This is a genomic window from Pantoea sp. B_9, assembly GCF_008632015.1.
Lineage (GTDB): Bacteria > Pseudomonadota > Gammaproteobacteria > Enterobacterales > Enterobacteriaceae > Pantoea > Pantoea dispersa.
The window spans coordinates 172,837-225,546 of sequence record NZ_VWVL01000008.1 but is presented as its reverse complement, the minus strand read 5'-3'; the positions used below and the strand labels follow the sequence as shown (position 1 = coordinate 225,546).

General features: G+C 55.7%; 72 protein-coding genes (2 of these 72 cut by a window edge). 14 read left to right on the top strand and 58 right to left on the bottom strand.

Translation table 11 applies throughout. The annotated features are described in order from the left end of the window. The 3 genes from rsmB to mscL form a co-directional block, all read left to right on the top strand. On the top strand, positions 1–1,238 hold the 3' portion of the coding sequence (rsmB, locus tag F3I21_RS20820) for a 16S rRNA (cytosine(967)-C(5))-methyltransferase RsmB (RefSeq protein WP_150059665.1). The gene continues 49 nt to the left of window position 1, outside the view; the window shows 1,238 of its 1,287 coding nt (coding positions 50–1,287); the start codon falls outside the window, past its left edge; it ends in the stop codon at positions 1,236–1,238. A gap of 31 nt (positions 1,239–1,269) precedes the next feature. Then, a complete protein-coding gene (trkA, locus tag F3I21_RS20815) occupies positions 1,270–2,646 on the top strand; it encodes a Trk system potassium transporter TrkA (RefSeq protein ID WP_021508228.1) in 1,377 nt (458 codons plus the stop codon). 108 nt (positions 2,647–2,754) lie between these two features. After that, complete coding sequence (gene mscL, locus F3I21_RS20810) at positions 2,755–3,165, top strand: large-conductance mechanosensitive channel protein MscL (RefSeq protein ID WP_021508227.1); 411 nt, start codon at positions 2,755–2,757, stop codon at positions 3,163–3,165. Between the two features lie 19 nt (positions 3,166–3,184). On the opposite strand, the gene F3I21_RS20805 is transcribed toward mscL, so the two are convergent. The 42 genes from F3I21_RS20805 to fkpA form a co-directional block, all read right to left on the bottom strand. Then, positions 3,185–3,403, bottom strand: a complete 219-nt coding sequence (locus tag F3I21_RS20805) for an alternative ribosome-rescue factor A (RefSeq protein ID WP_021508226.1) — start codon at positions 3,401–3,403, stop codon at positions 3,185–3,187. Positions 3,404–3,453: 50 nt separating this feature from the next. After that, complete coding sequence (zntR, locus tag F3I21_RS20800) at positions 3,454–3,891, bottom strand: Zn(2+)-responsive transcriptional regulator (RefSeq protein ID WP_021508225.1); 438 nt, start codon at positions 3,889–3,891, stop codon at positions 3,454–3,456. Position 3,892: 1 nt separating this feature from the next. Beyond that, positions 3,893–4,264 (bottom strand): DUF1992 domain-containing protein, encoded by a 372-nt coding sequence (locus F3I21_RS20795; protein WP_058759896.1) that lies wholly within the window; start codon positions 4,262–4,264, stop codon positions 3,893–3,895. A 111-nt stretch (positions 4,265–4,375) separates the two neighbouring features. Beyond that, a complete protein-coding gene (gene rplQ, locus F3I21_RS20790; protein WP_003850180.1) occupies positions 4,376–4,762 on the bottom strand; it encodes a 50S ribosomal protein L17 in 387 nt (128 codons plus the stop codon). Between the two features lie 40 nt (positions 4,763–4,802). Beyond that, on the bottom strand, positions 4,803–5,792 hold the full coding sequence (gene rpoA, locus F3I21_RS20785; protein WP_007891688.1) for a DNA-directed RNA polymerase subunit alpha: 990 nt from the start codon (positions 5,790–5,792) through the stop codon (positions 4,803–4,805). Between the two features lie 25 nt (positions 5,793–5,817). Continuing rightward, entirely contained in the window at positions 5,818–6,438 is a 621-nt protein-coding gene (rpsD, locus tag F3I21_RS20780; protein WP_010618555.1) for a 30S ribosomal protein S4, read from the bottom strand. A gap of 33 nt (positions 6,439–6,471) precedes the next feature. Continuing rightward, the gene (gene rpsK, locus F3I21_RS20775; RefSeq protein WP_004160563.1) at positions 6,472–6,861 is read right to left on the bottom strand and encodes a 30S ribosomal protein S11; all 390 of its coding nucleotides are present in this window, start codon (positions 6,859–6,861) and stop codon (positions 6,472–6,474) included. A gap of 16 nt (positions 6,862–6,877) precedes the next feature. After that, entirely contained in the window at positions 6,878–7,234 is a 357-nt protein-coding gene (gene rpsM / locus F3I21_RS20770) for a 30S ribosomal protein S13 (protein ID WP_021508223.1), read from the bottom strand. A gap of 146 nt (positions 7,235–7,380) precedes the next feature. After that, positions 7,381–7,497 carry a 50S ribosomal protein L36 gene (gene rpmJ / locus F3I21_RS20765; RefSeq protein WP_071813610.1) on the bottom strand — a complete coding sequence of 39 codons (117 nt, stop codon included), beginning with the start codon at positions 7,495–7,497 and terminating at the stop codon, positions 7,381–7,383. Between the two features lie 32 nt (positions 7,498–7,529). Next, positions 7,530–8,861 (bottom strand): preprotein translocase subunit SecY, encoded by a 1,332-nt coding sequence (secY, locus tag F3I21_RS20760; RefSeq protein ID WP_021508222.1) that lies wholly within the window; start codon positions 8,859–8,861, stop codon positions 7,530–7,532. A gap of 7 nt (positions 8,862–8,868) precedes the next feature. Continuing rightward, positions 8,869–9,303 (bottom strand): 50S ribosomal protein L15, encoded by a 435-nt coding sequence (rplO, locus tag F3I21_RS20755; RefSeq protein ID WP_021508221.1) that lies wholly within the window; start codon positions 9,301–9,303, stop codon positions 8,869–8,871. 3 nt (positions 9,304–9,306) lie between these two features. Beyond that, a complete protein-coding gene (gene rpmD, locus F3I21_RS20750; RefSeq protein ID WP_013510758.1) occupies positions 9,307–9,486 on the bottom strand; it encodes a 50S ribosomal protein L30 in 180 nt (59 codons plus the stop codon). A gap of 5 nt (positions 9,487–9,491) precedes the next feature. After that, the gene (rpsE, locus tag F3I21_RS20745) at positions 9,492–9,992 is read right to left on the bottom strand and encodes a 30S ribosomal protein S5 (protein ID WP_010618560.1); all 501 of its coding nucleotides are present in this window, start codon (positions 9,990–9,992) and stop codon (positions 9,492–9,494) included. A 14-nt stretch (positions 9,993–10,006) separates the two neighbouring features. After that, a complete protein-coding gene (gene rplR, locus F3I21_RS20740) occupies positions 10,007–10,360 on the bottom strand; it encodes a 50S ribosomal protein L18 (RefSeq protein ID WP_013510760.1) in 354 nt (117 codons plus the stop codon). Between the two features lie 9 nt (positions 10,361–10,369). After that, entirely contained in the window at positions 10,370–10,903 is a 534-nt protein-coding gene (gene rplF, locus F3I21_RS20735) for a 50S ribosomal protein L6 (RefSeq protein ID WP_007891676.1), read from the bottom strand. Positions 10,904–10,915: 12 nt separating this feature from the next. Beyond that, positions 10,916–11,308 carry a 30S ribosomal protein S8 gene (rpsH, locus tag F3I21_RS20730; protein WP_021508220.1) on the bottom strand — a complete coding sequence of 131 codons (393 nt, stop codon included), beginning with the start codon at positions 11,306–11,308 and terminating at the stop codon, positions 10,916–10,918. 32 nt (positions 11,309–11,340) lie between these two features. After that, positions 11,341–11,646 carry a 30S ribosomal protein S14 gene (rpsN, locus tag F3I21_RS20725; protein ID WP_010618564.1) on the bottom strand — a complete coding sequence of 102 codons (306 nt, stop codon included), beginning with the start codon at positions 11,644–11,646 and terminating at the stop codon, positions 11,341–11,343. A 14-nt stretch (positions 11,647–11,660) separates the two neighbouring features. Continuing rightward, on the bottom strand, positions 11,661–12,200 hold the full coding sequence (rplE, locus tag F3I21_RS20720; protein ID WP_013510763.1) for a 50S ribosomal protein L5: 540 nt from the start codon (positions 12,198–12,200) through the stop codon (positions 11,661–11,663). A gap of 14 nt (positions 12,201–12,214) precedes the next feature. Next, a complete protein-coding gene (gene rplX / locus F3I21_RS20715; RefSeq protein WP_021508218.1) occupies positions 12,215–12,529 on the bottom strand; it encodes a 50S ribosomal protein L24 in 315 nt (104 codons plus the stop codon). A 10-nt stretch (positions 12,530–12,539) separates the two neighbouring features. Next, positions 12,540–12,911, bottom strand: a complete 372-nt coding sequence (rplN, locus tag F3I21_RS20710) for a 50S ribosomal protein L14 (protein WP_006120590.1) — start codon at positions 12,909–12,911, stop codon at positions 12,540–12,542. A 168-nt stretch (positions 12,912–13,079) separates the two neighbouring features. Then, a complete protein-coding gene (gene rpsQ / locus F3I21_RS20705; RefSeq protein ID WP_010618568.1) occupies positions 13,080–13,334 on the bottom strand; it encodes a 30S ribosomal protein S17 in 255 nt (84 codons plus the stop codon). After that, positions 13,334–13,522 carry a 50S ribosomal protein L29 gene (gene rpmC, locus F3I21_RS20700; protein ID WP_021508217.1) on the bottom strand — a complete coding sequence of 63 codons (189 nt, stop codon included), beginning with the start codon at positions 13,520–13,522 and terminating at the stop codon, positions 13,334–13,336. Before rpmC ends, rpsQ begins: the two co-directional genes overlap by 1 nt. Further along, positions 13,522–13,932, bottom strand: coding sequence for a 50S ribosomal protein L16 (gene rplP / locus F3I21_RS20695; protein WP_002438716.1), 411 nt, complete (start codon positions 13,930–13,932; stop codon positions 13,522–13,524). The genes rpmC and rplP overlap by 1 nt, the downstream gene beginning before the upstream one ends. 12 nt (positions 13,933–13,944) lie before the next feature. Next, on the bottom strand, positions 13,945–14,643 hold the full coding sequence (gene rpsC / locus F3I21_RS20690) for a 30S ribosomal protein S3 (protein WP_021508216.1): 699 nt from the start codon (positions 14,641–14,643) through the stop codon (positions 13,945–13,947). Positions 14,644–14,660: 17 nt separating this feature from the next. Further along, positions 14,661–14,993 (bottom strand): 50S ribosomal protein L22, encoded by a 333-nt coding sequence (gene rplV / locus F3I21_RS20685; RefSeq protein ID WP_007891659.1) that lies wholly within the window; start codon positions 14,991–14,993, stop codon positions 14,661–14,663. Between the two features lie 13 nt (positions 14,994–15,006). Continuing rightward, positions 15,007–15,285, bottom strand: coding sequence for a 30S ribosomal protein S19 (gene rpsS / locus F3I21_RS20680; RefSeq protein WP_001138115.1), 279 nt, complete (start codon positions 15,283–15,285; stop codon positions 15,007–15,009). 16 nt (positions 15,286–15,301) lie between these two features. Beyond that, complete coding sequence (rplB, locus tag F3I21_RS20675; protein ID WP_010618573.1) at positions 15,302–16,123, bottom strand: 50S ribosomal protein L2; 822 nt, start codon at positions 16,121–16,123, stop codon at positions 15,302–15,304. Positions 16,124–16,140: 17 nt separating this feature from the next. Continuing rightward, positions 16,141–16,443 carry a 50S ribosomal protein L23 gene (gene rplW, locus F3I21_RS20670; protein WP_010618574.1) on the bottom strand — a complete coding sequence of 101 codons (303 nt, stop codon included), beginning with the start codon at positions 16,441–16,443 and terminating at the stop codon, positions 16,141–16,143. Beyond that, positions 16,440–17,045, bottom strand: coding sequence for a 50S ribosomal protein L4 (gene rplD, locus F3I21_RS20665; protein ID WP_021508215.1), 606 nt, complete (start codon positions 17,043–17,045; stop codon positions 16,440–16,442). The genes rplW and rplD overlap by 4 nt, the downstream gene beginning before the upstream one ends. A 10-nt stretch (positions 17,046–17,055) precedes the next feature. Beyond that, positions 17,056–17,682: a 50S ribosomal protein L3 gene (gene rplC, locus F3I21_RS20660; protein WP_021508214.1), complete on the bottom strand. Its 627-nt coding sequence runs from the start codon at positions 17,680–17,682 to the stop codon at positions 17,056–17,058. 32 nt (positions 17,683–17,714) lie between these two features. Further along, positions 17,715–18,026, bottom strand: a complete 312-nt coding sequence (gene rpsJ, locus F3I21_RS20655) for a 30S ribosomal protein S10 (protein WP_006120582.1) — start codon at positions 18,024–18,026, stop codon at positions 17,715–17,717. Positions 18,027–18,332: 306 nt separating this feature from the next. After that, positions 18,333–18,815, bottom strand: coding sequence for a bacterioferritin (gene bfr, locus F3I21_RS20650; protein WP_021508213.1), 483 nt, complete (start codon positions 18,813–18,815; stop codon positions 18,333–18,335). 103 nt (positions 18,816–18,918) lie between these two features. Next, positions 18,919–19,113, bottom strand: a complete 195-nt coding sequence (bfd, locus tag F3I21_RS20645) for a bacterioferritin-associated ferredoxin (protein ID WP_058776567.1) — start codon at positions 19,111–19,113, stop codon at positions 18,919–18,921. A gap of 176 nt (positions 19,114–19,289) precedes the next feature. Then, the gene (gene tuf, locus F3I21_RS20640; protein WP_136545556.1) at positions 19,290–20,474 is read right to left on the bottom strand and encodes an elongation factor Tu; all 1,185 of its coding nucleotides are present in this window, start codon (positions 20,472–20,474) and stop codon (positions 19,290–19,292) included. A 69-nt stretch (positions 20,475–20,543) separates the two neighbouring features. Further along, positions 20,544–22,658, bottom strand: coding sequence for an elongation factor G (gene fusA / locus F3I21_RS20635; RefSeq protein ID WP_021507461.1), 2,115 nt, complete (start codon positions 22,656–22,658; stop codon positions 20,544–20,546). A 93-nt stretch (positions 22,659–22,751) separates the two neighbouring features. Beyond that, positions 22,752–23,222, bottom strand: a complete 471-nt coding sequence (rpsG, locus tag F3I21_RS20630; RefSeq protein ID WP_007886246.1) for a 30S ribosomal protein S7 — start codon at positions 23,220–23,222, stop codon at positions 22,752–22,754. Positions 23,223–23,318: 96 nt separating this feature from the next. Continuing rightward, the gene (gene rpsL, locus F3I21_RS20625) at positions 23,319–23,693 is read right to left on the bottom strand and encodes a 30S ribosomal protein S12 (protein ID WP_010616440.1); all 375 of its coding nucleotides are present in this window, start codon (positions 23,691–23,693) and stop codon (positions 23,319–23,321) included. A 124-nt stretch (positions 23,694–23,817) separates the two neighbouring features. After that, the gene (tusB, locus tag F3I21_RS20620) at positions 23,818–24,105 is read right to left on the bottom strand and encodes a sulfurtransferase complex subunit TusB (RefSeq protein ID WP_127834655.1); all 288 of its coding nucleotides are present in this window, start codon (positions 24,103–24,105) and stop codon (positions 23,818–23,820) included. Positions 24,106–24,114: 9 nt separating this feature from the next. Then, the gene (gene tusC / locus F3I21_RS20615) at positions 24,115–24,474 is read right to left on the bottom strand and encodes a sulfurtransferase complex subunit TusC (RefSeq protein WP_058770980.1); all 360 of its coding nucleotides are present in this window, start codon (positions 24,472–24,474) and stop codon (positions 24,115–24,117) included. Continuing rightward, positions 24,474–24,860, bottom strand: a complete 387-nt coding sequence (gene tusD / locus F3I21_RS20610) for a sulfurtransferase complex subunit TusD (protein ID WP_021507458.1) — start codon at positions 24,858–24,860, stop codon at positions 24,474–24,476. Before tusD ends, tusC begins: the two co-directional genes overlap by 1 nt. Beyond that, positions 24,860–25,582 (bottom strand): transcriptional regulator, encoded by a 723-nt coding sequence (locus tag F3I21_RS20605; protein WP_021507457.1) that lies wholly within the window; start codon positions 25,580–25,582, stop codon positions 24,860–24,862. Before F3I21_RS20605 ends, tusD begins: the two co-directional genes overlap by 1 nt. 186 nt (positions 25,583–25,768) lie before the next feature. Beyond that, positions 25,769–26,599: an FKBP-type peptidyl-prolyl cis-trans isomerase gene (fkpA, locus tag F3I21_RS20600; protein ID WP_021507456.1), complete on the bottom strand. Its 831-nt coding sequence runs from the start codon at positions 26,597–26,599 to the stop codon at positions 25,769–25,771. A gap of 280 nt (positions 26,600–26,879) precedes the next feature. On the opposite strand from fkpA, the gene F3I21_RS20595 reads away from it, so the two are divergent. Further along, the gene (locus tag F3I21_RS20595; protein WP_010616434.1) at positions 26,880–27,098 is read left to right on the top strand and encodes a SlyX family protein; all 219 of its coding nucleotides are present in this window, start codon (positions 26,880–26,882) and stop codon (positions 27,096–27,098) included. A 55-nt stretch (positions 27,099–27,153) separates the two neighbouring features. Here the strand turns inward: F3I21_RS20595 and slyD are convergent, their stop codons facing one another. The 4 genes from slyD to kefG form a co-directional block, all read right to left on the bottom strand. After that, positions 27,154–27,717, bottom strand: a complete 564-nt coding sequence (gene slyD / locus F3I21_RS20590; RefSeq protein WP_021507454.1) for a peptidylprolyl isomerase — start codon at positions 27,715–27,717, stop codon at positions 27,154–27,156. A gap of 195 nt (positions 27,718–27,912) precedes the next feature. Next, complete coding sequence (locus F3I21_RS20585; RefSeq protein WP_021507453.1) at positions 27,913–28,107, bottom strand: YheV family putative zinc ribbon protein; 195 nt, start codon at positions 28,105–28,107, stop codon at positions 27,913–27,915. Positions 28,108–28,151: 44 nt separating this feature from the next. After that, complete coding sequence (gene kefB, locus F3I21_RS20580) at positions 28,152–29,954, bottom strand: glutathione-regulated potassium-efflux system protein KefB (protein WP_021507452.1); 1,803 nt, start codon at positions 29,952–29,954, stop codon at positions 28,152–28,154. Continuing rightward, the gene (kefG, locus tag F3I21_RS20575; RefSeq protein WP_021507451.1) at positions 29,954–30,505 is read right to left on the bottom strand and encodes a glutathione-regulated potassium-efflux system ancillary protein KefG; all 552 of its coding nucleotides are present in this window, start codon (positions 30,503–30,505) and stop codon (positions 29,954–29,956) included. Before kefG ends, kefB begins: the two co-directional genes overlap by 1 nt. A 114-nt stretch (positions 30,506–30,619) precedes the next feature. Here kefG and F3I21_RS20570 point away from each other — a divergent pair, with 114 nt between their 5' ends. After that, complete coding sequence (locus tag F3I21_RS20570; protein ID WP_104189617.1) at positions 30,620–32,524, top strand: ABC transporter ATP-binding protein; 1,905 nt, start codon at positions 30,620–30,622, stop codon at positions 32,522–32,524. Positions 32,525–32,713: 189 nt separating this feature from the next. Here F3I21_RS20570 and tauD read toward each other — a convergent pair whose 3' ends face one another. Genes tauD through tauA form a run of 4 tightly spaced genes read right to left on the bottom strand, consistent with a single transcriptional unit; the run spans position 32,714 to position 36,135 of the window. Continuing rightward, positions 32,714–33,553: a taurine dioxygenase gene (tauD, locus tag F3I21_RS20565; RefSeq protein ID WP_021507449.1), complete on the bottom strand. Its 840-nt coding sequence runs from the start codon at positions 33,551–33,553 to the stop codon at positions 32,714–32,716. Next, positions 33,550–34,380: a taurine ABC transporter permease TauC gene (gene tauC, locus F3I21_RS20560; RefSeq protein WP_021507448.1), complete on the bottom strand. Its 831-nt coding sequence runs from the start codon at positions 34,378–34,380 to the stop codon at positions 33,550–33,552. Before tauC ends, tauD begins: the two co-directional genes overlap by 4 nt. Further along, complete coding sequence (tauB, locus tag F3I21_RS20555; protein WP_150059664.1) at positions 34,377–35,144, bottom strand: taurine ABC transporter ATP-binding subunit; 768 nt, start codon at positions 35,142–35,144, stop codon at positions 34,377–34,379. Before tauB ends, tauC begins: the two co-directional genes overlap by 4 nt. 10 nt (positions 35,145–35,154) lie before the next feature. Then, a complete protein-coding gene (gene tauA / locus F3I21_RS20550) occupies positions 35,155–36,135 on the bottom strand; it encodes a taurine ABC transporter substrate-binding protein (RefSeq protein WP_040679688.1) in 981 nt (326 codons plus the stop codon). A 234-nt stretch (positions 36,136–36,369) separates the two neighbouring features. Here tauA and F3I21_RS20545 point away from each other — a divergent pair, with 234 nt between their 5' ends. Continuing rightward, positions 36,370–37,350, top strand: a complete 981-nt coding sequence (locus tag F3I21_RS20545; protein ID WP_150059663.1) for a LacI family DNA-binding transcriptional regulator — start codon at positions 36,370–36,372, stop codon at positions 37,348–37,350. Between the two features lies 1 nt (position 37,351). On the opposite strand, the gene F3I21_RS20540 is transcribed toward F3I21_RS20545, so the two are convergent. After that, on the bottom strand, positions 37,352–37,954 hold the full coding sequence (locus F3I21_RS20540) for a LysE family translocator (protein ID WP_088517941.1): 603 nt from the start codon (positions 37,952–37,954) through the stop codon (positions 37,352–37,354). Positions 37,955–38,014: 60 nt separating this feature from the next. On the opposite strand from F3I21_RS20540, the gene F3I21_RS20535 reads away from it, so the two are divergent. From F3I21_RS20535 to F3I21_RS20525, 3 genes are all read left to right on the top strand, one after another. Continuing rightward, complete coding sequence (locus tag F3I21_RS20535; protein WP_058759291.1) at positions 38,015–39,031, top strand: hydrolase; 1,017 nt, start codon at positions 38,015–38,017, stop codon at positions 39,029–39,031. Between the two features lie 2 nt (positions 39,032–39,033). Beyond that, positions 39,034–39,252 carry a YheU family protein gene (locus F3I21_RS20530; RefSeq protein ID WP_021507442.1) on the top strand — a complete coding sequence of 73 codons (219 nt, stop codon included), beginning with the start codon at positions 39,034–39,036 and terminating at the stop codon, positions 39,250–39,252. A gap of 61 nt (positions 39,253–39,313) precedes the next feature. Continuing rightward, positions 39,314–40,183, top strand: a complete 870-nt coding sequence (locus tag F3I21_RS20525) for a phosphoribulokinase (protein WP_021507441.1) — start codon at positions 39,314–39,316, stop codon at positions 40,181–40,183. A 70-nt stretch (positions 40,184–40,253) separates the two neighbouring features. On the opposite strand, the gene F3I21_RS20520 is transcribed toward F3I21_RS20525, so the two are convergent. Further along, the gene (locus tag F3I21_RS20520) at positions 40,254–40,658 is read right to left on the bottom strand and encodes an OsmC family protein (protein ID WP_021507440.1); all 405 of its coding nucleotides are present in this window, start codon (positions 40,656–40,658) and stop codon (positions 40,254–40,256) included. Between the two features lie 304 nt (positions 40,659–40,962). Between F3I21_RS20520 and crp the strand changes: the two genes are divergently transcribed. Together crp and F3I21_RS20510 are read left to right on the top strand one after the other, a co-directional pair. Further along, positions 40,963–41,595 (top strand): cAMP-activated global transcriptional regulator CRP, encoded by a 633-nt coding sequence (gene crp / locus F3I21_RS20515; protein ID WP_000242755.1) that lies wholly within the window; start codon positions 40,963–40,965, stop codon positions 41,593–41,595. A gap of 58 nt (positions 41,596–41,653) precedes the next feature. Continuing rightward, positions 41,654–43,729 carry a YccS/YhfK family putative transporter gene (locus F3I21_RS20510; RefSeq protein WP_021507439.1) on the top strand — a complete coding sequence of 692 codons (2,076 nt, stop codon included), beginning with the start codon at positions 41,654–41,656 and terminating at the stop codon, positions 43,727–43,729. Here F3I21_RS20510 and F3I21_RS20505 read toward each other — a convergent pair. Further along, positions 43,726–44,943: an aspartate aminotransferase family protein gene (locus F3I21_RS20505; protein ID WP_150059662.1), complete on the bottom strand. Its 1,218-nt coding sequence runs from the start codon at positions 44,941–44,943 to the stop codon at positions 43,726–43,728. The genes F3I21_RS20510 and F3I21_RS20505 overlap by 4 nt on opposite strands. 87 nt (positions 44,944–45,030) lie before the next feature. Then, a complete protein-coding gene (locus F3I21_RS20500) occupies positions 45,031–45,606 on the bottom strand; it encodes an aminodeoxychorismate synthase component II (protein ID WP_150059661.1) in 576 nt (191 codons plus the stop codon). Positions 45,607–45,760: 154 nt separating this feature from the next. Between F3I21_RS20500 and F3I21_RS20495 the strand changes: the two genes are divergently transcribed. After that, on the top strand, positions 45,761–46,087 hold the full coding sequence (locus tag F3I21_RS20495) for a DNA-binding transcriptional regulator (RefSeq protein ID WP_058759294.1): 327 nt from the start codon (positions 45,761–45,763) through the stop codon (positions 46,085–46,087). Here F3I21_RS20495 and F3I21_RS20490 read toward each other — a convergent pair. The 3 genes from F3I21_RS20490 to ppiA form a co-directional block, all read right to left on the bottom strand. Next, complete coding sequence (locus tag F3I21_RS20490; protein WP_150059660.1) at positions 46,079–46,681, bottom strand: putative adenosine monophosphate-protein transferase Fic; 603 nt, start codon at positions 46,679–46,681, stop codon at positions 46,079–46,081. The two genes, F3I21_RS20495 and F3I21_RS20490, sit on opposite strands and share 9 nt — an antisense overlap. Next, entirely contained in the window at positions 46,671–46,841 is a 171-nt protein-coding gene (locus F3I21_RS20485) for a YhfG family protein (RefSeq protein ID WP_021507436.1), read from the bottom strand. Before F3I21_RS20485 ends, F3I21_RS20490 begins: the two co-directional genes overlap by 11 nt. Positions 46,842–46,941: 100 nt before the next feature. Beyond that, positions 46,942–47,514 carry a peptidylprolyl isomerase A gene (gene ppiA, locus F3I21_RS20480; RefSeq protein WP_021507435.1) on the bottom strand — a complete coding sequence of 191 codons (573 nt, stop codon included), beginning with the start codon at positions 47,512–47,514 and terminating at the stop codon, positions 46,942–46,944. 261 nt (positions 47,515–47,775) lie between these two features. Between ppiA and tsgA the strand changes: the two genes are divergently transcribed. Continuing rightward, on the top strand, positions 47,776–48,954 hold the full coding sequence (tsgA, locus tag F3I21_RS20475) for an MFS transporter TsgA (protein WP_021507434.1): 1,179 nt from the start codon (positions 47,776–47,778) through the stop codon (positions 48,952–48,954). 48 nt (positions 48,955–49,002) lie between these two features. On the opposite strand, the gene F3I21_RS20470 is transcribed toward tsgA, so the two are convergent. Continuing rightward, positions 49,003–50,286, bottom strand: coding sequence for a cytosine deaminase (locus F3I21_RS20470; RefSeq protein ID WP_058759296.1), 1,284 nt, complete (start codon positions 50,284–50,286; stop codon positions 49,003–49,005). A gap of 235 nt (positions 50,287–50,521) precedes the next feature. Between F3I21_RS20470 and nirB the strand changes: the two genes are divergently transcribed. Then, on the top strand, positions 50,522–52,710 hold the 5' portion of the coding sequence (gene nirB / locus F3I21_RS20465; RefSeq protein WP_150059659.1) for a nitrite reductase large subunit NirB. Its footprint extends 352 nt past the window's final position; 2,189 of the gene's 2,541 nt are visible here — the first part of the coding sequence; the start codon lies at positions 50,522–50,524; its stop codon lies beyond the right edge, outside the window.

The window sequence follows — 52,710 nt, the reverse complement described above, 5'->3', positions numbered from 1 at the left end:
GCGTAGTGGATAAAGGGGAATCGCTGAGCGCGATTCTGCCCGCTGCGCAAAAAACGCTGGCAAACAACGATGGCGCGCTGCTGCAGGAGTTGTGTTTTGGCGTGACGCGCACGCTGCCGCAGCTGGAAGCGTTAATTAACAAGCTGATGGCGCGGCCGTTAACCGGCAAAAAGCGCGTACTGCACTATCTGATCATGGTGGGCCTGTATCAGCTGCTGTATACCCGCGTTCCGCCGCACGCCGCGCTGGCCGAAACCGTGGCCGGGGCTGAAGCACTGAAGCGGGCAAATCTGAAAGGCTTACTTAACGGCGTGCTGCGTCAGTTCCAGCGTCAGCAGGACGCACTGCTGGCAGAGGTCAATCAGGGCCCGCAGCGCTACTGGCATCCGGGCTGGCTGCTGAAACGGTTGCAGACCGCGTGGCCGGAGCAGTGGCAGCAGATTGTGGAAGCAAACAATCAGCGACCGCCAATGTGGCTGCGCGTGAATCGTCAGCATCACAGCCGTGACGCCTGGCTGGCGTTATTAACCCAGCAGAATCAAAATGCGTTTAGTGCTGACGCGCCGGATGCGCTGCGTCTTGAAGCACCGGCTCCGGTCAGTCAGCTGCCAGGCTTTGAGCAGGGCTGGGTGACGGTGCAGGATCTCTCTGCTCAGCGTTGTGCCCTGCTGCTGGCGCCGGAAAACGGCGAAACCATTCTCGACCTGTGCGCTGCGCCCGGCGGCAAAACCACCCATATTCTCGAAATTGCGCCGCAGGCCCGCGTAATGGCGGTGGATATCGATGCGCAGCGCCTGTCGCGCGTGACGGAAAATCTGCAGCGTCTGGGAATGCAGGCTGACGTGCGTCAGGGCGATGGCCGCACGCCAGCGGCCTGGTGCGACGAGCAGCAATTCGACCGCATCCTGCTGGATGCGCCCTGCTCGGCCACCGGCGTTATTCGACGCCATCCGGATATCAAATGGCTACGCCGCGATCGCGATATCGACGAACTCGCCGCGCTACAGCGTGAGATTCTGGCGGCCATCTGGCCACACCTGAAATCGGGCGGTACGCTGCTTTATGCCACCTGCTCAGTGCTGCCGCAGGAGAACCAGCAGCAGATTGAGGCTTTCCTCGCGACGCATGACGATGCGGTGCCGCAGGCACTGCCACAGGGGCAACTTAACGGCTGGCAGGTTTTCCCTGCCATCGATGGCGGCGACGGTTTCTTCTACGCTAAGCTGATGAAAAAATAGTGCAGCGCACAGTGACAAGAGCAACGTATCCATGAAAATTATTATCCTCGGCGCCGGCCAGGTGGGCGGCACGCTCGCCGAAAACCTGGTGGGCGAAAACAATGACATCACCGTGGTTGATAGCGATCCCTCACGCTTACGCGTGCTGCAGGATAAGTTTGACCTGCGCGTGGTGCAGGGCCATGGTTCGCACCCGCGCGTGTTGCGTGAAGCCGGCGCCGAAGATGCGGATATGCTGGTGGCGGTCACCAGCTCTGACGAAACCAACATGATTGCCTGTCAGATTGCTTACTCGCTGTTTAACACGCCAAACCGCATTGCCCGTATCCGCGCCGCCGATTATCTGCGCGATGCGGAAAAGCTGTTCGTGCCGGAAGCGGTACCCATCGACCATTTGATCTCGCCTGAACAGCTGGTGATCGACAACATCTATCGGCTGATTCAGTACCCTGGCGCGTTGCAGGTAGTGAATTTTGCCGAGGGCAAAGTCAGCCTGGCAGTGGTCAAAGCCTATTACGGTGGGCCGCTGGTGGGCAATCCGCTGTCGATCCTGCGTGAACACATGCCGCATATCGATACCCGCGTAGCCGCCATTTTCCGTCAGGATCGCCCGATCCGTCCGCAGGGATCGACGATCGTCGAAGCTGGCGATGAAGTGTTTTTTATTGCCGCCAGTCAGCATATTCGTGCGGTGATGAGCGAGATGCAGCGGCTCGAAAAGCCCTATAAACGCATTATGCTGGTCGGCGGCGGTAATATCGGCTTTGGCCTGGCGCAGCGGCTGGAAAAGCAGTACAGCGTTAAGCTGATTGAACGTAATCAGCAGCGCGCAGCTGAACTGGCTGAACATCTGCAGGATACCATCGTGTTCTATGGCGATGCCTCGGATCAGGAACTGCTGGCAGAAGAGCATGTCGATCAGGTCGATCTGTTTATCGCCGTCACCAACGACGATGAAGCCAATATCATGTCAGCGATGCTGGCCAAAAAGATGGGCGCGAAAAAGGTAATGGTGCTGATCCAGCGTCGCGCCTATGTCGATCTGGTGCAGGGCAGCGTGATCGATATTGCGATCTCACCGCAGCAGGCCACGATTTCTGCGCTGCTTGGCCACGTGCGCAAAGCCGATATTGTCGGCGTCTCTTCACTGCGCCGCGGTATTGCAGAAGCCATCGAGGCCATTGCCCACGGTGATGAAACCACTTCGCGCGTGGTCGGCCGCCTGATTGAAGATATTAAACTGCCGCCGGGCACCATTATCGGCGCGGTGGTGCGTGGTGATGACGTGATCATCGCCAATGATAATGTGCGTATTGAGCAAGGCGACCACGTGATCATGTTCCTCACCGACAAAAAGTTTGTGCCGGACGTTGAGCGTCTGTTCCAGCCGAGCCCGTTCTTCCTGTAACGCGTTGTGATTGGGCTGCAGTGAGAGTGGTGTTTAATCCATTGTTATAATGGCAATTACACGAAGGTTTGTTAGACTTTAGCCATTGGCCAAGGCAAGGAGATAACAATGAGTTTATTCAAAGAGTTTCGTGATTTTGCGATGCGTGGCAACGTGGTGGACCTGGCGGTCGGTGTGATCATCGGTGCTGCGTTCGGTAAGATCGTATCGTCACTGGTTGCGAACATCATTATGCCACCGCTCGGTTTACTGATTGGCGGCGTCGACTTTAAGCAGTTTAAATGGGTACTCAAGCCAGCAGAAGGCGATATCCCCGCGGTGGTGATGGAATACGGTAACTTTATTCAGACGGTATTTGATTTCATCATCGTGGCGTTTGCTATCTTCATTGCCATCAAAGTAATGAATAAACTGTATAAAAAGAAAGAAGTGGAAAAACCAGCGCCTAAACCGACCAATGAAGAAGTGCTGCTGACCGAGATTCGCGACCTGCTTAAGCAACAAAATAATAAAGTGTGATAAATAAAAGCCGCCAGTTTCAGGCGGCTTTTTTGTCACTAAAGCAGAAGGCCAGAGGTAAACACTGTTGCTTACCGCTGGCCTCCTGATTCGCTCCCTTCGCGTGTTTATCTTTACGCCGGTAGCTGCCTTTCCCCTTCTGATTGCGCTCAACTCGCTGGCGATACAGCGGATCGTGTAACAGGGCTTCCAGGGCGTTATCGTTAATTTTGCCTTTTCGATGCTGATAGTGACTCATATCGTCCTCCGGTTAGTGATGGCGCAACTATAGTCCCTGCGCGCCAGAATTCAATCCTTGCTACAACAAATTTCAGGATGCGGATCTTCACCGGTTTCCAGTGCCTCGAGGATCGAACAACAGGCGCTACTATGGCGGTCGCCACAACAGGTTTCCGCCAGCCGTTGCAGTGATCGCTGAATGGTTTGCAGCTCGCCAATCATACTGTTCACCTCATCCAGCCGTTTCGCCACGATCGCTTTTGACTCTTCACAGGTGTGATGCTCTGGATCGATGCGGATCGACAGCAGGTCGCGGATCGATTCCAGGCTGAAACCAAGCTGCCGGCCGTAACGGATAAAACGCAGGCGCTGCAGATCGTTATCGCTGTACAGGCGGAAGCCGCCCTCGGTGCGTACCTCATGATCCATCATCTGCTGCTTTTCATAAAAGCGGATGGTATCCGGCGTCACGTCCGCCAGTTTTGCCAGCTGACCAATGCGATACATATTATTTCTCCTGCTGTAGCCGCTGACCGATCGCCGGGCGGTATTCGCCACGCAGAAAATCGGTGCTCATGCCAGCCTGCTGCAGCTTCATCTCCAGCAGCGTCAGGCGTTTGGCCAGTTCGCGCGCCTCGCAGTCATCAGGATCGAGTTCGCGAAGCAGATCGCTCAGTGCCAGCGCGTCACGGCGCATCTCCAGTTCCGGAGGGAGATAGCCGGCGTTTTTCAGCAGTCGCCAGGCACTGCGCAATTCCGCCGGCACACCACTGTCATCGTCCAGCGTGAGCGGCGCACCTTCACCAGGCAGATTGCTCAGCTCGCCCTTTTCCTGAGCGGCGCGGATGTGTTGCTCAGCCAGCTGATCGATAAGCCACATAGAAACCTCCTGCAGGCATGTCTGCCAACAGCATAGCGAATGGAGGGGAAATGGGAAGAAATGACAGGCAATAAAAAACCCGCCGAAGCGGGTTTTTTACGTTACTGCAAATTACTCTGCAGCAGCTTCTGCTTGAGCTTCTGGACGATCAACCAGCTCGATGTATGCCATCGGAGCGTTGTCACCAGCACGGAAGCCACACTTCAGAATGCGAGTGTAACCACCGGCACGGCTCGCGAAACGCGGGCCCAGCTCGTTAAACAGTTTTGCCACGATCTCGTTATCACGAGTACGGGCGAATGCCAGACGACGATTAGCTACGCTGTCGGTCTTGGCAAGAGTAATCAGCGGCTCAACTACGCGACGCAGCTCTTTGGCTTTCGGCAGAGTCGTCTTAATGATCTCATGACGAACCAGAGAACCAGCCATGTTGCGGAACATAGCCTGACGATGGCTGCTGTTGCGGTTCAGTTGACGACCACTCTTACGATGGCGCATGACCTTATCCTTCTCAGTGAAACCTTAACCTGCGATCCGGTTATTCATCAGCAATGCTTGCCGGTGGCCAGTTTTCCAGGCGCATGCCCAGAGACAGACCACGTGATGCGAGCACGTCTTTAATCTCGGTAAGAGATTTTTTACCCAGGTTAGGCGTTTTAAGCAGCTCAACCTCGGTACGCTGTACCAGATCACCGATGTAGTGGATAGCTTCTGCCTTGAGGCAGTTAGCAGAGCGGACAGTCAATTCCAGATCGTCAACAGGGCGCAGCAGGATCGGATCGAATTCTGGTTTCTCTTCTTTGACTTCCGGCTGACGTACATCACGTAAGTCAACGAAAGCTTCCAGTTGTTCTGCCAGGATGGTAGCCGCACGACGAATCGCCTCTTCAGGATCGATTGTGCCGTTGGTTTCCATTTCGATGACCAGCTTGTCCAGGTCGGTGCGCTGTTCTACACGCGCTGCTTCAACATTGTAGGCGATACGGTCTACAGGGCTGTAGCAAGCGTCAACCAACAGACGGCCGATTGGGCGCTCATCTTCTTCCGAATGAATTCGGGCAGAAGCCGGCACATAACCACGACCACGCTGAACTTTGATACGCATGCTAATAGACGCGTTTTCATCGGTCAGATGGCAGATCACATGCTGCGGCTTGACGATTTCGACATCACCGTCGTGGGTAATGTCGGCTGCAGTCACAGGGCCAATGCCAGATTTATTCAGAGTGAGGATGACTTCATCTTTACCCTGAACTCTTACCGCCAGCCCTTTCAGATTGAGCAGGATTTCCAGGATATCTTCCTGTACGCCCTCTTTGGTGGAGTACTCGTGCAGCACGCCATCAATCTCAACCTCGGTCACCGCGCAACCCGGCATGGAAGAAAGCAGAATACGGCGCAGTGCGTTACCAAGAGTATGGCCAAAGCCACGCTCTAACGGCTCAAGGGTCACCTTGGCGTGCGTCGAACTCACTTGCTCGATATCTACCAGGCGCGGTTTTAGAAACTCTGTCACAGAACCCTGCATTGTGTCCTCTCTTTGGTACTAAGCTTTACTTAGAGTAAAGCTCGACGATCAGGTGTTCGTTAATGTCCGCAGACAGATCGGTACGCTCAGGAATACGCTTGAACACACCTTCCATCTTAGTCGCATCAACTTCCAGCCAGGTTGGCTTTTCACGCTGCTCAGCCAGCTCCAGAGCGGCCTTCACGCGAGATTGCTTTTTGGCTTTCTCACGGATGCTTACGACATCATTCGGAGATACCTGATAAGAAGCGATGTTAACAACGCGACCGTTTACCATTACAGATTTGTGGCTAACCAGCTGACGTGCTTCTGCACGAGTGGCACCAAAGCCCATACGGTAAACTACGTTATCCAGACGACCTTCCAGCAGAGCTAACAGGTTTTCACCGGTGTTGCCTTTCAGACGCGCTGCTTCTTTATAGTAGTTACGGAACTGACGCTCCAGCACGCCGTAGATACGACGAACTTTTTGCTTTTCACGTAACTGGCCGCCGTAATCAGACAGACGCGGTTTACGCGCACCATGCTGACCAGGGGCTTGTTCAATTTTGCACTTGGAATCAATCGCGCGAACGCCAGACTTAAGGAATAAGTCGGTGCCCTCACGACGGCTCAGCTTGAGCTTAGGACCCAAATATCTTGCCATTTTCTTTCTCCAACTAACCTAAAAAACGGAACGTTAAACGCGACGTTTTTTCGGCGGACGACAACCGTTGTGAGGGATCGGAGTCACATCAGTAATATTAGTGATGCGGAAACCAGCGGCGTTCAGAGCACGAATAGTAGATTCGCGGCCTGGACCCGGACCCTTAACCATAACTTCCAGGTTCTTAATACCGTAATCTTTCACGGCTTCTGCACAGCGCTCTGCAGCGACCTGAGCAGCAAACGGAGTAGATTTACGTGAACCGCGGAAACCGGAACCACCGGCGGTTGCCCAACCCAGTGCGTTACCCTGACGATCAGTAATAGTAACGATGGTGTTGTTAAAAGACGCATGGACATGAGCCACGCCATCTGAGACTTGTTTTCTTACACGCTTACGTGCACGAACTGGTGCCTTTGCCATTATTTACTCACCCCGATTATTTCTTGATCGGTTTACGCGGACCCTTACGGGTACGTGCGTTGGTCTTAGTACGCTGACCGCGCACCGGCAGACCACGACGATGGCGTAAACCACGGTAGCAACCAAGGTCCATCAGACGCTTGATGCTCAGGGTGATTTCACGGCGCAGATCACCTTCAACAACGAATTTACCAACTGCTTCACGCAGCTGATCAATTTGTTCTTCAGACAGCTCACTGATCTTAACATTTTCAGCGATGCCCGTTTCAGCACAGATGGCTTTAGAACGGGTTTTGCCGATACCGAAGATCGAAGTTAATGCGATAACGGTATGTTTTTGATCAGGAATGTTAATGCCTGCTATACGGGCCACTATGCACTCCTATAATTAAATAAATGCGTACCATGCTGAAAAGCCCGTTTTCAGGATACTCAAATGGAAACGCATCGACATACAAAAGATTGGCTGGCTAATCTAGCCAGCTCAACCCGACTTTGCAAGAAAAATATGTGACTTAATCAGCCCTGGCGCTGTTTATGCTTAGGCTCGGAGCTGCAGATCACACGTACGACACCGTCGCGACGAATGATTTTGCAGTTACGACATAATTTCTTGACGGAAGCACGAACTTTCATTTTTACTCTCCGTAACTTCTCAAGCTACTGAATTAACGGCCATAGCCTTTCAGGTTAGCTTTCTTCAATGCAGACTCGTACTGACTGGACATCATCAGAGTTTGCACTTGAGCCATAAAGTCCATGATGACAACCACTACAATCAGCAGCGAGGTGCCGCCAAAGTAGAAGGGAACCTTCATGGCATCACGCATGAACTCCGGGATCAGGCAGATAAAAGTAATATACAGTGCGCCGATTAAGGTCAGACGTGTCATTACTTTATCGATGTACTTCGCCGTTTGCTCTCCCGGACGAATTCCCGGTACGAATGCACCAGACTTCTTCAGGTTATCTGCTGTTTCACGCGGGTTGAAAACCAACGCCGTGTAGAAGAAACAGAAGAAGATGATTGCAGTCGCATAGAGTAGCACATAAAGCGGCTGTCCTGGCTGCAAATACAGCGAAATTGTTGTCAGCCAGTTCCAACCGGTACCGCCCCCGAACCAGGATGCTATCGTCGCCGGGAACAGGATAATGCTGGAAGCAAAGATGGCTGGGATTACGCCCGCCATGTTCACTTTCAACGGTAAATGTGTGCTCTGTGCAGCATATACACGACGACCTTGCTGACGTTTAGCGTAGTTGACCACAATGCGGCGCTGGCCACGCTCAACGAAAATAACAAAGAACGTCACTGCAAATACAAGAACTGCAACCAACAGCAACAGAAGGAAGTGCAGGTCGCCTTGCCGCGCTTGCTCGATGGTATGGCCAATGGCCGGCGGTAAACCCGCAACAATACCCGCGAAGATAATGATCGAAATACCGTTACCGATACCTCGTTCAGTAATCTGTTCGCCCAGCCACATCAGGAACATAGTTCCGGTAACCAGACTTACAACAGCGGTAAAGTAGAAAGCAAAGCCTGGATTTAATACCAGGCCCTGCATTCCAGGCATATTCGGCAGACCGGTAGCAATACCGATCGACTGGAATATAGCCAGAACCAGTGTGCCGTAGCGAGTGTACTGGCTGATCTTACGACGACCAGCTTCACCCTCTTTCTTAATCTCGGCCAACGCGGGATGAACCACCGTCAGCAGCTGGATAATAATAGAGGCCGAAATATACGGCATAATACCCAGCGCGAAGATTGAGGCACGACTGAGAGCACCACCAGAGAACATGTTAAACATTTCAATGATGGTGCCACGCTGTTGCTCAAGCAGTTTGGCAAGTACAGTGGCATCGATACCGGGGATTGGAATAAAAGAGCCAATACGGAAGACAATCAGTGCACCGATTACAAACAACAGTCTGCGCTTCAGTTCACCAAAGCCACCTTTGGCACTTTGAAAATCTAATCCCGGTTGCTTTGCCATCTGCTACTTATTCCTCGATTTTACCGCCAGCAGCTTCGATTGCAGCACGAGCACCTTTGGTGACACGCAGACCACGAATCGTAACAGGTGCAGATACTTCACCAGACAGGATCACTTTCGCGAACTCAATCTGTACACCGATGATGTTAGCTGCTTTCAGCGTGTTCAGGTCGACGATACCGCCTTCCACTTTCGCCAGATCAGACAGACGCACTTCTGCAGTCACGAATGATTTGCGCGAGGTGAAGCCGAACTTCGGCAGACGACGGTACAGAGGCATCTGACCACCCTCGAAACCACGACGTACGCCACCGCCAGAACGAGACTTCTGACCTTTGTGACCACGACCGCCGGTTTTACCGAGGCCAGAACCGATACCACGGCCCAGACGCTTGGAAGCGTGTTTAGACCCTTCGGCCGGAGACAGAGTGTTTAAACGCATCTCTTACTCCTCCACTTTCAGCATGTAAGAAATCGCGTTGATCATACCGCGTACAGCTGGCGTGTCTTCACGCTCAACGGTGTGACCAATACGACGCAGACCCAGACCAACCAGAGTGGCTTTGTGCTTAGGCAGGCGGCCGATTGAGCTACGGGTTTGTGTAATTTTGATTGTCTTAGCCATCGTGATTACCCCAGAATTTCTTCAACGGATTTACCACGCTTGGCAGCAACCATATCCGGAGACTTCATATTGCCCAGGCCGTCGATAGTTGCACGAACCACGTTGATCGGGTTGGTGGAACCATAGGCTTTAGCCAGAACGTTATGAACTCCAGCGACTTCCAGAACGGCGCGCATTGCACCGCCGGCGATGATACCGGTACCTTCAGAAGCCGGCTGCATGAACACACGAGAACCCGTGTGCGCACCTTTAACCGGGTGCTGCAGGGTGCCGTGAGTCAGCGCGACATTAACCATATTGCGACGAGCTTTTTCCATCGCTTTCTGGATCGCTGCTGGAACTTCACGCGCTTTACCGTAACCAAAACCAACGCGGCCGTTACCATCACCCACTACAGTCAGAGCGGTGAAGGAGAAAATACGACCACCTTTCACAGTTTTAGAGACACGGTTTACCGCGATCAGTTTTTCCTGCAGGTCGCCAGCTTGTTTCTCGATGTGTGCCATCTTAGACCTCTACCTTAGAACTGAAGGCCAGCTTCACGAGCAGCATCTGCAAGTGCCTGGACGCGACCATGATATTGGAAACCGGAACGGTCGAAAGAAACATCTTTGATGCCTTTTTCGATAGCGCGCTCAGCCAGAGCTTTACCTACAGCTGCAGCGGCGTCTTTGTTACCGGTATACTTCAGTTGTTCAGCGATAGCTTTTTCTACAGTAGAAGCAGCAACCAGAACTTCGGAACCGTTCGGGGCGATTACCTGTGCGTAAATGTGACGCGGGGTACGATGTACCACCAGGCGAGTAGCACCCAGCTCTTTGAGCTTGCGACGTGCACGGGTCGCACGACGGATACGAGCAGATTTCTTATCCATAGTGTTACCTTACTTCTTCTTAGCCTCTTTGGTACGCACGACTTCGTCGGCGTAACGAACACCCTTGCCTTTGTAAGGCTCAGGACGACGGTAGGCGCGCAGATCAGCTGCAACCTGACCAATCAGCTGTTTATCAGCGCCTTTCAGCACGATCTCAGTCTGAGTTGGACATTCAGCAGTGATGCCGGCCGGCAGTGCATGGTCAACCGGGTGAGAGAAGCCCAGGGCCAGACTCACAGAGTTGCCTTTAACAGCTGCACGATAACCAACACCAACCAGTTGCAGCTTCTTGGTGAAGCCTTCGGTAACACCGATAACCATGCCGTTCAGCAGCGCACGGGCAGTACCTGCCTGTGCCCAACCATCCGCATAACCTTCGCGTGGAGCGAAAGTCAGGGCGTTGTCTGCATGCTTAACTTCTACAGCACTGTTGATAGTACGAGTCAGCTCGCCGTTTTTGCCTTTGATCGAAACTTCCTGACCGTTGAGTTTTACCTCTACGCCGGCAGGAACAACGACAGGTGCTTTTGCAACACGAGACATTTTATCCTCCGATTACGCTACGTAGCAGATAATTTCGCCACCAAGACCAGCCTGGCGCGCTGCACGATCAGTCATGACACCTTTAGAGGTAGAAATTACAGCAATGCCCAGACCGGCCATAACTTTTGGCAGCTCATCTTTTTTCTTATAGATGCGCAGACCTGGACGGCTAACACGCTGAATGCTTTCTACAACAGCTTTACCCTGGAAGTACTTAAGAGTCAGTTCCAGTTCCGGCTTGATGTCGCCTTCGATTTTAAAATCTTGAATATAGCCTTCTTCCTTCAGCACGTTGGCAATTGCCACTTTCAGCTTGGAGGAAGGCATAGAGACCGCAACTTTGTTCGCGGCCTGACCGTTACGGATACGGGTCAGCATATCCGCGATCGGATCTTGCATGCTCATCTGTGTTACTCCCGTGATTCAAATGGTGACAATTACCAGCTAGCCTTTTTCAGACCCGGGATTTCACCGCGCATTGCGGCTTCACGGACCTTGATACGGCTCAACCCAAACTTCCGCAGGAAACCGTGCGGACGACCTGTCTGACGGCAGCGGTTACGCTGACGTGAAGGGCTGGAATCACGCGGCAGACTCTGCAGCTTGAGAACGGCGTTCCAACGGTCTTCGTCGGATGCGTTCACATCAGAAATGATCGCTTTCAGTTCAGCGCGTTTTGCGAAGAACTTGTCTGCTAATTTCACACGCTTAACTTCGCGTGCTTTCATAGATTGCTTAGCCATTAAGTAACCCTACCTTACTTGCGGAACGGGAAGTCAAAGGCAGCCAGCAGAGCACGGCCTTCATCATCAGATTTCGCAGTAGTGGTAATGGTGATATCCAAACCACGAACGCGATCGACTTTGTCGTAGTCGATTTCTGGGAAGATGATCTGCTCACGAACGCCCATGCTGTAGTTACCACGACCGTCGAAAGACTTCGCGGACAGACCACGGAAGTCACGGATACGCGGTACAGCAATAGTGATCAGACGCTCAAAGAACTCCCACATGCGCTCGCCACGCAGAGTTACTTTACAGCCGATCGGATAGCCCTGACGGATTTTGAAGCCTGCAACTGATTTGCGTGCTTTGGTGATCAGCGGTTTTTGACCGGAGATTGCTGCCAGGTCAGCTGCTGCGTTATCCAGCAGTTTCTTGTCAGCGATCGCTTCACCAACACCCATGTTCAGGGTGATCTTCTCGACCCGAGGGACTTGCATGACAGAATTGTAGCCAAACTCTGTCATGAGTTTCTGGACTACTTCGTCTTTGTAGTAATCATGCAGTTTCGCCATCGTACTACTCCAAATTACTTGATAGTTTCGCTGTTAGACTTGAAGAAACGGACTTTTTTACCGTCTTCGAATCTAAAGCCTACACGGTCAGCCTTGCCGGTTGCCGCATTGAAGATTGCAACGTTAGAAACCTGAATAGCAGCTTCTTTTTCAACGATGCCGCCTGGTTGGTTCAGAGCCGGAACCGGCTTCTGGTGTTTCTTAACCAGGTTGATACCTTCAACGATGACCTTACCAGAAGTCAGGACATTCTTTACTTTACCGCGTTTACCTTTGTCTTTACCGGTAAGCACGATAACTTCGTCGTTACGACGGATTTTCGCTGCCATTGTTCGCTCCTTAGAGTACTTCTGGTGCCAGAGAGATAATTTTCATGAACTTTTCAGTACGAAGTTCACGAGTTACCGGCCCAAAAATACGCGTTCCGATAGGCTGCTCGCTGTTATTGTTCAGAATAACGCATGCATTACCATCGAAGCGAATGACAGAACCGTCCGGGCGACGAACACCCTTCCTGGTGCGCACCACTACCGCTTTCAGGACATCACCTTTTTTCACCTTGCCACGCGGAATTGCTTCCTTGATGGTCACTTTGATGATATCGCCGACGCCTGCGTAGCGACGGTGCGAGCCACCCAGAACCTTGATACACATTACGCGACGTGCACCGGAGTTGTCGGCGACGTTCAGCATAGTCTGTTCTTGGATCATTTTAGTGCTCCGCTAATGTCAACTACTACTTCGGGACCCAAACCTCAGGTCGTTAAAAAGCCCCATAATTGAGGGCGCGGCATTATAACACCGGTTCTCGCAGATGGGTAGAAAAAATGAACGGCTCCATAGAGCCGTTCATTTTGTTTTTAGAGGAAGCGGATTCTATTACAGAATCGCTTTCTCTACAACGCGAACCAGAGTCCAGGACTTAGTCTTGGACAGTGGACGGGTTTCGCGGATTTCAACCACGTCACCAATTCCACACTCGTTGTTCTCGTCATGGATGTGCAGCTTAGTCGTACGCTTAATGAATTTACCGTAGATCGGGTGCTTCACGAAACGCTCGATAGCAACAACAGCAGATTTCTGCATTTTGTCACTAACAACACGACCCTGCAGAGTACGGATTTTATCGGTCATTACGCCGCCTTCTCAGTCAGTAAAGTCTTAACGCGTGCAACATCACGGCGAACTTGCTTCAGCAGATGGGTCTGCTGCAGCTGGCCAGATGCTGCCTGCATGCGCAGGTTAAACTGCTCGCGCAGGAGGTTAAGCAGCTCAGTGTTCAGCTCTTCAACGCTTTTTTCACGCAGCTCAGTTGCTTTCATTACATCACCGTCTTAGTTACAAAGGTGGTTTTGATAGGCAGTTTTGCTGCTGCCAGCTTGAATGCTTCACGGGCCAGCTCTTCCGGTACACCGTCCATTTCATACAGGACTTTACCAGGCTGGATCAGGGCAACCCAATACTCCACGTTACCCTTACCTTTACCCATACGCACTTCCAGCGGCTTCTCGGTGATTGGTTTGTCCGGGAATACACGGATCCAAATCTTACCTTGACGCTTAACTGCACGGGTCATAGCACGACGTGCTGCTTCGATCTGACGAGCAGTCAGACGACCACGGCCAACAGCTTTCAGACCGAAAGTACCGAAGCTAACATCCGTACCCTGCGCCAGACCGCGGTTACGGCCTTTGTGCACTTTACGGAATTTCGTACGCTTTGGTTGTAACATCAGCGACTCTCCTTACTTACGGCCTTTACGCTGCTGCTTTTTAGGTTGAGCAGCCGGTTCCGGTTGTTCAACAGCAGCCATACCACCCAGGATCTCACCTTTGAAGATCCATACCTTAACGCCGATTACACCATAAGTGGTGTGCGCTTCAGAGGTGTTGTAGTCAATGTCAGCACGCAGAGTGTGCAGCGGTACACGACCTTCACGGTACCATTCGGTACGTGCGATCTCAGCACCGCCCAGACGGCCGCTAACTTCAACTTTGATACCTTTAGCGCCCAGACGCATTGCGTTCTGTACAGCACGCTTCATCGCACGACGGAACATCACACGACGCTCCAGCTGTGAAGTGATGCTGTCAGCAACCAGTTTTGCGTCCAGTTCCGGTTTACGGACTTCGGCGATATTGATCTGTGCAGGAACGCCAGCGATGTTCGCTACGACCGTGCGCAGTTTTTCAACGTCTTCACCTTTTTTACCGATAACGATACCCGGGCGAGCGGTGTGAATGGTCACACGGATGCTCTTAGCCGGACGCTCGATAACGATGCGAGATACAGACGCTTTTGCCAGTTCTTTGTTCAGGAACTGACGTACTTTAAAGTCGCTGTCCAGGTTGTCAGCGAATTCTTTGGTGTTCGCAAACCAGGTAGAGTTCCATGGTTTTACAATACCCAGGCGAATACCATTAGGATGTACTTTCTGACCCATTGCTAGTCTCCAGAGTCTCAGCGATCGGACACAACCACAGTAATGTGGCTGGTGCGCTTCAGGATGCGATCTGCACGACCTTTAGCACGCGGCATAATACGCTTCATGCTAGGGCCTTCATCTACGAAAATTTTCGCAACTTTCAGATCGTCGATATCAGCGCCATCGTTGTGTTCGGCGTTAGCAATGGCAGATTCCAGGACTTTCTTAACCAGTACAGCCGCTTTCTTGTTGGTGTAAGTCAGAATATCCAGAGCCTGCGACACTTTCTTACCGCGAATCAGGTCAGCAACAAGGCGAACCTTCTGAGCAGAAGAACGAGCATGGCGATGTTGAGCAATAGTTTCCATCTCTTCCTCCTACTTATTTCTTCTTGGCTTTCTTATCAGCAGCGTGGCCGCGATAAGTACGTGTCGGTGCAAATTCACCCAGCTTGTGGCCGACCATTTCGTCGGAAACAAAGACAGGAACGTGCTGACGACCATTATGGACAGCGATGGTCAAACCGATCATGTTAGGGAAGATCGTTGAACGACGGGACCAAGTGCGCAGGGGCTTCTTGTCACCGCTTTCCACCGCTTTCTCTACCTTCTTCAGCAAGTGCAGGTCAATAAAAGGACCTTTCTTGAGAGAACGTGGCATGGCTTATCCTCTAAAATTATTTGCTACGGCGACGTACGATAAATTTATCAGTACGCTTGTTGCTACGGGTCTTCTTACCTTTGGTCTGAACGCCCCACGGAGTTACCGGGTGCTTACCAAAGTTACGACCTTCACCACCACCGTGCGGGTGATCGACTGGGTTCATCGCAGTACCGCGAACGGTAGGACGAACACCACGCCAACGGGTTGCACCGGCTTTACCCAGAACGCGCAGCATGTGCTCAGCGTTACCGACTTCGCCCAGGGTTGCGCGGCAGTCAGCTTCGACTTTACGCATTTCGCCTGAACGCAGACGCAGGGTAACGTAGGAACCTTCACGCGCAACGATCTGCACGTAAGCACCAGCAGAACGGGCAATCTGACCGCCTTTACCTGGTTTCATTTCTACGTTATGCACGGTTGAACCAACCGGGATGTTACGCATCGGCAGGGTGTTACCTGCTTTGATCGCAGCATCAACGCCAGACTGAATCTGGTCGCCAGCTTTCAGGCCTTTAGGGGCCAGGATGTAACGGCGCTCGCCATCTTTGTACAGAACCAGTGCGATGTTCGCAGAACGGTTCGGATCGTACTCAAGACGCTCAACAACTGCCGGGATACCATCTTTGTTGCGTTTGAAGTCAACAATACGGTAAGCCTGCTTGTGACCACCACCGATATGACGGGTAGTGATACGACCATTGTTGTTACGACCACCGGATTTGCTGTTTTTTTCAACCAGCGCGGCAAAAGGCTTGCCTTTGTGCAGCTCAGGGTTCACCACTTTAACAACGTGACGACGACCCGGAGATGTCGGTTTACATTTAACAACTGCCATTGTCTTTCTCCTCCGACTTACTCAGCGCCGCCGACGAAGTCCAGGTTCTGGCCTTCTTTCAGGGTGACGTAAGCTTTTTTCCAGTCGCTACGACGACCGATACGCTGTCCGTGACGCTTAACTTTACCCTTAACAACCAGGGTGTTTACGTCTTTCACTTCTACTTCGAACAGTTTCTCAACAGCAGCAACGATCTCTGCTTTGGTCGCGTCTTTGGCAACTTTGAGAACGATGGTATTGGTTTTTTCCATCGCGGTTGATGCTTTTTCAGATACGTGCGGCGCGCGCAGTACTTTCAGCAGACGTTCTTCACGGATCATGCCAGCATCTCCTCAACTTGCTTAACTGCTTCTGCAGTCATAACGACTTTGTCGAAGGCGATCAGGCTAACTGGGTCGATACCCGCTGCATCACGCACGTCAACCTTGTACAGGTTACGCGCAGCCAGGAACAGATTCTCATCCAGTTCACCGGTGATGATCAGCACGTCTTCCAGCGCCATGTCTTTCAGTTTCTGTACCAGCAGCTTAGTTTTAGGCGCTTCAACAGAGAACGACTCGACAACGATCAGACGGTCCTGACGTACCAGCTCGGACAGGATGCTTTTCAGCGCGCCGCGGTACATCTTTTTGTTAACTTTTTGACTGTGGTCCTGTGGACGCGCAGCGAAGGTCACGCCACCTGAACGCCAGATCGGGCTCTTGATAGAACCTGAACGCGCACGGCCGGTGCCTTTCTGACGCCATGGCTTTTTGCCTGAACCAGTTACTTCAGCACGAGTTTTCTGCGCGCGAGTACCCTGACGAGCACCTGCAGCGTAAGCAACAACAACCTGGTGAACCAGCGCTTCGTTGAAATCACGACCGAAGGTAGTTTCGGAAACAGTCAGCGCGCTCTGCGCGTCTTTCAGTACTAATTCCATTGCTATCCCCTTACGCCTTCACAGCTGGTTTAACAATCAGGTCGCTGCCGGTTGCACCCGGGACAGCACCTTTGACCAGCAGCAGGTTGCGCTCAGCGTCAACACGTACTACTTCCAGGCTCTGAACGGTTACGCGCTCATTACCCAGCTGACCAGCCATTTTCTTGCCTTTGAACACTTTGCCCGGAGTCTGGTTCTGACCGATAGAACCCGGAACGCGGTGAGACAAGGAGTTACCGTGTGTAGCGTCCTGGGTACGGAAGTTCCAGCGCTTAACGGTACCTGCGAAACCTTTACCTTTAGAGGTACCGGTAACGTCTACTTTTTTAACGTCAGCGAAAATTTCAACACTGATGCTCTGGCCAACAGAGTATTCTTCACCTTCGGTGCGGAATTCCCACAGACCACGGCCGGCTTCAACGCCAGCTTTAGCAAAATGACCTGCTTCCGGCTTACCAACACGGTTTGCTTTTTTCGCACCGGTGGTAACCTGGATCGCCTGGTAACCATCGTTTTCCAGACCTTTGACCTGGGTAACGCGGTTTGCTTCAACTTCGATTACGGTTACTGGGATTGAAACGCCTTCTTCAGTGAAGATGCGCGTCATGCCCACTTTTTTACCGACTAAACCAATCATTGTATCAACCTCTCAATCGCTCGATGACCTGATTAACCCAGGCTGATCTGCACGTCAACACCGGCAGCCAGATCCAGACGCATCAGAGCATCAACGGTTTTTTCAGTTGGCTCAACGATGTCTACCAGACGCTTGTGAGTGCGGATTTCGTACTGATCACGCGCATCTTTGTTAACGTGCGGAGAGATCAGAACGGTGAAGCGCTCTTTGCGAGTCGGCAGCGGGATCGGACCACGTACCTGCGCACCAGTGCGCTTGGCAGTCTCGACGATTTCCGCGGTTGATTGATCGATCAGGCGATGATCAAACGCTTTAAGACGGATACGGATTCTTTGGTTCGACATGAGACCAAGGCTCCAAACATTTTATAAACGAAAAAAATTACTACCCGCACCCATTACGATTGATGGGGGAGTGTAATCGTTCAGCATATAACTCCCCAATCGGGAGTATTGTCAGGCGATACACTAATCGCTATCGCCTGCGATTCTGCTCGAATCGCGCCACACCAATATCGGCAGGCCCGCGCATTATACGCAAATCTGTTCAGGAAGCAACCCATGCTGCGTTTTTAACCGCAAAAGCGCGCGCCGGTAAAAAAGCCCGCACGGGGCGGGCTGCAATCAACAGGTGGAACGGCACGGCAAACGCTACTTATCGCCCTCTTCTTTCAGCTGGGCCTGCAGATAGTTTTGCAGACCCAGTTTCTGAATCAGGTCGAGCTCAGTTTCCAGCCAGTCGATATGGTGCTCTTCATCCGCCAGAATCTCGATCATCATGTCGCGGCTGACGTAATCATGCACTTTATCGGCGTACGCAATCGCTTCGCGTAAGTCTTTCGCCCCTTCCAGTTCGAGCGTCAGGTCCGACTGCAGCATTTCCGGCACGTCTTCACCGATGCGCAGCCGGCCGAGATCCTGCAGATTAGGAATGCCTTCGAGAAACAAAATGCGTTCGATGTACTTGTCCGCATGTTTCATTTCATCAATGGATTCATGGTATTCAACATCGTTGAGGCGGATTAAGCCCCAGTTTTTGAACATGCGCGCATGTAGAAAGTACTGGTTGATTGCAACCAGTTCATTTCCCAGCAATTTATTGAGGTGAGTAATGATTTTGCCGTCGCCCTTCATTGTGCTTCCTCCGCTTGCAGATAAATAGAGCGTAGATGCGGATAAAAAGAAGTCAAAAAAACGCGACAGTTTTTGGGGTTATTCAGGCGAAGCGGATGCGCAGTTACGCTATCTCTTTGTAAAGCGGCACGTTTTGCATTTCATCATCCATAATCTCGCGCGCCACGCGAATACACTTGCCGCACTGCTTGCCGACAGGCACCAGCTGGCGCAGTTGCTGAATCGATTTGGGTTGATAACGGCGGACAACTTCACGCAGGGTTCGGTCGCTTACGGCATTACACAGACAGACGTACATTTACAGCCCACTCCAGTACAATTTCTGATCAAAGTGTAAATGAGAATGGTTTTTATTTCAACGTAGCTTTTGTGTGGGATTAGGCGTGCCGGTCAATGCAAAGCAAAAAAAAGAGCACCGAAGTGCTCTTTATCATGCTGCGGTGGCAACCGGAGCTGCCACCATCATTAACGCAATTAAGCGAGAACTTCAGCAACAACGCCCGCGCCAACGGTACGGCCGCCTTCGCGGATTGCGAAGCGCAGACCCTGGTCCATCGCGATTGGGTGGATCAGCTCAACGGTCATTTTGATGTTGTCGCCTGGCATTACCATCTCAACGCCTTCTGGCAGTTCGATGTTGCCGGTCACATCAGTAGTACGGAAGTAGAACTGTGGACGGTAGCCTTTGAAGAACGGAGTATGACGGCCGCCTTCGTCTTTAGACAGTACGTACACTTCTGATACGAACTTGGTGTGTGGCTTGATGGTGCCTGGCTTAGCCAGAACCTGACCACGCTGGATCTCTTCACGCTTGATACCGCGCAGCAGAACACCACAGTTCTCGCCTGCCTGACCCTGGTCCAGCAGTTTGCGGAACATTTCAACACCGGTACAGGTAGACTTGGCAGTCGCTTTGATACCAACGATTTCTACTTCGTCGCCCACTTTCACGATGCCGCGCTCAACACGACCGGTAACAACGGTACCACGGCCAGAGATTGAGAATACGTCTTCGATTGGCAGCAGGAACGGCAGATCGATAGCACGTACTGGATCTGGAATGTAAGTATCCAGGTGACCAGCCAGCTCAACGACTTTCGCTTCCCACTCAGCGTCGCCTTCCAGCGCTTTCAGCGCAGAACCGCGTACGATTGGGGTATCGTCGCCTGGGAAGTCGTACTGAGACAGCAGATCGCGAACTTCCATCTCAACCAGTTCCAGCAGCTCTTCGTCATCAACCATGTCGCACTTGTTCAGGAACACGATGATGTAAGGAACGCCAACCTGACGGCCCAGCAGGATGTGCTCACGGGTCTGAGGCATTGGGCCATCAGTCGCAGCAACAACCAGGATCGCGCCGTCCATCTGCGCAGCACCGGTGATCATGTTTTTCACATAGTCGGCGTGGCCTGGGCAGTCAACGTGTGCGTAGTGACGGGACGGGGTTTCATATTCAACGTGAGAGGTGTTGATGGTGATACCACGAGCCTTCTCTTCTGGCGCGTTATCGATCTGATCGAATGCACGAGCCTGGCCGCCGTAGGTTTTAGCCAGAACGGTGGTGATGGCTGCAGTCAGGGTGGTTTTACCGTGGTCAACGTGACCGATGGTGCCCACGTTTACGTGCAGTTTGTTACGTTGAAATTGCTCTTTCGCCATGGCGATAATCCTTACGTTATGCCTTCATCAGTGATGAAGGCATCAGTTCACAATTTTTAAACCGTAGCCTTATTTGCTACGAGCTTCAATAACGGCCTGAGCGACGTTGTTCGGCGCATCATCGTACTTCAGGAACTCCATGGAGTAAGAAGCACGGCCTTTGGTCAGAGAACGCAACTGAGTCGCGTATCCGAACATTTCAGACAGCGGGACTTCAGCGTGAATCTGAACGCCAGTCGCGTTAGATTCCTGACCTTTCAGCATACCACGACGGCGGCTCAGGTCACCGATAACGTCACCGGTGTTCTCTTCTGGGGTTTCTACTTCAACCTTCATGATTGGCTCAAGCAGAACCGGCTGTGCTTTCTTAAAGCCATCTTTGAAGGCGATAGAAGCGGCCAGTTTAAACGCCAGCTCAGAGGAGTCAACGTCATGGTAAGAACCGAAGTGCAGACGCACGCCCAGGTCAACTACCGGGTAACCGGCCAGTGGACCAGACTTCAGCTGCTCCTGGATACCTTTATCAACCGCAGGGATGTATTCACCAGGAATCACACCACCTTTGATATCGTTGACAAATTCGTAGCCTTTCGGATTCGAACCCGGCTCCAGTGGGTACATGTCGATAACAACATGACCGTACTGACCACGACCACCAGACTGCTTGGCGTGTTTACCTTCGATATCGGTAACTTTAGAGCGAATCGCTTCGCGGTAAGCAACCTGAGGTTTACCGACGTTCGCTTCAACGTTGAATTCACGCTTCATGCGGTCAACGATGATGTCGAGGTGCAACTCACCCATACCAGCGATGATGGTCTGGTTAGACTCTTCGTCAGTCCATACGCGGAATGACGGGTCTTCTTTCGCCAGACGACCCAGAGCCAGACCCATTTTTTCCTGGTCAGCTTTGGTTTTCGGCTCAACGGCGATAGAAATTACCGGCTCAGGGAATTCCATACGCTCCAGAATGATCGGGTTAGATGGATCACACAGGGTATCACCGGTGATCACGTCTTTCAGACCGATTGCTGCAGCGATGTCGCCTGCGCGAACTTCGCTGATCTCTTCACGTTTGTTGGCGTGCATCTGAACGATACGACCGAAACGCTCACGTGCAGATTTCACGGAGTTCAGTACGGTATCGCCCGAGTTAACCACACCCGAGTAAACGCGGAAGAAGGTCAGGTTACCTACGAACGGGTCGTTGGCAATTTTGAACGCCAGCGCAGAGAACGGCTCGTCGTCAGTTGCGTGACGCTCAGCCGGGGTATCTTTACCGTCGTCCAGGATACCGTTGATCGCCGGAACGTCAGTTGGTGCTGGCAGATATTCAACCACTGCATCCAGCATCGCCTGAACACCTTTGTTCTTAAATGCAGAACCACAGGTCACGAGGATGATCTCGTTGTTCAGTACGCGCTTACGCAGAGCAGATTTGATTTCTTCTTCAGACAGTTCTTCACCGCTAAAGAATTTCTCCATCAGCTCTTCAGAAGCTTCAGCAGCTGCTTCAATCAGCTTGCCACGCCACTCTTCAGCCAGTTCCTGCAACTCAGCACGGATATCTTCGTAAACGAAGGTAGTACCCTGATCGGCGTCGTTCCAGTTGATCTCTTTCATCTTGATCAGGTCAACAACACCGGTGAAGTTCTCTTCTGCGCCGATAGCCAGCTGCAGTGGAACCGGAGTCGCGCCCAGACGTGATTCGATCTGACCAACAACTTTCAGGAAGTTCGCACCCATACGGTCCATTTTGTTAACGAACGCGATACGTGGAACTTTATATTTGTTTGCCTGACGCCATACGGTTTCAGACTGCGGCTGCACGCCACCTACTGCACAGTAAACCATTACTGCGCCGTCGAGCACACGCATAGAACGTTCTACTTCGATGGTGAAGTCAACGTGTCCCGGGGTGTCGATGATGTTGATGCGGTGCGGCTCAAACTGCTTCGCCATACCTGACCAGAACGCAGTGGTCGCTGCAGAGGTGATGGTAATACCACGCTCCTGCTCCTGCGCCATCCAGTCCATGGTTGCAGCGCCATCGTGCACTTCACCGATTTTGTGGTTAACACCGGTGTAGAACAGGATACGCTCGGTGGTAGTGGTTTTACCGGCGTCAATGTGTGCGCTGATACCGATGTTACGGTAGCGCGCAATGGGTGTTGTACGAGCCATTTGATTCCTCTGATTCTCGGACGTTCAATGTAAGTCGACCCCAGCGGGTTGGCTGAATGAGCGCCCGCTGGTTTAACAACAACTACGTGGCGATTACCAGCGGTAGTGTGCGAACGCCTTGTTGGCTTCAGCCATACGGTGAACGTCTTCACGTTTCTTCACTGCAGTACCTTTGTTTTCTGCAGCGTCAGAAAGTTCGTTCGCCAGGCGGAGAGCCATCGATTTATCACCGCGTTTACGAGCAGCTTCTACGATCCAACGCATTGCCAGGGCATTACGACGAACCGGACGGACTTCAACTGGAACCTGGTAGGTTGAACCACCAACGCGACGTGACTTAACTTCGACAGTCGGACGTACGTTTTCGAGTGCAACTTCGAAAGCTTCCAGACCATCTTTACCAGCACGTTGAGCCAGGGTATCAAGTGCGGTATAGACGATTGATTCAGCAGTAGATTTTTTACCATCTACCATCAGGATATTTACAAATTTAGCCAGCAGCTCTGATCCGAACTTAGGATCCGGCAGAATTTTACGCTGACCAATGACGCGACGACGTGGCATGGAAATACTCCGTTGTTAATTCAGGATTGTCCAAAACTCTACGAGTTTATTTTGACATTAAAGTTAAAACGTTTGGCCTTACTTAACGGAGAACCATTAAGCCTTTGGCTTCTTCACGCCGTACTTGGAGCGAGCCTGCTTACGGTCTTTAACACCTGAGCAGTCCAGCGCGCCACGAACGGTGTGGTAACGCACACCTGGCAGGTCTTTTACACGACCGCCACGGATCAGGATCACGGAGTGCTCCTGCAGGTTATGACCTTCACCGCCGATGTAGGAGGTGACTTCAAAACCGTTAGTCAAACGCACACGGCAGACTTTACGCAGTGCGGAGTTTGGTTTTTTCGGGGTAGTGGTGTAAACACGAGTACAAACACCACGTTTTTGCGGGCAAGCTTCCAGCGCCGGCACGTTGCTTTTAGCAACCTGACGAACGCGTGGTTTGCGAACCAGCTGGTTAACTGTTGCCATTAAATAGCTCCTGGATTTAGCTTTTGCTTCGTAAACACGTAATAAATCGCCTCGTATTACTACGAGGAGGCAGAATTTTAGGGCTGTGCCCATAGGGTGTCAAGAAATAACCAGGTTTTACCCTTCACCAGGCCACTTGTTGTGGGTGCTTCGTCGTCAGCGTAACGAAACCAGTATAGTTCAGACGCGACACATTGGTCGAAATTTGCGCAGTCAGCCCGCGCGCCATCACGTCTTCTTCTAATACCCACAGCGTGGCGGGCGACGCCAGCAGCTGCTGCAGCTTCTCACTGCCTGCCAGCGCGGCCATCACACCATCCTGTAACAGCAGCACGTCATCGCCCTCCTGCAACAGCAGCAGCAGGCTATCGAAATCGCATTGCCAGGGAGAGTGCAGCAGGGTGTAGAGCATGGTCAGTTCTCAGAAACGGAGGATACGGTCATAAGTTGCCAGCGTCTGGCGCAGCGCGGCAGGTTCCAGCAACTGCGCATCCAGCACGCGCGCTGCCGTGAGGCTCAGGCCACGTGCCAGCAGTGACGCCTGACAGATATAGCAGCGATCGATGTCGTATAGCGCCAGCACGCCAAAGGTCGCAATATAGTCACGCGCCAGAATCTGCGCCGGCTGCTGATCGCGGTTGAGCTGCAGCACGCCGTCGCCAATAAAGAACAGGCCGATATCCTCACTCAGCGCGCCGGTCGCCAGCACGGCATCCAGCCCTTCCCGGCCAGCACTGCTGCCGTGCGGAGCCTGCGTAAACAGAAACGCCACGCGGTTCATCAGAACTGCACCAGGCGATCGCAGCTCAGCGCGGCTTCCGCCAGCGCGCCCAAACCGCTAAGGGTAAATCCGGGCTGCAGATTGCTGCCCGCCAGCTGCAGGCGTGCTGCCTCCTGCGCATCGGTCACGCCGCGCCGCAACGCGGCTGCTACACAGATATTCAGCGCCGCGCCACTGTCGTCGCGCAGCTGCTGCCAGGCGCGCACCATGTCCACTTCATCGCTGGCCGGCGCGCTGAGCTGATTAGCATTCAGCACGCCTTCGCGGTAAAAGAACACGCTTTCCAGCTGATGTCCCTGCGCCAGCAGCGCACGGGCAAACAGCAGCGCGCTACTGGCGTGCTGTGTGCCGTAAGCCGGCCCGGTCACCAGCAGCGTGTAGCGCATTAGCGATCCTGCCCCTGCAGATCGCCACTCTTAAACTGGCGGATATACAGATACACGGTGTGCTTAGAAATATTGAGGCGATCGGCCACCTGGTTAATGGCGTCCTTGATATCGAAAATGCCCTTCTCGTACAGATTGAGGACGATTTGGCGATTCTTGGCGTTATTCGACACGTTGCGATCGGCGCTCACTTCTTCAATAGTGAACTCCAGCGTCTGGGTGACCAGATCCTCTACCGAGCTGGCAAAGTTGACGTTGGAATCCACCTGCTGCGTTTCCGGCGGCATGAAAGTCGACATAATCTGCGAAAACGGTACGTCCAGGTTCATATTGATGCACAGCAGGCCAATCACCCGCTGCTGCCGGTTACGAATCGCAATGGTTACCGACTTCATCAGCACGCCACTTTTGGCCCGCGTGAAGTAGGCGCGCGACACATTGCTCTCCGCGCCGTGCATATCATGCAGCATGCGCAGCGCCAGATCGGTAATCGGGGAACCCACTTTGCGGCCGGTATGTTCGCCGTTGGCGATACGCACGGCGGAGCATTTAAGATCTTCCAGAGAGTGCAGCACGATTTCGCAGTGCGAGCCAATCAGCATCGCCAGACCGTCGACCACCGCTTCGTAGGATTTAAGAATATCGTAGTCTGCTTGTTCGAACGGACGCTGCTCCAGTAAATCGAAGTCAGTCAGTTCGCCGGGATTGAATGGATTAGACATCGAAGACATTACCCTAAATGGCTGGAGCCTGTCTCGACAGCATTGGGGCAGACTCATCTTATGATCATTGTGCAGGCGCTAGTCTGGCAAATGTCGCCGTTTTTAGCCAGAGCTTTACTCATCGCGCCGCAAATTCAGGATGAGCGAAAACAAAACCGCCGCCCGAAGGCGGCGGTGCAAGTCAGCTTACTGCGCTTTCTTGTCAGCGGCGGCCGGAGCCTGCGCTTTCTCATCGGCTTTCGGCGCCGGCTTGATGTCGAGCAGTTCAACATCGAACACCAGCGTTGAGTTGGCCGGAATACCCGGTACGCCGTTTTTGCCGTAAGCCAGGTTCGGTGGGATCACCAGCTTGATCTTACCGCCTTTCTTCACGTGCTTCAGACCTTCGGTCCAGCCCGGGATTACGCCGTCCAGACGGAACGACAGCGGCTCGCCGCGCGTGTAAGAGTTGTCGAACTCGGTGCCGTCAATCAGCGTACCTTTGTAGTTAACCACTACGGTATCGCTGTCTTTCGGGGTCTCACCGCTGCCCTCTTTCTCTACCTGATACAGCAGGCCAGATTCGGTTTTCTTCACGCCCTTCTCTTTGGCGAACTTGTCCGCGTAAGCGGTGCCTTTGTCGGCATTCTCTTTCGCGTCTTTTTCCATCTTCGCCTGAGCGGCCCCTTTCACGCGGCCTTCAAACGCCTGCAGCGTCTGCTCAATCTCTTCGTCAGACAGCTTGCTCTTGCCGCCAAACGCATCCTGAACACCGGCAATCAGCTGGTCTTTGTCCAGTTTGATACCCAGTTTCTCCTGCTCCTTCAGAGAGTTGTCCATGTAGCGACCCAGGGAGGCGCCCAGCGCATAGGCTGACTGCTGGTCTTCGTTTTTGAAGGCAGCATTTTTCGGCGCCTGTGGCGCAGCCTGCGCTGCGTCAGCCGGTGCCGCAGTGGTTTCTGCTGCCATTGCCAGCGGTGCATTCAGCGCGACGGCCATGGTGGTAGCTAACAATGTGACTTTAAACAGTGATTTCATCCTTTCTCCAAAACCGAAGCTTCAAAACCTCGGGAATCATTGCGGACAGTGGCCCACACTATAACTTTACGTGGCAGTGGCGAACACTCCCACAGTGTAATTACCCGGTCAACCTCCGACCTTTTTTGCTTCAGGAAGTTTCATCAGAGATATAGGCGCAACGCGGGAATTCAATGCATACGCCAGACCGAAGGTGAAATATCAGGTGATTCTGACACGAAAGACCGTAGAATCACGCCCGACAAGATCAACGCGCAGCACCGTGACAGGAGGAGTGATGATGCAACAACCAGAATGGGATCAACGCCTTGAGGCGCTGGAGAGCAAGCTGGCTTTCCAGGAACATACCATTGAGCAGCTCAATCAGACGGTGGTTCAGCACGAGCTGGAAATGAGTAAACTGCGTGAGCAGGTGCGTCTGCTGGTGGATAAAGTGAAGGCCGCCGCCCCGTCCATGGTCGCTTCGCAAGCGGAAGAGACCCCGCCGCCGCACTATTAACATCGCGTGCTTTGCTGCCCAATAAAAAGGCCACCCGCAGGTGGCCTTTTTACGCTTAGTGGTTGCAGCCACAACCACCGTGGCCGCCGCAGCCGCCGTGACCGTGCTCATGATCGTGACCATGGTCGTGGTCATGATCGTGATGATGGCCGTCAGCGCCATGAACGTGGCCGTGAGCGATCTCTTCTTCCGTGGCTTCACGGATAGCAACCACTTCTACATTGAAGTTCAGGTTCTGACCCGCCAGCATGTGGTTACCGTCAACCACCACGTGCTCATCTTCCACTTCGGTGATCTCGACCGGCACCGGGCCCTGGTCGGTTTCTGCCAGGAAGCGCATGCCAACCTGCAGCTCGTCAACGCCCATGAACACGTCTTTCGGTACACGCTGCACCAGGTTGTCATCGTACTGGCCGTACGCGTCGTTTGCCGGGATATGCACGTCAAACTTGTCGCCGACCGCGTGATTTTCCAGCGCTTTTTCCAGACCAGAAATCAGGGAACCATGACCGTGCAGATAATCCAACGGCGCACTCACCGGTGACTCGTCAACCAACACACCGTCTTCGGTACGAACCTGATACGCCAGGCTCACCACCAGGTCTTTTGCTACTTTCATGATATCTCCTAACCGTTGAGAACAAAGAATCCCGTCTCATTGGTCTATTCTCGCGTGCAATAACCAACCAGAAAGGTTCAGTACTGAGGATGCCAACAGTGCTGTTGGACCATACTGCTCAGCGTTAATGGCGCCGATTGTAGCGGAATTCAATACCGCTGTAAGGCTAAGCTTAAAAAAAGCTGCGCCATCGCGCTACTCCGGATGAAAAATGCCAATCACTTGCTCAGTGCTGCGAACCTGATCGCGCGCCTGCTTGTCCGCCTCACGCATCTGGTGGCCGCACTTCACGCACTCCACCACATCGACATTGTTTTCACGCCACATCGCCAGCGTGTCTTTCTCCTGACAGTGCGGACAAACCGCACCGGCAATAAAACGTTTACGCATAGTCTTTCCTGCCCGTTATCAGAACGGATACGTTAAGTGTAGCCCTACTCATCATCCCAGCCGTCAAACTGACGTTTTTCATGCTGCATTTCACGCTGGAAAATGTCCTCCAGCTCGCGTCGCGCCTCACGCACGCGTGAAACCTGCACGCTGTCGTCGTGGCTCGGCACCAGTTCACGCAGCATGCGCATATCCAGCCGGCGGAAGTGCTGCTGCGCGCGCTGCGCCTGATGCGGATGCATGCCCAGTGATATCAGCGCTTTGCGGCCTAACTCCAGCGCACTGGAGAAGGTTTCACGCGAGAACAGCGTGACGCCCGCCTGCAGCAGCTCATGCGCCTCGACACGACCGCGCGCCCGCGCCAGGATCTCCAGTTGCGGGAAGTGCTGCTGGCACAAGTGCACGATGGTCATCGAATCTTCCGGATCGTTACAGGTGATGACAATCGACTGCGCATTCTCCGCCCCGGCGGCACGCAGTAGCTCGAGCTCAGTGGCATCGCCATAGTAAACCTTGTAGCCATATTTGCGCATCAGGCTGACCGCCGAGATATCGCGCTCCAGCACGGTGATGCGCTTGTTGTTGGCCATCAGCAAACGCCCGACCACCTGACCAAAACGGCCAAAGCCCACCACAATCACCTGAGGCTGATCGTCCTCGACAAACGGCTTTTCGCCGTCCTCTTCCGGTTCGTTAAAGCGGCGCGCCAGAATCTTATCCACGCCCTGCATCAGCAGCGGCGTGGTCATCATCGACAGCGTCACCGTGACCAGCAGCAGCGGCAGCTGATCGCCACTGAACAGTTTTGCCGACGACGCCGCCGAAAACAGCACGAAGGCGAATTCACCGCCCTGACTCAGCACGCCGGCAAACTGCAGACGCTCCGAACTGCGCAGACCATAAATGCGCGCCAGCACGTAGAGCACCAGCGTTTTCACCGCCACCAGCAGCACCACGCCGATCAGAATTTCGAGGATGTGGGTATAAAGCACGCCGAGGTTGAGCGCCATGCCCACCGAAATAAAGAACAGCCCGAGCAGCAGCCCTTTAAACGGTTCAATGGCGACTTCAAGTTCGTGGCGATACTCACTCTCTGCCAGCAGAATACCGGCGATAAACGTCCCCAGCGCCATCGACAGGCCCAGCGCATCCATAAACAGCGCGGAACCGAGCACCAGCAGCAGCGAGGCGGCGGTAAACACTTCCCGCACGCCGGACGCGGCAATGAAACGGAAAATCGGCCGCAGCAAATAGCGGCCGCCCACCAGCATACCGGCGAATGCCAGCACCTTCATGCCCACCTTGAGCCAGTCAACGTGGCCACTGTCGCTGCCAGCCAGCAGCGGCACCAGCGCCAGCGCCGGAATCACCGCCAGGTCCTGAAACAGCAGCACCGAGAAGCCCAGCTGGCCCGCTTCGCTGCGGTTCATGCCTTTGTCGCGCATCAGCTGCAGCGCCATGGCGGTCGAGGACATCGCCAGGCCGATACCGCCAATCACCGCGGCCTGCCAGCTGAAGTCGGTCAGCCACAGCAGCACGCCGAGAATCGCTGCCGATACCAGCACCTGCGCGGCACCGACGCCAAAAATAGAGCGCCGCAGCGCCCACAGCTTGGCCGGGTTCAGCTCCAGTCCGATGATGAACATCAGGAACACCACGCCAAGCTCCGAGAAGTGCAGAATCTCGTCCACATCGCTGATGAAGCCCAGCCCCCACGGGCCGATGGCGATACCGGCCAGCAGATAGCCCAGCACCGCACCAATGCCGAGCCGGGCGGCAATCGGCACCACCAGCACCGCCGCCACCAGATAAATCACGCCGGCGGTGAGTAACGTTTCGCCTTGCATCACACTCCTCCGTTCGGCAGCGGTGACGCCAGCCAGTCGCCATAGGCGCGCGCAAAATTGCGCAGCACCTCGGGTGTCTGACGACGCGCCCAGTAAATTACCATCGGCGTCAGCCAGTGCATGCGACACATCTGCGCCGTCAGCTCAAACGGTCGCATAATGTCGCTCATCGGGTAGCGATTGAGGCCGCTGTGGTGATACGCCGTCTCCGGCTCACCGGTGGTCACCACGCTGCGCCAGTATTTGCCTTCCAGCGCATTACCGTCCTGCCCACTGGCAAAGCCGCGCGACAGCACGCGATCCAGCCACTCTTTCAGCAGTGCCGGACAGCTATAGGTATAAAGTGGATGCTGAAACACCACGATTTGATGGTCGCGCAGCAGTTGCTGCTCGTAATGAATATCAATAAAGAAATCCGGATAGTGGGCGTATAAATCGTGCACCGTGACGTGGTCCAGTTCCATAGCCGACTGCAGCAAAACCCGATTAGCAATCGAATCCTGTGATTCCGGATGGGCGTAAAGCAGCAATATTTTGGGCGGCTGCGACATCGTTCCCCTCCAAAGCGTCGTCACCGCGGCGGAATTCCGCTACCATGCTCGACGCAACAAACATTATCGAATTATGTTGCCGATAAATTAACATATTCTGACGATACGGCGCTTATGATTGTCTTTTCCGCATTACAAATCCGTCGCGGCACTAATGTGCTGCTGGATAACGCAACGGCCACCATTAACCCGGGGCAAAAAGTCGGCCTGGTGGGTAAAAACGGCTGCGGTAAATCCACGCTGCTGTCACTGCTGAAGGGTGAAATCAGCAGCGATGCCGGCAACGTCACCTTTCCCGGCAACTGGGCGCTGGCGTGGGTGAATCAGGAAACCCCGGCGCTGAGTAAAGCCGCGCTGGAATATGTTATCGACGGCGACCGCGAATATCGTCAGCTCGAATCCGAATTAGCGGCAGCCAATGCGCGCGACGATGGCAATGCCATCGCGCTGCTGCACGGCAAGCTGGACGCTATTCAGGCGTGGAGCATACACGCACGCGCCGCCAGTCTGCTGCACGGATTGGGCTTCAGCCAGGAACAATTAATGCGGCCGGTGAGCGATTTCTCCGGTGGCTGGCGTATGCGTCTCAACCTTGCTCAGGCGCTGGTATGCCGTTCCGACCTGCTGCTGCTCGATGAACCGACTAACCACCTCGATCTCGACGCAGTGATCTGGCTGGAGCGCTGGCTGAAGAGCTATACCGGCACGCTGATCCTGATCTCGCACGACCGCGACTTCCTCGACCCGGTGGTGGACAAAATCATCCATATCGAACAGCAGACGATGTTCGAATACACCGGCAACTACAGCTCGTTCGAGCGTCAGCGCGTAGCCAAACTGGCGCAGCAACAGGCGCTGTACCAGAGTCAGCAGGAAAAAGTCACCCACCTGCAAAAGTACATCGATCGCTTCCGCGCGCAGGCCACCAAAGCCAAACAGGCGCAGAGCCGCATCAAGATGCTGGAGCGCATGGAGCTGATTGCACCGGCGCATGTCGATAACCCGTTCAGCTTCAGCTTCCGCGCGCCAGAAAGCCTGCCTAACCCAATCCTGAAAATGGAGCAGGTTTCGGCGGGTTACGGTGAGCGGGTGATTCTGGATGCCATCAAACTCAACCTGGTGCCGGGCTCACGCATCGGCCTGCTGGGGCGCAACGGCGCCGGTAAATCCACGCTGATCAAACTGCTGGCGGGCGAGCTGGAGCCGCTGGCGGGCAAAGTGGGTCTGGCGAAAGGGATCAAGCTGGGTTACTTCGCGCAGCATCAGCTTGAGTATCTGCGCGCCGATGAGTCGCCGCTGCAGCATCTGGCGCGCATCGCCCCGAAAACGCTGGAGCAGCAGCTGCGTGACTACCTGGGCGGCTTTGGTTTCCAGGGCGATAAAGTCAGCGAAGCCACCGAGCGTTTCTCCGGCGGCGAGAAAGCGCGGCTGGTGCTGGCGCTGATCGTCTGGCAGCGGCCGAATCTGCTGCTGCTCGACGAACCAACCAACCACCTCGATTTGGATATGCGCCAGGCGCTGACCGAAGCGCTGATCGACTTTGAAGGCGCACTGGTGGTGGTGTCACACGATCGTCACCTTCTGCGTTCAACCACCGACGATCTTTACCTGGTGCACGACCGCAAAGTGGATGTGTTCGAGGGCGATCTGGACGATTATCAGCAGTGGCTGAGCGACCTGCAGAAGCAGGAAACGCAGCAGGATGCCGCGCCGAAGCAGGACAACGCCAACAGCGCGCAGTCCCGCAAAGATCAGAAGCGCCGCGACGCCGAGCTGCGCGCGCAGACGCAGCCGCTGCGCAAAGAGATCGAAAAGCTGGAGAAGCAGATGGCCAAATGGCAGACACAGCTCAGCGAAGCCGAAGCACAGCTGGCCGACAGCGCCATTTACGAGCAGAGCCGTAAGGCAGATTTAACCGCCGCCCTGCAGCGCCAGGCGGAGAGCAAATCGGCGCTGGAAGAGGTCGAAATGGCGTGGCTGGAGGCGCAGGAGCAGCTGGAGCAGATGCTCGCGGGCTAAAGGTGCGCGATGATGCCCTCACCCTGACCCTCTCCCATAGGGAGAGGGAATAAACCTTACTCCCGCGCCTGAACAGCCTCCTCCCACGGAAGAGGGTACAAACCTTAATCGGCCTTACCGGCTACGCATGGTCGGCCCCCTCTCCCGCTGGCGGGAGAGGGTTGGGTGAGGGCAATCAACGCTCCGAAATCACACCGGCACATCCCCTAACACCGTCGCGCGATGCATCACGCGCCGCGCCGGATAATAATCCGCGTTGGCATAATGCTGCGTCACGCGGTTATCCCAGATTGCCACGTCATTCGGCTGCCAGCGCCAGCGCACCTGAAACTCCGGTTTGGTGGCGTGCGCAAACAGATAGCCCAGCAGCGCCTCGCTCTCCTTCTCGCTTACGCCCAGCAGCCTGGTGGTAAAACCTTCATTAACAAACAGCGCCTTGCGTCCGCTCACCGGATGAGTGCGGATCACCGGATGCTGCACCGGCGGATGCTTCGCCACGGCCTGCTGCCAGCGCTGATGCTCCTCTTCCGTCTTACGGTACTTATACTCCTGGAACGATTTCTTAAAGTCGTGTTCCGCCTGCAGGCCACTCAGCAGCTGTTTGAACGGCTCTGACAGCGCCTCGTAAGCGGCAATTCCGCTGGTCCACAGCGTATCGCCACCGCTCTCCGGCAGCAGCTTTGAGGCCAGAATAGCGATCGCCGGCGGCGTCTGAATAAAGGTGACGTCGGTATGCCAGTTATCATTGTCCGGCGGATTATCCTGATGCGTATCCAGCACGATAATCTCTTCAACGCCTTCGGCATGCGGATAAACCGGATGAATGTGCAGATCGCCGAAGCGGATCGCCAGCGCGCGCTGCTGCTCCGGCGTAATGCGCTGATCGCGCAGAAACAGCACCTGGTGACGCAGCAGACCGTGATAAAGCTGCTCAAACTGCGCGTCACTCAGCGGACGGCTGAGATCGACATCGCTGACCTGCGCCCCGATATACGGACCCAGCGCGGTAAAATTCACTCGTTCGTTCATTGCTGTTCTCCATTCCAGGGGGTCAGTCGGCGCTGTAGCGCACGTAAACCCAGTTCTAAACTAAAGGCAATCAGGGCGATCACCGCGATGCCCGCCAGCACCACATCGGTGGCGAGAAACTCCCCAGCCGACTGCACCATAAAGCCCAGTCCGCGCGTCGCGGCAATCAGTTCAGCCGCCACCAGCGTGGACCAGCCCACACCAAGACCGATGCGCAGACCGGTGAGAATCTCCGGCAACGCTCCGGGCAGAATGACAAAACGCAGCAGCTGCCCGCGCGTCGCCCCCAGCGCCTGAGCCGCACGGATCCGCACCTGCTGCGTATTCTTCACGCCGGCCAGGGTAGACAAAGTCACCGGCGCGAAAATTGCCAGATAAATCAGTAAAATCTTTGAAGTTTCGCCAATGCCAAACCAAATCACCATCAGCGGCAAATAGGCCAGCGGCGGCACCGGTCGATAGAGTTCAATAAGCGGATCGAGCAGCCCGCGCACCGCCGGGCTAAGCCCCATAGCAATGCCCACCGGAATGCCGATCAGTGCGGCAAAGAACAGCGCCACCAGCATGCGCGTCAGGCTGGCACCAAGGTGCTGCCATAGCGTGGCATCCATAAAGCCCTGCGGACCAGCAATAACCAGCAGCTTATGCAGCACCTGCTGCGGCGGCGGCAGAAACAAGGGCGCAATCAGCCCCAGCGCGGTCACCCCCCACCACAGCAGCAGCAGCACGGCCACGCTCAGCAGGCTCAGCGACAGCTGGCGGGAAAAGGGCCAGCGCAGGCGACGAACGCGGGACGTCCGGCGCTTGTCATCAATAACGGCACTCATACAAACGCCTCCCGCTGCGCGAACACCTGGTTCAGGACATACTCACGTCGTTCGATAAATGCCGGATCGGATTTGATGCTGCGGCACGGCTCGCCTGCGGCGAAGCGCTGGCCAAAGTCGAGCTTCAGGCGTTCCACTACGCGACCCGGACCCGGCGACAGCAGCACCAGTTCGCTGGCGAGAAAGACGGCTTCTTCGATGTCATGGGTGATCAGCAGAATCTGCTTGCCGGTATCGCGCCATAACGTCAGCAGCAGCGTCTGCATCTGCTCGCGCGTGAAGGCATCCAGCGCACCGAACGGCTCATCTAACAGCAGCAGCTGCGGATCAGCGGCCAGCGCACGGGCAATCCCCACGCGCTGACGCTGACCCCCAGAGAGCTGCCAGATAAAACGCTTTTCTGCGCCCTCGAGCCCGACCTTACGGATCAGACGGCGGACGATCGCGTGCCGTTCAGCTTTTGCCATGCCCGCCAGCTGCAGGCCGAACGCCACGTTATCGATAACGTTACGCCACGGCAGTAGCCCTTCGTTCTGAAAGACCACGCCGCGCTCTGCGCCCGGTCCGCGTACCGGCTTGCCATCCAGCGTGATACTGCCGGACTCCAGCGGCAGAAAGCCGGCGATCAAGTTCAGCAGCGTGGTTTTGCCACAGCCGGACGGCCCCAGCACCACCAGCAATTCGCGGCTGGCCAGCTGCAGATTGATATCCTGCAGCGCCGGTTGTCCGGCGTAACGTGCGTTGAGATGGGTGATGCTGAGCATAAGGCCTCCGTTATTTGGCTAAGGGGGCAACAAAGCGCGTGGTGACAAAGCTGCTGTAGTCACTGGCGGCATCCGGCACTTTGCCCTGCTCTTTCAGAAACTGTGCGGTATCGACAATCGCCTTGTTGACCGGTTTGCCCAGCTGTTCCACCTGCTGCTGCGCCGTCAGGTAGGTATTGCCTTTCACCAGTCCGGGGACGTCACTTTCCGGCACGCCGCTCAGGCGCGACAGCTTGCTGAGGTTATCCGGCTGCTGCAGCCACTGTTCCGGGTTGGCGATATAGGCCTGCTGCGCGGCAATCGCGCTACGGGCGAAAGCGGTGACTACTTCAGGATGCTGCCGGGCAAAATCCTTGCGCACTACCCAGACGTCGAGGGTTGGTGAGCCCCACTGCCCGACCTGCGACGAGTCGGTCAGCACCTTGCCGTCTTTCTCCAGTTCATTGACGGCGGGTGCCCAGACGTAAGCGCCGTCGATATCACCACGCTGCCAGGCAGCAATGATCGCCGGCGGCTGCAGATTAACCAGTTGCACCTGGGTGGGTTTGATGCCCCAGTGTTTCAGCGCGGCCAGCAGGCTGTAATGGGTGGTGGAGATGAAGGGAACGGCAATGCGTTTGCCGATCAAATCTTTGGGCGAGCTGATGCCTTTTTTCACTACCAGCGCTTCAGAATTGCCCAGCTGTGAAGCCAGCAGAAAAGCTTCAATCGGCAGCTGCTGCGTGGCGGCCACCGCCAGCGGGCTGGAACCGATGTTGCCAATTTGCACATCGCCCGAGGCTAACGCGCGCAGAACGCTGGCGCCGCTGTCGAATTTGCGCCAGTCAACCGTGGCACCGCTCTCTTTAGCAAAGGTATTGTCAGCCTGCGCCACTTTGGCCGGTTCTGCCGACGTCTGATAAGCCACGGTCACATTGACCGCCTGCGCCTGAAAGGTCATCAGCGCTAACGCGGCTGCTACCGCGCTTATTGTTTTGGTTACTGCCATCATCATGCACCCCAATGTTGAGTCGTGACGGCAGTGTCGCCAGCAGCAATGATTTCATAAAGGAATTAAAAATTATCCCTAATAAAAATCGGTTCTTAGATCAACATCAGGTAACGCTATGCAAAAAGTGCAAATACAAAACCGCTGGTGCGGAACAAATATGTCAGGCGCTCACATGCCGACTGTGGTATTGATCTCGTCTTGATTTTTTCCCCTTTTACAGCGGTACTGGCCTCCATGTCGATTGAGAAAGTTGCGCGCCTCGCGGGCGTGTCGAAAGCCACGGTTTCACGGGTGTTAAACCAGCATCCTGGCGTCCGGCCAGATACGCGTAAACGGGTGCTGGCCGCCATTAATGTGTGCGAATACCAGCCCAACCTGCTGGCGCGCCAGCTGCGTACCGCGCAAAGCAACATGTTGCTGGTGCTGATTTCCGATATCACCAATCCGTTCTGTTCACGGGTGGTGCAGGGCATTGAGGCGGAGGCCGAAGCGCACGGCTATCACATCCTGTTATGTAATTCCGCCTCGCAGCTGCGGCGCGAAACCGCCTATCTGGCGCTGCTGGCCGGCAAAGTGGTGGATGGGGTGATCACCATGGACGCCGCGGCCTGCCTGCAGGGACTGAAAGAGTTAATTGGTGATGCGCCGTGGGTGCAGTGTGCGGAGTACGATCCCTCGGTGAACGCCTCCAGCGTCACCATTGATAACCGTCAGGCGGCCTATGACACGGTGCATTATCTGGCCGGCAAAGGGCGTCAGCGTATTGCGCTGGTCAACTGCGATATGCGCTATCTCTATTCGCACCAGCGCGAAAGCGGCTATCGCGACGCCATCACGCAGCTGCGGCTTGACTGGCACGGCGTCGCTTACGCCAGCGACATCTCCTGCGAAGCGGGCAGCGCGGCGCTGCGCGAACTGCTAACGCAGCCAGAGCGGCCGGATGCGGTGTTTGCGGTATCAGACGTGCTGGCGGTTGGCGTGATTCACGCTGCTCTGGAGGCCGGACTGCGCGTGCCAGAGGATCTGGCGGTGGTCGGCTTTGACGGCATTCCGTTCACCAGCAGCATCAACCCGCCGCTGACCACCATTGCCCAGCCGATGAACCAGATGGGTGCGCGCAGCGTGCAGCTGCTGCTGGCGCGCATCCGTCAGCGCCAGGCGGCAGTGGTGCATGAAGTGCTGCCGTGGACGCGCATTGAGCGCGCCTCCAGCTGACTCAGTGCCAGATCAACAGCACGCAGGCTGCGGTCAGCGCACCCATGGCGAGGTTGAAGATTTTCCACGCGCGCGGGCTGCGCAGCAGCCGGCCAATCAGCGAACCGAAACCCATCCAGATCACGCCGGAAACTACGTTCACCAGCGCCATACCGAGGCTGATCGCCACCACGGAATGCAGATAGGCGCTGCCGGCAAGACTGAAGCTGGCGACCGCTCCCAGCGCCATCAGCCACGCTTTCGGATTGATCAGTTGCAGTAACCCGCCCTGCCAGAAAGGCATCTGCTTCACGCTGGCATCGTCAGTCTCCAGCGTTTCGTATTCGGCGGTGGCAATTTTCCACGCCAGCCACAGCAGGTAGAGGCTACCGGCCACTTTCAGTACCAGATGCAGTGAGGGATAGAGCAGAATCAGGCTGCCGATGCCAAACGCCACCATCAGCAACATCACCTGCATGCCAATCATGATACCAATCAGCAGTGGAAAGGTGCGCAGGAAGCCAAAATTAGCACCTGAGGCGGTAAGTAACATATTATTGGGCCCTGGCGTGATGGCCGCGACCCAGAGAAAGCCCAGCATTGATAAAAAAAGACTCAGTTCCATGTATATTCGGGTGCTCCTCACCCAGAAAAGCGAACAACCCATCGAAGCTATCAGCGAGTTATGCATCAGACAAGTACTATCCCAGGCTATTTTGATCGCCCGAGCGGCGAGCGCTTTACCCCGCTGCGCGGCTTCGGCAATGCGCATCTGCAAACGCTGCTGCCGCGCCTGCTGCGCCGGCGCGTCACGCTGCGCCCGCACTGGCAGCGCCTCGATCTGCCGGACGGCGACTTCGTCGATCTGGCGTGGAGCGAAGATCCGGCACAGGCACGTCACAAGCCGCGCATGGTGCTGTTCCACGGGCTGGAAGGCAGTTTCCGCAGCCCGTATGCCCATGGGCTGATGCAGGCGTGTCAGGCGCGCGGCTGGCTGGCGGTGATCATGCACTTCCGCGGCTGCAGCGGCGAGCCTAACCGTCTGCAGCGCATCTATCACTCCGGTGAAACTGAAGATGCGACCTATTTTCTGCACTGGCTGCAGCGCGAATGGGGCACGGTGCCGACTGCGGCAGTCGGCGTTTCGCTTGGCGGCAATATGCTGGCCTGTCTGCTGGGACTGCAGGGCACGTCGGCCCCGCTGGATGCCGCGGTCGCCATCTCCGCGCCGCTGGCGCTGGAGCCGTGCAGCCAGAAGCTGGACGTGGGCTTTTCACGCTTTTATCAGCACTACCTGCTGACCCAGCTGAAGAAAAACGCCACGCGCAAACTGCGCGCCTGGCCGGGCACGCTGCCGGTCGATCTGACGCAGCTGCGCGCCTTCCGCCGGCTGCGTGAGTTTGATGATGCGATTACCGCCCGCGCCCACGGGTTTATTGATGCGCGCGACTATTATCAACGCGCCAGCGCCATGCCATTGCTGACCGGCGTGCGCAAGCCGCTGCTGATCATCCATGCCAAAGACGATCCCTTTATGACCGATGCGGTGATCCCGCAGCCGCAGCAGTTGTCTGCCACAATTGAGTATCAGCTGACGCAGCAAGGCGGTCACGTCGGCTTCGTGGGCGGCAGCCTGCTGCGACCCAAAATGTGGCTGGAGCAGCGCGTGCCGGACTGGCTCTCAACTTATCTGGATATGTAATTGTGATTATTCCCTGGCAAGAACTCGACCCGACAACGCTGGAAAACCTGATAGAAAGTTTTGTGCTGCGTGAAGGCACCGATTATGGCGAGCAGGAGCGCAGCCTGACGCAGAAAGTGGCCGACGTGCGCCGCCAGCTTGAGCAGGGCGAAGTGGTACTGGTGTGGTCAGAATTGCATGAATCGGTCAATATTATGCCGCGGCGTGAATTTCGCGGCTGATGCGTCAGGCGGCAATTCGTGGTAACAATGCTCATCGCCGGACTTCACAGGGAGCGCTGTTATGTCAGCCAGGCATCCAGTCATAGCCGTTACCGGTTCCAGCGGCGCCGGAACCACCACCACCAGTCTCGCCTTCCGTAAAATTTTCCAGCAGCTGGATCTGCACGCGGCGGAAGTAGAAGGCGACAGTTTCCATCGCTATACCCGTCCGGAAATGGACATGGCGATTCGTAAGGCGCGCGACCTCGGGCGTCACATCAGCTACTTTGGCCCGGAAGCCAACGACTTCGGCCTGCTGGAGCAGACTTTCCGCGACTATGGTCAGAGCGGACTCGGCCAGTCGCGCAAATATCTGCACACCTACGATGAAGCGGTGCCGTGGAATCAGGTGCCGGGCACCTTTACACCCTGGCAGCCGCTGCCGGAAAACACCGATGTGCTGTTCTATGAAGGCCTGCACGGCGGCGTGGTGACGCAGCAGCATAACGTAGCTGAACACGTCGATCTGCTGGTTGGCGTGGTACCGATTGTAAATCTGGAGTGGATTCAGAAACTGGTGCGGGACACCAGCGAGCGCGGCCATTCGCGCGAAGCGGTGATGGATTCGGTGGTGCGTTCGATGGAAGACTACATCAACTACATCACGCCGCAGTTTTCCCGCACGCACCTCAACTTCCAGCGCGTGCCGACCGTGGATACCTCGAACCCGTTTGCCGCGCGTGAGATCCCGTCGCTGGATGAGAGCTTTGTGGTGATCCATTTTCGCGGCCTGGAGGGCATCGCTTTTCCTTATTTACTGGCGATGATCCAGGGCTCGTTTATTTCCCACATGAATACGCTGGTGGTGCCGGGCGGCAAGATGGGACTGGCGATGGAGTTGATCATGACGCCGCTGGTGCAGCGGTTGATTGAAGGAAAACGTATTGAATAGCGCAGGCTAACGCGCCAGTTTCGCTGGGAGGAGCTGAGATCGGGAGCGCAGGGCCGCGCTCCCGGCTGGATTACAGCTCCACCACTTCGTAGCTGTGCGTTATCTCGACGCCCTTGCCCAGCATGATCGCGACCGAGCAGTACTTCTCTGCGGACAGATCCACCGCGCGCGCCACCGCTTTATCGCTCAGCGCTTTGCCGCTGACAATAAAATGCAGATTGATATGCGTAAAAATGCGTGGCGCTTCTTCGCGGCGTTCCGAGGTCAGTTTGACTTCACAATCGGCGACATCGTTGCGCCCCTTTTGCAGAATCGACACCACGTCAATCGCGCTGCAGCCGCCCGCAGCCATCAACACCATCTCCATCGGGCTGGGCGCTTTATCACCGGAATTGCCGTCCATTAATACCTGATGACCGGATGAGGATTCTCCGAGAAAGGTCAGCCCTTCCACCCATTTCACTCGTGCCTGCATTATTCTTTCTCCTGAAGCGGCGGTTTTGCCGCCAGAGTACGCTTTCACCTGACAAACAGCAATGCAGACGCATCCCCCACCTGCTGAAGCGAGACAACAGGAGACAGGTTGCAAAAGCTATGCTACAAACAGTGCTGAAAATATTTTCGTCACGAAAGACGAAAGCGGGACGAATCAAAAGCATCGCTTACGAATCCACCCCCGAATAACTGTCCCTCACGGGAAACGCTGGACGATTTCACCGCCTGACAGGGAAAACTGCCCCCTGTATTTTGGGCACGATTACAACAGAGGATAATAGCGAATGGTTCTCGGCAAACCGCAAACAGACCCTACACTCGAATGGTTCCTGTCCCATTGCCATATTCACAAATATCCATCCAAAAGCACCCTCATCCATCAGGGTGAGAAAGCGGAAACGCTGTACTACATCGTGAAAGGTTCCGTCGCGGTACTGATTAAAGATGAAGAAGGCAAAGAGATGATTCTCTCCTACCTCAATCAGGGGGATTTCATCGGTGAGCTCGGCCTGTTTGAAGAGGGCCAGGAGCGTAGCGCCTGGGTACGTGCGAAAACCGCCTGCGAAGTGGCTGAAATTTCCTACAAAAAATTCCGTCAGCTGATTCAGGTCAATCCGGATATTTTAATGCGCCTGTCGGCGCAGATGGCGCGTCGCCTGCAGGTAACATCTGAAAAAGTCGGCAACCTTGCCTTCCTCGATGTGACCGGCCGTATCGCGCAAACACTGCTCAACCTGGCGAAACAGCCTGATGCCATGACCCACCCGGACGGTATGCAGATTAAAATCACCCGTCAGGAGATTGGTCAGATCGTGGGCTGCTCACGCGAAACTGTGGGTCGTATCCTGAAAATGCTGGAAGATCAGAACCTGATCTCCGCACACGGTAAAACCATCGTCGTTTACGGCACCCGCTGATTTCTTCTCACCCACGGCGTGATGGCAACATCGCGCCGTTTCTGTTTACGATGAGCTGATGTGGCGTCGAATCATCTATCATCCGGAAGTTAACTATGCGCTGCGGCAAACGCTGGTGCTGTGCCTGCCTGTGGCGCTCGGCTGGCTGTTTGGCGATCTGCAAAAAGGGTTGCTGTTCTCACTGGTGCCGGCCTGCTGCAACATCGCCGGTCTGGATACGCCACACAAGCGGTTCTTCAAACGGCTGATTGTCGGCGGCGCACTGTTCGCCAGCGGCAGTTTTCTGATTCAGTACCTCACGGCTTACGCTGTGCCGCTGCCGCTGATTCTGCTGGTGTTGCCGCTGCTGGTGGGCGTGACCGGTGAAATCAGCCCGCTGCATGGTCGTTTGCTGCCCGGCACGCTGATCGCCGCCATCTTTACCTTAAGCCTCGTCGGCCGTATGCCGATGTGGGTCCCGCCGCTGCTGTATATCGGCGGGACGCTGTGGTACGGGCTGTTTAACTGGTTCTGGTTCTGGCTGTGGAAAGAGCAGCCGATGCGCGAGACCCTCAGCCTGCTGTACCGCGAGCTGGCCGATTACTGCGACGCCAAATACACCCTGCTGACGCAGCTGACCGATCCGGAAAAAGCGCTGCCGCCGCTACTGGCGCGCCAGCAGAAAGCGGTCGATCTGATCACCACCTGCTACCAGCAAATGCATATGCTGTCCGCCAGCCGTGATAACAGCCATAAACGCCTGACGCGCGCTTTCCAGGTCGCGCTCGATCTGCAGGAACATATCTCGGTCAGCCTGCACCAGCCGGAAGAGGTGCAAAAGCTGGTGGAGCAAAGCCACGCCGAGGCGGTGATCCGCTGGAACGCGAAAATCATTTCGGCACGGCTGCGCGTGCTGGCCGATGCCATTCTCTATCACCAGCTGCCGGAACGCTTCCACATGGAGAAGCCGCTCGGCGCGCTGGAGAAAATTGCCCGGCAGCACCCGGATAATCCGGTCGGTAATTTCTGCCTCTACCATTTCAGCCGCATTGCGCGCGTGCTGCGCACGCAGAAGCCGCTGTATACCCGCGACCTGATGGCCGATCGCCAGCGCCGCCTGCCGCTGTTGCCGGCGCTGCGCAGCTACCTGTCGCTAAAATCTGCCGCGCTGCGGACGGCGGCGCGCTTTGCGGTGATGCTGATGTTCGGCAGCGCGCTGGCGCTGTTCTTCAATATTCCCAAGCCCTACTGGATTCTGATGACCATCATGTTTGTCAGCCAGAACGGCTACAGCGCCACGCGCGTGCGCATTCAGCACCGGGCACTCGGCACCTTCGCCGGCTTGCTGATCGCCGCGGCGTCGCTGCGCTTTGCCGTACCGGAGTCGATTGCCCTGCTGACCATGCTGGTCATCACCCTCGCCAGCTATCTGATCACGCGTAAATATTATGGCTGGTCGATGATTGGCTTTACGGTGACGGCGGTGTATTCGCTGCAGCTGCTGTCGCTGAACGGCGCGCAATTCCTGCTGCCGCGCATGATGGATACGCTGATGGGCTGCCTGATTGCCTTCGCCGGCATGATCTGGCTATGGCCGCAGTGGCAGAGCGGGCTGCTGCGCAATAACGCGCACGACGCGCTGGAGGCTTATCAGGAGGCGCTGCGCCTGCTGCTCGGTCCGGAGCAGGCGCCGGAGAAGCTGGCGTATCAGCGCGTCAAGGTTAACCAGGCGCACAACGCGCTGTTTAACTCGCTCAACCAGGCGTCCACCGAGCCGGGCTTTAACTTCCAGTATCTGAAAGATATGCGCCTGTGGGTGACTCACAGCCAGTTTATCGTCGAGCACATCAACGCCATGACCATTCTGGCGCGCGAGCACACCATGCTGACGCCAAAGCTGGCGGAGCGCTATTTGCAGTCCTGTGAAATCGCGCTGCAGCGCTGTCAGCAGCGGCTGGCTTACGACGGGCCGGGCAACGACAGCAATATTCTGGAAGCGCCGGAGAATCTGAATGAGGGGCCGGTGACGATTGTCGAACAGCATGTGAAGCGCATTCTGCAGCACCTCAATGTGATGCACACCATTTCTTCACTGGCGTGGAGCCAGCGCCCGCATCACGGCCGCTGGCTCAGCGTGCTGAAGCCGAAAGGTTAGTTCAGGACTTTCGCGATCGCCCGGGCAAAGCGCGCCATGCCTTCTGCGATATCGGTCGGCTCAATCACCAGCGACGGCACAAAGCGAATCACATCGCTGCCGGCGGTCAGTACCATCAGGCCTTCAGCGGCGGAAGCGTTGAGGATATCGCGCGCTTTGCTGGCGTGCTGCGCGTTGAGTACGGCACCCAGCAGCAGGCCTTTGCCCCGAATTTCACTGAAGATGTCGAACTGCTGATTGATCTTCTGCAGCGCCGAGACAAACTGCTCACGGCGCGCGTCGACACCATTCAGCACCTCGGGCGTATTGATGATATCCAGCGCGGTTTCGGCAATCGCACAGGCCAGCGGGTTGCCGCCGTAGGTGGTGCCGTGCACGCCTGGTGCCATCACCGAGGCGATTTCATGGGTGGTCAGCATCGCGCTCACCGGGAAACCGCCGCCCAGCGCTTTAGCGGTGGTGATGATATCTGGCTTGATACCATAGTGTTCGTAAGCAAACAGCTTACCGCTGCGGCCCATGCCGCTCTGCACTTCATCCAGCACCAGCAGCGCGTTGTGCTGATCGCACAGTTCACGCAATCCCTGCATGAATTCCTGCGTTGCCGGCATCACGCCGCCTTCCCCCTGAATCGGCTCCACCACAATCGCGCAGGTGTGGTCGTCAATCACCGCTTTCACCGCGGCCAGATCGTTAAACGGCACATGGACGATATCCGCCGGCTTCGGACCAAAGCCATCGGAGTATTTCGGCTGACCGCCCACCGAGACGGTGAACAGCGTGCGGCCGTGGAAGGCGTTGTGGAAAGCGATAATTTTGCTTTTGAACGGGCTGTGCTTTTTGCAGGCGTAGTAGCGCGCCAGTTTGAACGCCGCTTCGTTCGCTTCGGCACCGGAGTTACCGAAGAATACCCGCTCGGCGAAGGTCGCCGCGATCAGTTTACTGGCGAGGCGCAGTGCCGGCTCATTGGTGAACACGTTACTGGTGTGCCACAGGGTTTCGCCCTGGCTTTTCAGCGTTTCCACCAGCGCCGGATGACAATGGCCAAGCGCGGTGACCGCGATACCACCAGAGAAATCGATATACTCTTTGCCCTGCTGATCCCACACGCGGCTGCCTTTGCCTTTGACCGGCACAAACTGCGCAGGTGCATAAACAGGCAAAATAACGTTATCGAACGTTTCCCGGCTTACCGCTAGATTTTCCGCTGCCATTGATGACCTCATCGGGTTATTTGTTGAGCTGATGTGAAATTATAATCACAAAATATGCATAAAAAATCATGCGATGGCAAACGGAAGTTACGTATTGAGGAAATTCGCCAGCAGCTGATGCCCCTGCTCGCTGAGAATGCTCTCCGGATGGAACTGCACGCCCTCGAGCGGCAGCGTACGATGGCGGAAGCCCATGATCTCATCGGCAACGCCGTCGCGCAGGCTCCAGGCGGTGACTTCAAACTCCGGCGGCAGCGTGTCGCGCGCCACAATCAGCGAGTGATAGCGCGTCACGGTCAGCGGATTATTCAGGTTGCGGAACACACCCTGGCCGGTGTGCTGCACCGCAGAGGTTTTGCCGTGCATCACCTGGCGCGCGCGCACCACCTGTGCGCCGTAGGCCTGGGCGATGGCCTGATGGCCCAGGCATACCCCGAGAACCGGCAACCGTCCGGCAAAGTGGCGAATGGCTTCGAGCGAAACGCCGGACTGATCCGGCGTACAGGGGCCCGGCGAGATCACCAGATGACTCAGCGGCAGCGCTGTCATCTCTTCCAGCGTCATCGCATCGTTGCGCACCACGCGCACCTGCGCGCCCAGTTCACAGAAGTACTGGTAGAGATTCCAGGTAAAGGAGTCGTAGTTATCAATTAGCAGCAGCATACATTACAGATGAATTGAGTGGGTGCTGTCGGTAGGCGACAAGCAAGAAAGGTCGCAAAAAAGCAATGTTACCACCTTCGACCTCAATCCCCGCTAGCTGTCAAAAAAGAATCTGATTACTCTCGCACCAGGTGCTAGATCTAACGGAGCTGTGATGACAATACACATGCAAAAAATAAAAAGCCCAGCCCTGGAGGCAATTCACAGTGCAGCAACAGGCCTGTTTGAAGCCGGAGCCCTGAATAAACAGAGCATGCGGGATTTTGACCAACGCTGTCTGGAAGAGGTTAAAGCGCTGGAGGCCGGAGATATCAAAGCGCTGCGCGAAAACCTTAACGTGAGTCAGCCCGTTTTTGCCCGCTACCTCAACACCAGCGTTTCCACGGTGCAGAAATGGGAGAGCGGAGTAAAACGCCCGGGCGGCATTTCACTCAAATTGCTCCACATCGTGCAAAAACACGGGCTGGAAATATTACTTTAGCGGTGAGGCCGGACTCACCACTTTCGCAAACTGCGCGTTGAGCGGCGCGAGATCGCCGCCGACGCCGGCGATGATAGCCTGGTGCCAGCTTTCAGGCTCCAGCGTATCCCAGTTCAGCAGATAGCCCGCGTGCAGCGCCAGCTGTTCGAAAAAGATGCGCTGTGCCCGCCCGTTACCGGCACGGAACGGATGCAGGACGTAGATTTCACAGTAGTAATGCGCGATGCGTGCCACGAAGGTCTGCGGGTCGAGGTCGCACAGTCCCTCTTCCTCCTCCAGTGCGCTCATCAGCGCATTGCCCTCGTTCTCGATGTACTCACAGTGGCAATAGGGCGTGTCGTCGCGCCAGATGTCGATGGTACGCAGTTCACCGGCCCAGCTGTAGATATCCTGAAACAGCGTGCGGTGAATGTGGCGCAGGTGCGGCAGGCCAGGCGTGGCCGGTCCGAGCGCCAGCGTGGCCAGCCGCGCCGCGCTGAATGCCAGCTCGGCTTTACGCAATTGCGCCACGTCGTGAATTTCCAGCAGGTTTTTCAGCACGTCATCGTTGTGCCACAAATAGGGATCGCGCACCGCCAGGCTGTTATCCGCCATATTGCCTCCTCAGCGATGCCAGACGATCGTCCGCCTGGGCGCTCTCGACGGCAGGTTCATTCAGCGTGTAACCGGCCAGTTTGCAGCTGGCCTGATAATTGGCCGCACGGGTTTGCTGCCACAACGTGATTTTCTGTTTTTCGGTGAGTTTGCTGCTCATAGCGCCTCCGGCAAGCAGGATGTGCCCTAAGTATAAGAGCAAATTTCAGCTTTGCCGGAGCGCGGCAGACGGCGCCACCCAGAGGTGGCGCGCAGAGGGATTACGGCAGGACTTTCGCGGAAGTGATAACAATCGGTTTTGACGGCACATTCTGGTATGGCCCGACATCTTTGGTCGGCACCTGGGCGATCTTGTCGATCACATCCATGCCTTTCACTACTTTACCAAACACCGCATAGCCGAAGTCGCGCTGGCCATGGTCAAGAAAAGCGTTGTCCGCCACGTTCAGGAAGAACTGGCTGGTCGCACTGTCTTTCTCAGCGGTACGCGCCATGGAAATGGTGCCACGCAGGTTGCGCAGGCCGTTATCCGCTTCGTTTTTGATCGGCGCGTTGGTCTGCTTCTGCTGCATATCCGCCGTGAAGCCGCCGCCCTGAATCATGAAACCCGGGATCACACGATGGAAAATGGTGTTGTTGTAGAAGCCGTTATTCACGTAATCCACAAAGTTTTTTACTGAAACCGGGGCTTTCTGATTATCCAGTTCAAGTTCGATATTGCCCGCAGAGGTGGTGAGCAGCACGTGCGTATCCCCTTTCGCCGCCAGAGCCGAAGCAGATACAGAAGAGAGCGCTAACAGGGCAACCGCCGCTGTCAAAGTACGTTTAAGCATGAAAGATTCCTTACCTTGGAGAGCAAGCTCAAAAACGAGATTGATTGTAAAGAGCATGTAATACAAGAGCCAGCGTTTTACCTATATTTACGCTGATGTTGCTATCGTCATACTTTTCCCGTCGCGCAATCATTTGCGTGACGAAAATCACACTATTAATGAAATATTTCTCGCACGTTTCACTGCTTGTTTATTACGATCACAGATCCATTTACAATTCATGACACTTTTTGCCACGTCGGCGCATCACAGGTTCAGAACATGACAAACCGTAATCGCATTGGCCTTACCTGGATCAGCTTTTTCTCCTATGCGCTCACCGGCGCACTGGTGATCGTTACCGGTATGGTGCTGGATAATATTGCCCAGTATTTCCAGCTGCCCATCTCCGAGATGAGCAACACCTTCACTTTCCTTAACGCCGGTATTCTGGCGGCGGTGTTCCTGAACGCCTGGCTGATGGTGATTGTGCCACTCAAGCGCCAGTTGATCTTTGGCTTTGTGCTGATGATCCTCGCCGTGGCCGGGCTGATGACCAGCCATAACCTCACGGTGTTCTCGCTGTGCATGTTCGTGCTCGGCGTGGTCAGCGGTATCACCATGTCGATCGGCACCTTCCTGATTACCCATCTGTACGATGGTCGCCAGCGCGGTTCCCGTCTGCTGTTTACCGACTCGTTCTTTAGCATGGCCGGCACCATCTTCCCGATTATCGCGGGCATTCTGCTGGCGCGCGCGCTGCCGTGGTACTGGGTTTACGCCTGCATTGGCGTGATCTATGTGGCGATCTTCATCCTGACGCTGATGGTCGAGTTCCCGGTACTGAAGAGCGAAGCCGCGGTGCAGGGCGGCGAAAAAGAGAAGTGGGGCATCGGCGTGCTGTTCCTGTCGATCGCGGCACTGTGCTACATCCTCGGCCAGCTCGGCTTCATCTCCTGGGTACCGGAATACGCCACCAAATCAATGGGCATGGATATCGCCGCCGCCGGTCAGCTGGTCGGTAACTTCTGGACCGCCTATATGGTCGGCATGTGGGCGTTCAGCTTCCTGCTGCGCTTCTTCGACCTGCAACGCATTCTGGTGGTGCTGGCGCTGCTGGCCACCGGCCTGATGTTCTGGTTCGTGAAAACCACCGATGCCAGCATGCTGCACTGGATCATTATGTCGCTTGGCTTCTTCTCCAGCGCCATTTACACCACCATCATCACGCTGGGCTCGCTGCAGACCAAAGCGTCATCGCCGAAGCTGGTGAACTTCATCCTCACCTGCGGCACCGTCGGCACCATGCTGACCTTCGTGGTCACCGGCCCGATCGTGGCGAAAGGCGGTGCGCACGCGGCGCTGTCCACCGCGAACGCGCTGTACGCGGTGGTGTTCGTGATGTGTGTGCTGCTCGGCTTTGTCACTAAACATCGCCAGCACGCTCACCAGACTGCCTGATCCCCGAGCGGCGCGAAGCCTCGCGCCGCTATTCCCCTTCCCGCTCCCTTAACGCCGGAACGTCACCGCTTCGGTAGCGCCGAGATAAATTTCACTGCTTGCCGGCTGTGTGGCCGCCACCAGCACGCCCTTACGCAGCGAATAGCGCACCGGCACCTGACGGCGCAGCGCATCGAACCCGTTATCAGCAGGCAAAATAATCAGGCTGGCCGCGTTGCCCACCTGCACGCCATAATCCGCCAGCTGCATAGTTTTCGCACTGTTGTGCGTGATGAGTTGCAGACCGCTGTCGATCTGCTCATAGCCCATCAGCTGACAAACGTGCAGCCCCATGTGCAGCACCTGCAGCATGCTGGCGGTACCGAGCGGATACCAGGGATCGAACACATCATCATGGCCGAAGCAGACGTTGATACCCGCCTCCAGCAACTCTTTCACCCGCGTCACGCCGCGCCGTTTCGGGTAGCTGTCAAAGCGTCCCTGCAGATGAATATTCACCAGCGGATTGGCGACAAAGTTAATCTGCGACAGCTTCAGCAGGCGGAACAGCCGCGAGGTATACGCGTTATTGTACGAATGCATCGCCGTGGTGTGGCTGGCGGTGACGCGCGCGCCCATGCCCTCGCGGTGCGCCAGCGCCGCCACGGTTTCGACAAAGCGTGACTGCTCATCATCAATCTCGTCACAGTGCACGTCCACCAGCCGGTCATAGCGCTGCGCCAGCGCAAACGCCTTGTGCAGCGATTCGACGCCATATTCGCGGGTAAATTCATAATGCGGGATCGCGCCCACCACGTCGGCACCGAGGCGCAGCGCCTCTTCCAGCAGCGCTTCGCCGTTGGGATAAGAAAGAATGCCTTCCTGCGGAAAGGCCACGATCTGGATATCGATCCACGGCGCCATCTCCGCTTTCACCTCCAGCATCGCGGTTAAGGCGGTCAGCGTGGGATCGGACACATCCACGTGGGTGCGCACGTGCTGAATGCCGTTGGCAATTTGCCACTTCAGCGTCTGCCGCGCGCGCTGCTTCACATCCTCATGGCTAAGCAGCGCCTTGCGTTCAGCCCAGCGCTCAATGCCTTCAAACAGCGTGCCGGACTGATTCCACGCCGGTTCGCCAGCGGTTTGCGTAGTGTCGAGATGAATATGCGGCTCGATAAACGGCGCACTCGCCAGGCCACCGGCGGCATCCAGCGCATCCGGCTGGGCGGCCGCGTGCGGCGGCTGCGGAATGATGGCGCTGATGTTGCCGTGGCGAATTTCGATCTGCCATAAACCCGGTTGGCCTGCCAGGCGCAGGTTGTTTATCCACTTAAACGCTTGCTGGGTCATATCCTTCTCCGCTGAAAACGCAACATCTTAAGCTAGCACGAAAAACGGCCGCGCCGCTGGCAACTTTTCTGCCGCCATTGGGTAATTTTCAGCCAAATAAAAGACTTAGATAAAAACGCGCAAAATCAGCAACATACCTCTAAATGGGTATATAAAGCCGCAGTTGATGTACGTCAATAAGCGCCAGAAACAGCGCGCTAAGGTAGGCGCAGATCCCGCAAATTTTGAGGCAAGCATGAGCAAGCACAGTGTCGTTATTATTGGCAACGGCATGGTTGGCCACCGCTTTATCGAAGAACTGATCGACAAAGCCGCCCCTGAGCAGTTCGCGATAACCGTTTTCTGTGAAGAGCCCCGCGTCGCCTATGACCGCGTCCATCTCTCCGCCTATTTTTCCCACCACACCGCCGAAGAACTCTCACTGGTGCGCGAAGGCTACTACGAAAAGCATCAGGTCAATCTGCTGCTTGGCGAGCGCGCCATTACCCTCAACCGTGAGGAAAAGCTGATTCACTCCAACACCGGTCGTGCGGTGCATTACGACACGCTAATTCTGGCCACCGGTTCTTATCCGTGGATCCCGCCGATCGCCGGCGCGGAGGGCAGCGACTGCTTTGTCTATCGCACCATCGAAGATCTCAACGCGATAGAAGCCTGCGCGCGCCGCAGCAAACGCGGTGCGGTGATTGGCGGCGGTCTGCTCGGACTGGAAGCGGCGGGCGCGCTGAAAAATCTCGGCATTGAAACGCACGTGGTTGAGTTTGCACCGGTGCTGATGGCGGAACAGCTGGATACACAGGGCGGCGAACAGCTGCGGCGTAAGATCGAACAGATGGGCGTGCAGGTCCATACCGGCAAAAATACCCGGCAGATTGTGCATCACGCTAAAGGCGGTAAAACGCTGGCGTTCGCCGATGGCAGCGCGCTCGACGTCGACTTTATCGTGTTCTCCACCGGCATTCGCCCGCAGGATAAGCTGGCGCAACAGTGCGGCCTGGCGCTCGGCCAGCGCGGTGGCGTTGCCATCAACGATCGCTGCCAGACCAGCGATGCGGCGATCTACGCGATTGGGGAATGCGCCGCCTGGCAGGATCGGATTTACGGTCTGGTGGCGCCGGGCTACAAAATGGCGCAGGTCGCCAGCGATGCGCTGGTCGGGCGTGACAGCGTCTTTGCCGGAGCCGATATGAGCGCCAAACTCAAGCTGCTGGGCGTGGATGTCGGCGGCATTGGCGATGCACATGGCCGCACGCCGGGCGCGCGCAGTTACATCTGGCTCGATGAACAGCAGCACGTGTATAAGCGCCTGATCGTCAGCGAAGACAACAAAACTCTGCTCGGCGCGGTGCTGGTGGGCGACACCAGCGACTACGGCAATCTGCTGCAGCTGGCGCTCAATCACATCGCCTTACCGGAAAACCCGGCGCTGCTGATTCTGCCGGCGGGCAGCGGCGAAAAACCGGCGCTGGGCGTCGATTCGCTGCCGGACAGCGCGCAGATCTGCTCCTGCTTTGACGTCAGCAAAGGCGATATCGTTAACGCGGTGCAGGCGGGTTGCCACACCGTGGCGGCGCTGAAAGCCGAAACCCGCGCTGGTACCGGCTGCGGCGGCTGTATCCCGTTGATTACGCAGGTGCTGAACGCTGAGCTGAGCCGTCAGGGCATCGAAGTCAATCATCACCTGTGCGAGCATTTCGCCTATTCGCGCCAGGAGCTGTATCACCTGATCCGCGTGGAGGAGATCAAGTCGTATGACGCGCTGCTGGCGAAGTATGGCCAGGGTTACGGCTGTGAAGTGTGTAAACCGACCGTCGGATCGCTGCTGGCCTCCTGCTGGAACGAATACATCCTCAAGCCGCAGCATACGCCGCTACAGGACAGCAACGATCTCTATCTCGGCAACATCCAGAAAGATGGCACCTACTCGGTGATTCCGCGCACCGCCGGCGGTGAAATCACGCCGCAGGGGCTGATGACGCTGGGCGAAGTGGCGCGGCAGTACAACCTTTACACCAAAATCACCGGCTCACAGCGCATCGGCCTGTTTGGGGCGCAGCGCGACGACCTGCCGGCCATCTGGTCACAGCTGATTGCCGCCGGCTTTGAAACCGGACAGGCTTACGCCAAAGCGCTGCGCATGGCGAAAACCTGCGTCGGCAGCAGCTGGTGCCGCTATGGCGTTGGCGACAGTCTCGGCTTCGGCATTGAGCTGGAAAACCGCTACAAAGGCATCCGCACGCCGCACAAGATGAAGTTTGGCGTCTCTGGCTGTACCCGTGAATGCGCCGAAGCGCAGGGCAAAGATGTCGGCGTCATCGCCACCGAAAAAGGCTGGAACCTGTACGTGTGCGGCAACGGCGGCATGAAACCGCGCCACGCCGATCTGCTGGCGGCTGACCTCGACCGCGACACGCTGCTGCAGTA

Bases quoted from the DNA above. Each gene is read 5' to 3' on its own strand.
- trkA (WP_021508228.1), top strand. From the start codon at position 1,270: ATGAAAATTATTATCCTCGGCGCCGGCCAGGTGGGCGGCACGCTCGCC.
- mscL (WP_021508227.1), top strand. From the start codon at position 2,755: ATGAGTTTATTCAAAGAGTTTCGTGATTTTGCGATGCGTGGCAACGTG.
- F3I21_RS20805 (WP_021508226.1), bottom strand. From the start codon at position 3,403: ATGAGTCACTATCAGCATCGAAAAGGCAAAATTAACGATAACGCCCTG.
- zntR (WP_021508225.1), bottom strand. From the start codon at position 3,891: ATGTATCGCATTGGTCAGCTGGCAAAACTGGCGGACGTGACGCCGGAT.
- F3I21_RS20795 (WP_058759896.1), bottom strand. From the start codon at position 4,264: ATGTGGCTTATCGATCAGCTGGCTGAGCAACACATCCGCGCCGCTCAG.
- rplQ (WP_003850180.1), bottom strand. From the start codon at position 4,762: ATGCGCCATCGTAAGAGTGGTCGTCAACTGAACCGCAACAGCAGCCAT.
- rpoA (WP_007891688.1), bottom strand. From the start codon at position 5,792: ATGCAGGGTTCTGTGACAGAGTTTCTAAAACCGCGCCTGGTAGATATC.
- rpsD (WP_010618555.1), bottom strand. From the start codon at position 6,438: ATGGCAAGATATTTGGGTCCTAAGCTCAAGCTGAGCCGTCGTGAGGGC.
- rpsK (WP_004160563.1), bottom strand. From the start codon at position 6,861: ATGGCAAAGGCACCAGTTCGTGCACGTAAGCGTGTAAGAAAACAAGTC.
- rpmJ (WP_071813610.1), bottom strand. From the start codon at position 7,497: ATGAAAGTTCGTGCTTCCGTCAAGAAATTATGTCGTAACTGCAAAATC.
- secY (WP_021508222.1), bottom strand. From the start codon at position 8,861: ATGGCAAAGCAACCGGGATTAGATTTTCAAAGTGCCAAAGGTGGCTTT.
- rplO (WP_021508221.1), bottom strand. From the start codon at position 9,303: ATGCGTTTAAACACTCTGTCTCCGGCCGAAGGGTCTAAACACGCTTCC.
- rpmD (WP_013510758.1), bottom strand. From the start codon at position 9,486: ATGGCTAAGACAATCAAAATTACACAAACCCGTAGCTCAATCGGCCGC.
- rpsE (WP_010618560.1), bottom strand. From the start codon at position 9,992: ATGGCACACATCGAGAAACAAGCTGGCGACCTGCAGGAAAAACTGATC.
- rplR (WP_013510760.1), bottom strand. From the start codon at position 10,360: ATGGATAAGAAATCTGCTCGTATCCGTCGTGCGACCCGTGCACGTCGC.
- rplF (WP_007891676.1), bottom strand. From the start codon at position 10,903: ATGTCTCGTGTTGCAAAAGCACCTGTCGTTGTTCCTGCCGGCGTAGAG.
- rpsH (WP_021508220.1), bottom strand. From the start codon at position 11,308: ATGAGCATGCAAGATCCGATCGCGGATATGCTGACCCGTATCCGTAAC.
- rpsN (WP_010618564.1), bottom strand. From the start codon at position 11,646: ATGGCTAAGCAATCTATGAAAGCACGCGAAGTTAAGCGTGTGAAATTA.
- rplE (WP_013510763.1), bottom strand. From the start codon at position 12,200: ATGGCGAAACTGCATGATTACTACAAAGACGAAGTAGTCCAGAAACTC.
- rplX (WP_021508218.1), bottom strand. From the start codon at position 12,529: ATGGCAGCGAAAATCCGTCGTAACGACGAAGTTATCGTGCTTACCGGT.
- rplN (WP_006120590.1), bottom strand. From the start codon at position 12,911: ATGATCCAAGAACAGACTATGCTGAACGTCGCCGACAACTCCGGTGCA.
- rpsQ (WP_010618568.1), bottom strand. From the start codon at position 13,334: ATGACCGATAAAATCCGTACTCTGCAGGGTCGTGTTGTTAGTGACAAA.
- rpmC (WP_021508217.1), bottom strand. From the start codon at position 13,522: ATGAAAGCAACTGAGCTGCGTGAAAAAAGCGTTGAAGAGCTGAACACT.
- rplP (WP_002438716.1), bottom strand. From the start codon at position 13,932: ATGTTACAACCAAAGCGTACGAAATTCCGTAAAGTGCACAAAGGCCGT.
- rpsC (WP_021508216.1), bottom strand. From the start codon at position 14,643: ATGGGTCAGAAAGTACATCCTAATGGTATTCGCCTGGGTATTGTAAAA.
- rplV (WP_007891659.1), bottom strand. From the start codon at position 14,993: ATGGAAACTATTGCTCAACATCGCCATGCTCGTTCTTCTGCTCAGAAG.
- rpsS (WP_001138115.1), bottom strand. From the start codon at position 15,285: ATGCCACGTTCTCTCAAGAAAGGTCCTTTTATTGACCTGCACTTGCTG.
- rplB (WP_010618573.1), bottom strand. From the start codon at position 16,123: ATGGCAGTTGTTAAATGTAAACCGACATCTCCGGGTCGTCGTCACGTT.
- rplW (WP_010618574.1), bottom strand. From the start codon at position 16,443: ATGATCCGTGAAGAACGTCTGCTGAAAGTACTGCGCGCGCCGCACGTA.
- rplD (WP_021508215.1), bottom strand. From the start codon at position 17,045: ATGGAATTAGTACTGAAAGACGCGCAGAGCGCGCTGACTGTTTCCGAA.
- rplC (WP_021508214.1), bottom strand. From the start codon at position 17,682: ATGATTGGTTTAGTCGGTAAAAAAGTGGGCATGACGCGCATCTTCACT.
- rpsJ (WP_006120582.1), bottom strand. From the start codon at position 18,026: ATGTCGAACCAAAGAATCCGTATCCGTCTTAAAGCGTTTGATCATCGC.
- bfr (WP_021508213.1), bottom strand. From the start codon at position 18,815: ATGAAGGGCGACGGCAAAATCATTACTCACCTCAATAAATTGCTGGGA.
- bfd (WP_058776567.1), bottom strand. From the start codon at position 19,113: ATGTACGTCTGTCTGTGTAATGCCGTAAGCGACCGAACCCTGCGTGAA.
- tuf (WP_136545556.1), bottom strand. From the start codon at position 20,474: ATGGCGAAAGAGCAATTTCAACGTAACAAACTGCACGTAAACGTGGGC.
- fusA (WP_021507461.1), bottom strand. From the start codon at position 22,658: ATGGCTCGTACAACACCCATTGCGCGCTACCGTAACATCGGTATCAGC.
- rpsG (WP_007886246.1), bottom strand. From the start codon at position 23,222: ATGCCACGTCGTCGCGTCATTGGTCAGCGTAAAATTCTGCCGGATCCT.
- rpsL (WP_010616440.1), bottom strand. From the start codon at position 23,693: ATGGCAACAGTTAACCAGCTGGTTCGCAAACCACGCGTTCGTCAGGTT.
- tusB (WP_127834655.1), bottom strand. From the start codon at position 24,105: ATGCTCTACACCCTGCTGCACTCTCCCTGGCAATGCGATTTCGATAGC.
- tusC (WP_058770980.1), bottom strand. From the start codon at position 24,474: ATGAACCGCGTGGCGTTTCTGTTTACGCAGGCTCCGCACGGCAGCAGT.
- tusD (WP_021507458.1), bottom strand. From the start codon at position 24,860: ATGCGCTACACGCTGCTGGTGACCGGGCCGGCTTACGGCACACAGCAC.
- F3I21_RS20605 (WP_021507457.1), bottom strand. From the start codon at position 25,582: ATGTCTAATCCATTCAATCCCGGCGAACTGACTGACTTCGATTTACTG.
- fkpA (WP_021507456.1), bottom strand. From the start codon at position 26,599: ATGAAATCACTGTTTAAAGTCACATTGTTAGCTACCACCATGGCCGTC.
- F3I21_RS20595 (WP_010616434.1), top strand. From the start codon at position 26,880: ATGCAACAACCAGAATGGGATCAACGCCTTGAGGCGCTGGAGAGCAAG.
- slyD (WP_021507454.1), bottom strand. From the start codon at position 27,717: ATGAAAGTAGCAAAAGACCTGGTGGTGAGCCTGGCGTATCAGGTTCGT.
- F3I21_RS20585 (WP_021507453.1), bottom strand. From the start codon at position 28,107: ATGCGTAAACGTTTTATTGCCGGTGCGGTTTGTCCGCACTGTCAGGAG.
- kefB (WP_021507452.1), bottom strand. From the start codon at position 29,954: ATGCAAGGCGAAACGTTACTCACCGCCGGCGTGATTTATCTGGTGGCG.
- kefG (WP_021507451.1), bottom strand. From the start codon at position 30,505: ATGTCGCAGCCGCCCAAAATATTGCTGCTTTACGCCCATCCGGAATCA.
- F3I21_RS20570 (WP_104189617.1), top strand. From the start codon at position 30,620: ATGATTGTCTTTTCCGCATTACAAATCCGTCGCGGCACTAATGTGCTG.
- tauD (WP_021507449.1), bottom strand. From the start codon at position 33,553: ATGAACGAACGAGTGAATTTTACCGCGCTGGGTCCGTATATCGGGGCG.
- tauC (WP_021507448.1), bottom strand. From the start codon at position 34,380: ATGAGTGCCGTTATTGATGACAAGCGCCGGACGTCCCGCGTTCGTCGC.
- tauB (WP_150059664.1), bottom strand. From the start codon at position 35,144: ATGCTCAGCATCACCCATCTCAACGCACGTTACGCCGGACAACCGGCG.
- tauA (WP_040679688.1), bottom strand. From the start codon at position 36,135: ATGATGGCAGTAACCAAAACAATAAGCGCGGTAGCAGCCGCGTTAGCG.
- F3I21_RS20545 (WP_150059663.1), top strand. From the start codon at position 36,370: ATGTCGATTGAGAAAGTTGCGCGCCTCGCGGGCGTGTCGAAAGCCACG.
- F3I21_RS20540 (WP_088517941.1), bottom strand. From the start codon at position 37,954: ATGGAACTGAGTCTTTTTTTATCAATGCTGGGCTTTCTCTGGGTCGCG.
- F3I21_RS20535 (WP_058759291.1), top strand. From the start codon at position 38,015: ATGCATCAGACAAGTACTATCCCAGGCTATTTTGATCGCCCGAGCGGC.
- F3I21_RS20525 (WP_021507441.1), top strand. From the start codon at position 39,314: ATGTCAGCCAGGCATCCAGTCATAGCCGTTACCGGTTCCAGCGGCGCC.
- F3I21_RS20520 (WP_021507440.1), bottom strand. From the start codon at position 40,658: ATGCAGGCACGAGTGAAATGGGTGGAAGGGCTGACCTTTCTCGGAGAA.
- crp (WP_000242755.1), top strand. From the start codon at position 40,963: ATGGTTCTCGGCAAACCGCAAACAGACCCTACACTCGAATGGTTCCTG.
- F3I21_RS20510 (WP_021507439.1), top strand. From the start codon at position 41,654: ATGTGGCGTCGAATCATCTATCATCCGGAAGTTAACTATGCGCTGCGG.
- F3I21_RS20505 (WP_150059662.1), bottom strand. From the start codon at position 44,943: ATGGCAGCGGAAAATCTAGCGGTAAGCCGGGAAACGTTCGATAACGTT.
- F3I21_RS20500 (WP_150059661.1), bottom strand. From the start codon at position 45,606: ATGCTGCTGCTAATTGATAACTACGACTCCTTTACCTGGAATCTCTAC.
- F3I21_RS20495 (WP_058759294.1), top strand. From the start codon at position 45,761: ATGACAATACACATGCAAAAAATAAAAAGCCCAGCCCTGGAGGCAATT.
- F3I21_RS20490 (WP_150059660.1), bottom strand. From the start codon at position 46,681: ATGGCGGATAACAGCCTGGCGGTGCGCGATCCCTATTTGTGGCACAAC.
- F3I21_RS20485 (WP_021507436.1), bottom strand. From the start codon at position 46,841: ATGAGCAGCAAACTCACCGAAAAACAGAAAATCACGTTGTGGCAGCAA.
- ppiA (WP_021507435.1), bottom strand. From the start codon at position 47,514: ATGCTTAAACGTACTTTGACAGCGGCGGTTGCCCTGTTAGCGCTCTCT.
- tsgA (WP_021507434.1), top strand. From the start codon at position 47,776: ATGACAAACCGTAATCGCATTGGCCTTACCTGGATCAGCTTTTTCTCC.
- F3I21_RS20470 (WP_058759296.1), bottom strand. From the start codon at position 50,286: ATGACCCAGCAAGCGTTTAAGTGGATAAACAACCTGCGCCTGGCAGGC.